Annotated in this window: 59 protein-coding genes and 2 riboswitches (2 of these 61 cut by a window edge); of the genes, 15 read left to right on the forward strand and 44 right to left on the reverse strand. The window is 47.7% G+C overall.

Annotated elements, in window-relative coordinates:
• From A3848_RS08095 to A3848_RS08110, 4 genes are all read right to left on the reverse strand, one after another.
• A protein-coding gene (locus A3848_RS08095; RefSeq protein WP_074084446.1) for an ATP-binding protein crosses the window boundary here: on the reverse strand, window positions 1-60 show its 5' end (the start). It extends 1,260 nt beyond the left edge of the window; the window shows 60 of its 1,320 coding nt (coding positions 1-60); its start codon is at window positions 58-60; the stop codon falls past the left edge of the window.
• Window positions 60-1,667 carry a TerB N-terminal domain-containing protein gene (locus A3848_RS08100; protein ID WP_074084447.1) on the reverse strand — a complete coding sequence of 536 codons (1,608 nt, stop codon included), beginning with the start codon at window positions 1,665-1,667 and terminating at the stop codon, window positions 60-62. Before A3848_RS08100 ends, A3848_RS08095 begins: the two co-directional genes overlap by 1 nt.
• A 161-nt stretch (window positions 1,668-1,828) precedes the next feature.
• Window positions 1,829-3,046: an MFS transporter gene (locus A3848_RS08105; RefSeq protein ID WP_074084448.1), complete on the reverse strand. Its 1,218-nt coding sequence runs from the start codon at window positions 3,044-3,046 to the stop codon at window positions 1,829-1,831.
• 80 nt (window positions 3,047-3,126) lie between these two features.
• Window positions 3,127-3,894: a DUF1836 domain-containing protein gene (locus A3848_RS08110; protein WP_074084449.1), complete on the reverse strand. Its 768-nt coding sequence runs from the start codon at window positions 3,892-3,894 to the stop codon at window positions 3,127-3,129.
• Window positions 3,895-4,009: 115 nt separating this feature from the next.
• On the opposite strand from A3848_RS08110, the gene A3848_RS08115 reads away from it, so the two are divergent.
• Window positions 4,010-5,323, forward strand: a complete 1,314-nt coding sequence (locus A3848_RS08115; RefSeq protein ID WP_074084450.1) for a hemolysin family protein — start codon at window positions 4,010-4,012, stop codon at window positions 5,321-5,323.
• Between the two features lie 167 nt (window positions 5,324-5,490).
• Here A3848_RS08115 and A3848_RS08120 read toward each other — a convergent pair whose 3' ends face one another.
• Window positions 5,491-5,844, reverse strand: coding sequence for a VOC family protein (locus A3848_RS08120; protein WP_074084451.1), 354 nt, complete (start codon window positions 5,842-5,844; stop codon window positions 5,491-5,493).
• Window positions 5,845-5,995: 151 nt separating this feature from the next.
• Between A3848_RS08120 and A3848_RS08125 the strand changes: the two genes are divergently transcribed.
• Complete coding sequence (locus tag A3848_RS08125) at window positions 5,996-6,826, forward strand: potassium transporter TrkG (RefSeq protein WP_074084452.1); 831 nt, start codon at window positions 5,996-5,998, stop codon at window positions 6,824-6,826.
• An 88-nt stretch (window positions 6,827-6,914) separates the two neighbouring features.
• Here A3848_RS08125 and A3848_RS08130 read toward each other — a convergent pair whose 3' ends face one another.
• Window positions 6,915-7,202 carry a hypothetical protein gene (locus A3848_RS08130; protein WP_074084580.1) on the reverse strand — a complete coding sequence of 96 codons (288 nt, stop codon included), beginning with the start codon at window positions 7,200-7,202 and terminating at the stop codon, window positions 6,915-6,917.
• A gap of 155 nt (window positions 7,203-7,357) precedes the next feature.
• On the opposite strand from A3848_RS08130, the gene A3848_RS08135 reads away from it, so the two are divergent.
• The 3 genes from A3848_RS08135 (at window position 7,358) to A3848_RS32190 (ending at window position 10,259) form a co-directional block, all read left to right on the forward strand.
• Window positions 7,358-8,590, forward strand: a complete 1,233-nt coding sequence (locus A3848_RS08135; protein ID WP_074084453.1) for an aminopeptidase — start codon at window positions 7,358-7,360, stop codon at window positions 8,588-8,590.
• Between the two features lie 37 nt (window positions 8,591-8,627).
• Window positions 8,628-9,857, forward strand: coding sequence for an aminopeptidase (locus A3848_RS08140; protein ID WP_074084454.1), 1,230 nt, complete (start codon window positions 8,628-8,630; stop codon window positions 9,855-9,857).
• Between the two features lie 228 nt (window positions 9,858-10,085).
• Complete coding sequence (locus tag A3848_RS32190) at window positions 10,086-10,259, forward strand: hypothetical protein (RefSeq protein WP_167374775.1); 174 nt, start codon at window positions 10,086-10,088, stop codon at window positions 10,257-10,259.
• A gap of 88 nt (window positions 10,260-10,347) precedes the next feature.
• Here A3848_RS32190 and A3848_RS08145 read toward each other — a convergent pair whose 3' ends face one another.
• The 3 genes from A3848_RS08145 to A3848_RS08155 are packed head-to-tail and all read right to left on the reverse strand — an operon-like array spanning window position 10,348 to window position 12,377.
• Window positions 10,348-11,037 carry an AlkZ-related protein gene (locus A3848_RS08145; RefSeq protein WP_143186162.1) on the reverse strand — a complete coding sequence of 230 codons (690 nt, stop codon included), beginning with the start codon at window positions 11,035-11,037 and terminating at the stop codon, window positions 10,348-10,350.
• Between the two features lie 43 nt (window positions 11,038-11,080).
• On the reverse strand, window positions 11,081-11,656 hold the full coding sequence (locus A3848_RS08150) for a TetR/AcrR family transcriptional regulator (protein WP_074084455.1): 576 nt from the start codon (window positions 11,654-11,656) through the stop codon (window positions 11,081-11,083).
• Window position 11,657: 1 nt separating this feature from the next.
• A complete protein-coding gene (locus A3848_RS08155) occupies window positions 11,658-12,377 on the reverse strand; it encodes an MBL fold metallo-hydrolase (protein ID WP_074084456.1) in 720 nt (239 codons plus the stop codon).
• 197 nt (window positions 12,378-12,574) lie between these two features.
• Between A3848_RS08155 and A3848_RS08160 the strand changes: the two genes are divergently transcribed.
• Entirely contained in the window at window positions 12,575-13,591 is a 1,017-nt protein-coding gene (locus A3848_RS08160) for an alpha/beta fold hydrolase (protein WP_074084457.1), read from the forward strand.
• On the opposite strand, the gene A3848_RS08165 is transcribed toward A3848_RS08160, so the two are convergent.
• Both A3848_RS08165 and A3848_RS08170 read right to left on the reverse strand, forming a co-directional pair.
• A complete protein-coding gene (locus tag A3848_RS08165; protein WP_074084458.1) occupies window positions 13,586-14,383 on the reverse strand; it encodes a hypothetical protein in 798 nt (265 codons plus the stop codon). The genes A3848_RS08160 and A3848_RS08165 overlap by 6 nt on opposite strands.
• 213 nt (window positions 14,384-14,596) lie before the next feature.
• Entirely contained in the window at window positions 14,597-14,917 is a 321-nt protein-coding gene (locus A3848_RS08170) for a DUF6773 family protein (RefSeq protein WP_074084459.1), read from the reverse strand.
• A 315-nt stretch (window positions 14,918-15,232) separates the two neighbouring features.
• Here A3848_RS08170 and A3848_RS08175 point away from each other — a divergent pair, with 315 nt between their 5' ends.
• Together A3848_RS08175 and A3848_RS08180 are read left to right on the forward strand one after the other, a co-directional pair.
• Window positions 15,233-15,538, forward strand: coding sequence for a DUF2089 family protein (locus tag A3848_RS08175; protein ID WP_074084460.1), 306 nt, complete (start codon window positions 15,233-15,235; stop codon window positions 15,536-15,538).
• Entirely contained in the window at window positions 15,531-15,824 is a 294-nt protein-coding gene (locus A3848_RS08180; RefSeq protein ID WP_074084461.1) for a hypothetical protein, read from the forward strand. Before A3848_RS08175 ends, A3848_RS08180 begins: the two co-directional genes overlap by 8 nt.
• Window positions 15,825-15,918: 94 nt before the next feature.
• Here A3848_RS08180 and pstB read toward each other — a convergent pair whose 3' ends face one another.
• From pstB to A3848_RS08200, 4 genes are all read right to left on the reverse strand, one after another.
• Entirely contained in the window at window positions 15,919-16,695 is a 777-nt protein-coding gene (gene pstB / locus A3848_RS08185) for a phosphate ABC transporter ATP-binding protein PstB (protein WP_074084462.1), read from the reverse strand.
• Between the two features lie 37 nt (window positions 16,696-16,732).
• Entirely contained in the window at window positions 16,733-17,629 is an 897-nt protein-coding gene (gene pstA / locus A3848_RS08190) for a phosphate ABC transporter permease PstA (RefSeq protein ID WP_074084463.1), read from the reverse strand.
• Window positions 17,626-18,528: a phosphate ABC transporter permease subunit PstC gene (gene pstC, locus A3848_RS08195; RefSeq protein WP_143186154.1), complete on the reverse strand. Its 903-nt coding sequence runs from the start codon at window positions 18,526-18,528 to the stop codon at window positions 17,626-17,628. The genes pstA and pstC overlap by 4 nt, the downstream gene beginning before the upstream one ends.
• 99 nt (window positions 18,529-18,627) lie before the next feature.
• Window positions 18,628-19,596: a phosphate ABC transporter substrate-binding protein gene (locus A3848_RS08200; RefSeq protein WP_074084465.1), complete on the reverse strand. Its 969-nt coding sequence runs from the start codon at window positions 19,594-19,596 to the stop codon at window positions 18,628-18,630.
• A 322-nt stretch (window positions 19,597-19,918) separates the two neighbouring features.
• Between A3848_RS08200 and A3848_RS08205 the strand changes: the two genes are divergently transcribed.
• Complete coding sequence (locus tag A3848_RS08205; RefSeq protein WP_178381932.1) at window positions 19,919-20,815, forward strand: LysR family transcriptional regulator; 897 nt, start codon at window positions 19,919-19,921, stop codon at window positions 20,813-20,815.
• 75 nt (window positions 20,816-20,890) lie between these two features.
• On the opposite strand, the gene A3848_RS08210 is transcribed toward A3848_RS08205, so the two are convergent.
• The 10 genes from A3848_RS08210 to A3848_RS08255 form a co-directional block, all read right to left on the reverse strand.
• The gene (locus A3848_RS08210) at window positions 20,891-21,742 is read right to left on the reverse strand and encodes a class I SAM-dependent methyltransferase (RefSeq protein WP_083612000.1); all 852 of its coding nucleotides are present in this window, start codon (window positions 21,740-21,742) and stop codon (window positions 20,891-20,893) included.
• Window positions 21,743-21,776: 34 nt separating this feature from the next.
• Window positions 21,777-22,691 carry a DMT family transporter gene (locus A3848_RS08215; protein WP_178381933.1) on the reverse strand — a complete coding sequence of 305 codons (915 nt, stop codon included), beginning with the start codon at window positions 22,689-22,691 and terminating at the stop codon, window positions 21,777-21,779.
• A 174-nt stretch (window positions 22,692-22,865) separates the two neighbouring features.
• Window positions 22,866-24,002, reverse strand: coding sequence for a zinc-dependent alcohol dehydrogenase (locus A3848_RS08220; RefSeq protein WP_074084467.1), 1,137 nt, complete (start codon window positions 24,000-24,002; stop codon window positions 22,866-22,868).
• Window positions 24,003-24,092: 90 nt separating this feature from the next.
• Window positions 24,093-24,911: a VanW family protein gene (locus A3848_RS08225; RefSeq protein ID WP_256702229.1), complete on the reverse strand. Its 819-nt coding sequence runs from the start codon at window positions 24,909-24,911 to the stop codon at window positions 24,093-24,095.
• On the reverse strand, window positions 24,911-25,438 hold the full coding sequence (locus A3848_RS08230; RefSeq protein ID WP_074084468.1) for a cysteine hydrolase family protein: 528 nt from the start codon (window positions 25,436-25,438) through the stop codon (window positions 24,911-24,913). The genes A3848_RS08225 and A3848_RS08230 overlap by 1 nt, the downstream gene beginning before the upstream one ends.
• Before the next feature lie 177 nt (window positions 25,439-25,615).
• The gene (gene queE / locus A3848_RS08235) at window positions 25,616-26,338 is read right to left on the reverse strand and encodes a 7-carboxy-7-deazaguanine synthase QueE (protein ID WP_178381934.1); all 723 of its coding nucleotides are present in this window, start codon (window positions 26,336-26,338) and stop codon (window positions 25,616-25,618) included.
• A complete protein-coding gene (locus A3848_RS08240) occupies window positions 26,331-26,810 on the reverse strand; it encodes a 6-pyruvoyl trahydropterin synthase family protein (protein WP_256702230.1) in 480 nt (159 codons plus the stop codon). Before A3848_RS08240 ends, queE begins: the two co-directional genes overlap by 8 nt.
• A gap of 2 nt (window positions 26,811-26,812) precedes the next feature.
• A complete protein-coding gene (gene queC, locus A3848_RS08245) occupies window positions 26,813-27,475 on the reverse strand; it encodes a 7-cyano-7-deazaguanine synthase QueC (RefSeq protein WP_074084471.1) in 663 nt (220 codons plus the stop codon).
• A gap of 28 nt (window positions 27,476-27,503) precedes the next feature.
• Window positions 27,504-28,004 carry a preQ(1) synthase gene (gene queF, locus A3848_RS08250; RefSeq protein WP_074084472.1) on the reverse strand — a complete coding sequence of 167 codons (501 nt, stop codon included), beginning with the start codon at window positions 28,002-28,004 and terminating at the stop codon, window positions 27,504-27,506.
• 230 nt (window positions 28,005-28,234) lie between these two features.
• Window positions 28,235-28,278: riboswitch (PreQ1 riboswitch) on the reverse strand.
• Window positions 28,279-28,356: 78 nt separating this feature from the next.
• A complete protein-coding gene (locus A3848_RS08255) occupies window positions 28,357-29,094 on the reverse strand; it encodes a ZIP family metal transporter (protein WP_074084473.1) in 738 nt (245 codons plus the stop codon).
• 248 nt (window positions 29,095-29,342) lie between these two features.
• Between A3848_RS08255 and ymzB the strand changes: the two genes are divergently transcribed.
• A complete protein-coding gene (gene ymzB, locus A3848_RS08260) occupies window positions 29,343-29,678 on the forward strand; it encodes a protein YmzB (RefSeq protein ID WP_074084474.1) in 336 nt (111 codons plus the stop codon).
• Window positions 29,679-29,753: 75 nt separating this feature from the next.
• On the opposite strand, the gene murB is transcribed toward ymzB, so the two are convergent.
• From murB to bcaP, 12 genes are all read right to left on the reverse strand, one after another.
• A complete protein-coding gene (gene murB / locus A3848_RS08265; protein WP_074084475.1) occupies window positions 29,754-30,665 on the reverse strand; it encodes a UDP-N-acetylmuramate dehydrogenase in 912 nt (303 codons plus the stop codon).
• Window positions 30,666-30,901: 236 nt separating this feature from the next.
• Entirely contained in the window at window positions 30,902-31,702 is an 801-nt protein-coding gene (locus A3848_RS08270; RefSeq protein ID WP_074084476.1) for an ABC transporter ATP-binding protein, read from the reverse strand.
• Window positions 31,703-32,166: 464 nt separating this feature from the next.
• Window positions 32,167-33,984, reverse strand: a complete 1,818-nt coding sequence (locus tag A3848_RS08275) for an APC family permease (RefSeq protein WP_074084477.1) — start codon at window positions 33,982-33,984, stop codon at window positions 32,167-32,169.
• Window positions 33,985-34,110: 126 nt separating this feature from the next.
• Window positions 34,111-34,270, reverse strand: a riboswitch (cyclic di-AMP (ydaO/yuaA leader).
• 228 nt (window positions 34,271-34,498) lie between these two features.
• On the reverse strand, window positions 34,499-34,930 hold the full coding sequence (locus A3848_RS08280; RefSeq protein WP_074084478.1) for a disulfide oxidoreductase: 432 nt from the start codon (window positions 34,928-34,930) through the stop codon (window positions 34,499-34,501).
• Window positions 34,930-35,646: a DsbA family protein gene (locus A3848_RS08285; RefSeq protein ID WP_256702233.1), complete on the reverse strand. Its 717-nt coding sequence runs from the start codon at window positions 35,644-35,646 to the stop codon at window positions 34,930-34,932. Before A3848_RS08285 ends, A3848_RS08280 begins: the two co-directional genes overlap by 1 nt.
• A gap of 418 nt (window positions 35,647-36,064) precedes the next feature.
• A complete protein-coding gene (locus A3848_RS08290) occupies window positions 36,065-37,381 on the reverse strand; it encodes a hemolysin family protein (protein ID WP_074084479.1) in 1,317 nt (438 codons plus the stop codon).
• A 395-nt stretch (window positions 37,382-37,776) separates the two neighbouring features.
• Window positions 37,777-38,184, reverse strand: a complete 408-nt coding sequence (gene gerQ, locus A3848_RS08295) for a spore coat protein GerQ (protein WP_256702237.1) — start codon at window positions 38,182-38,184, stop codon at window positions 37,777-37,779.
• A 391-nt stretch (window positions 38,185-38,575) separates the two neighbouring features.
• Window positions 38,576-38,998 carry a cell wall hydrolase gene (locus tag A3848_RS08305; protein ID WP_074084481.1) on the reverse strand — a complete coding sequence of 141 codons (423 nt, stop codon included), beginning with the start codon at window positions 38,996-38,998 and terminating at the stop codon, window positions 38,576-38,578.
• Window positions 38,999-39,348: 350 nt separating this feature from the next.
• Window positions 39,349-39,738: a DUF2500 domain-containing protein gene (locus A3848_RS08310; protein WP_074084587.1), complete on the reverse strand. Its 390-nt coding sequence runs from the start codon at window positions 39,736-39,738 to the stop codon at window positions 39,349-39,351.
• Between the two features lie 212 nt (window positions 39,739-39,950).
• On the reverse strand, window positions 39,951-40,127 hold the full coding sequence (locus A3848_RS32195; protein WP_167374778.1) for a hypothetical protein: 177 nt from the start codon (window positions 40,125-40,127) through the stop codon (window positions 39,951-39,953).
• A gap of 231 nt (window positions 40,128-40,358) precedes the next feature.
• Complete coding sequence (locus tag A3848_RS08315) at window positions 40,359-41,651, reverse strand: WD40/YVTN/BNR-like repeat-containing protein (RefSeq protein WP_178381935.1); 1,293 nt, start codon at window positions 41,649-41,651, stop codon at window positions 40,359-40,361.
• Between the two features lie 24 nt (window positions 41,652-41,675).
• Window positions 41,676-43,061, reverse strand: a complete 1,386-nt coding sequence (gene bcaP / locus A3848_RS08320) for a branched-chain amino acid transporter BcaP (RefSeq protein WP_074084483.1) — start codon at window positions 43,059-43,061, stop codon at window positions 41,676-41,678.
• A 258-nt stretch (window positions 43,062-43,319) separates the two neighbouring features.
• Between bcaP and A3848_RS08325 the strand changes: the two genes are divergently transcribed.
• Window positions 43,320-44,246 (forward strand): L-lactate dehydrogenase, encoded by a 927-nt coding sequence (locus A3848_RS08325; protein ID WP_074084484.1) that lies wholly within the window; start codon window positions 43,320-43,322, stop codon window positions 44,244-44,246.
• Between the two features lie 247 nt (window positions 44,247-44,493).
• Here A3848_RS08325 and A3848_RS08330 read toward each other — a convergent pair whose 3' ends face one another.
• The gene (locus A3848_RS08330) at window positions 44,494-45,402 is read right to left on the reverse strand and encodes a tyrosine-type recombinase/integrase (RefSeq protein ID WP_074084485.1); all 909 of its coding nucleotides are present in this window, start codon (window positions 45,400-45,402) and stop codon (window positions 44,494-44,496) included.
• A 1-nt stretch (window position 45,403) separates the two neighbouring features.
• Entirely contained in the window at window positions 45,404-46,333 is a 930-nt protein-coding gene (locus tag A3848_RS08335) for a LysR family transcriptional regulator (RefSeq protein ID WP_074084486.1), read from the reverse strand.
• 134 nt (window positions 46,334-46,467) lie between these two features.
• On the opposite strand from A3848_RS08335, the gene A3848_RS08340 reads away from it, so the two are divergent.
• The gene (locus A3848_RS08340; protein ID WP_074084487.1) at window positions 46,468-47,778 is read left to right on the forward strand and encodes an APC family permease; all 1,311 of its coding nucleotides are present in this window, start codon (window positions 46,468-46,470) and stop codon (window positions 47,776-47,778) included.
• Window positions 47,779-47,912: 134 nt separating this feature from the next.
• Here A3848_RS08340 and A3848_RS08345 read toward each other — a convergent pair whose 3' ends face one another.
• Window positions 47,913-49,298, reverse strand: a complete 1,386-nt coding sequence (locus tag A3848_RS08345; protein ID WP_074084488.1) for a DUF4179 domain-containing protein — start codon at window positions 49,296-49,298, stop codon at window positions 47,913-47,915.
• 1 nt (window position 49,299) lies between these two features.
• Window positions 49,300-49,830 (reverse strand): RNA polymerase sigma factor, encoded by a 531-nt coding sequence (locus tag A3848_RS08350; protein ID WP_074084489.1) that lies wholly within the window; start codon window positions 49,828-49,830, stop codon window positions 49,300-49,302.
• Between the two features lie 161 nt (window positions 49,831-49,991).
• On the opposite strand from A3848_RS08350, the gene A3848_RS08355 reads away from it, so the two are divergent.
• Window positions 49,992-50,942: an alpha/beta hydrolase gene (locus A3848_RS08355; RefSeq protein ID WP_074084490.1), complete on the forward strand. Its 951-nt coding sequence runs from the start codon at window positions 49,992-49,994 to the stop codon at window positions 50,940-50,942.
• Window positions 50,943-51,228: 286 nt separating this feature from the next.
• Here the strand turns inward: A3848_RS08355 and A3848_RS08360 are convergent, their stop codons facing one another.
• Window positions 51,229-52,449: an aminotransferase class I/II-fold pyridoxal phosphate-dependent enzyme gene (locus tag A3848_RS08360; RefSeq protein WP_074084491.1), complete on the reverse strand. Its 1,221-nt coding sequence runs from the start codon at window positions 52,447-52,449 to the stop codon at window positions 51,229-51,231.
• A 306-nt stretch (window positions 52,450-52,755) separates the two neighbouring features.
• On the reverse strand, window positions 52,756-53,859 hold the full coding sequence (locus tag A3848_RS08365) for a GerAB/ArcD/ProY family transporter (protein ID WP_074084492.1): 1,104 nt from the start codon (window positions 53,857-53,859) through the stop codon (window positions 52,756-52,758).
• A 375-nt stretch (window positions 53,860-54,234) separates the two neighbouring features.
• Between A3848_RS08365 and A3848_RS32200 the strand changes: the two genes are divergently transcribed.
• Entirely contained in the window at window positions 54,235-54,528 is a 294-nt protein-coding gene (locus A3848_RS32200) for a hypothetical protein (RefSeq protein WP_178381936.1), read from the forward strand.
• A 70-nt stretch (window positions 54,529-54,598) separates the two neighbouring features.
• On the opposite strand, the gene A3848_RS08370 is transcribed toward A3848_RS32200, so the two are convergent.
• A complete protein-coding gene (locus tag A3848_RS08370; RefSeq protein ID WP_074084493.1) occupies window positions 54,599-56,368 on the reverse strand; it encodes an ABC transporter substrate-binding protein in 1,770 nt (589 codons plus the stop codon).
• A 159-nt stretch (window positions 56,369-56,527) separates the two neighbouring features.
• On the opposite strand from A3848_RS08370, the gene A3848_RS08375 reads away from it, so the two are divergent.
• Window positions 56,528-57,671 carry the 5' portion of an MDR family MFS transporter gene (locus A3848_RS08375; protein ID WP_074084494.1) on the forward strand. The gene runs 95 nt beyond the window's last position, so the window shows 1,144 of its 1,239 coding nt (coding positions 1-1,144); the start codon lies at window positions 56,528-56,530; the stop codon falls past the right edge of the window.

Genomic DNA, 57,671 nt, shown 5'->3' on the forward strand with positions numbered 1-57,671 from the left:
CGCTGTCAGCGAGTTCATCAGCGCAGTGGTCATTCGTTTTGGTATCTTCAGTACACTCATCAATCATTCACCCCACCCAAGTATGGCAGCAACGGCATAAATTCCTCGTTCAGCTCTTCTCCATCGATCAGCAGATCACCCAGAAGATCCATCGCAGTCTCATTGATTCCATCGAACAGCAGCTCAGTCATCGTTCCACCGGCCGCAGCCAGATTGTTCACCACATTCATTCCTTTACCTTCTGCCAGAGCACGAACGACAGCCCATTCAAGCGGAGTCAGCGCAGCAGCGAACTGCTGTAAGATTGCAGGAGTACCATTACCCGCATCTGGCAGAGCCTCAGCCATAGGGCCACTATCTTCTATAATAAAAGAAGCTTCGGAATCCGCAGAGCGGTTCTCCTCCTCAGACACATGCAATTCCGCGAGTCCCGGCAACTCCTCTTCTGCCTCTGGAAGCCGATCCAACATTAGCTCGTTTTCCTCTACCGTAAGCAGTGTCCGTACGATGTCGGAATCGTTTTGAAGCTGCTTCAGCTTCCGGGGGTCAATGATAACCGCCGGGCCCTTTTCCTTCTGCTCTTCCTTCCGGAATTCACGCTGCAGAAACCGGGTGACCAGGTCTTCCATGTCGGCATCAACCTTCACATCCTTTAACCTGCCCCGGTAGCCCAGCAGCGCGCGCAGCTTATTCTCCGTCAGCCGGAACAGCCTGGTGATCAGACTGCGTAGTGGAGGAGATTTACTGATCCGCACCACTGGCACCAGTACAGAATAGCCGTATAACGAGATGTCGTACACTGCACTACGAAACAGATAACGTTCCCGCACTACTGCCGGGCCCGGAGGGAACATTCCGATCAGATTAGAGCCATGCTTGCGGGCTACGTATGCATCAATCAGCGCAACCACCAGCGGGATATAACGTTCTGCCGCCGCCTTGCCTTCACCTGCATAAAATTTCGATTTGCTCATATCGTAATCCGACATGACGGTCAATACTTCAAAAGACAACTGCTCCGGTGCAGAGGTCAAACAGCGCATCAGCTCAAGCTCCGCCAGATCACCGGCAAGACCGCGCGAACGGGAGACTATACCCGTCAGCGGGACCTCCAGATGATGCACAAATGAGAAATCCGCAATCCATCCGCCCAGGTATTGATCCAGTCTTTTATATTGATCCCGGTAAGCTTCCCATAACAGATTCAGCTGCCGGTATCCTTCCTGAGGCTCGTCCCAGCCCACACCATTAATCAGCTCGTAGACATGCAGAAAGATATAGGACAGATCCGTCTTTGGATACCTGCCCTGTCTGACCTCATCCCGCCAAAAGAAATACCATCTGCTCTGCGCTCCGGTCATGTGCCCATAGGTCGGCCAGTAGCTTTTGAAAGGAACAAACAGTGCTGCTGCTTCCTTGTGATCCGCAAGTTCCCTGGCCCGGACAACAAACTGGCTCTCTGTTGTAGTTACCGGTTCTTGAGTTTCTTCCATATCCCATAGCTGAAGCTGTACTGTTGACTCCTTCGGAGTCTTTTTCTTGGGCATGACCGCTGGTACCTTGTGAACCCTGGCCTCTGCTGAAGCACGTGGAGGAATCGGCACATTCTGCTCTGTGCTCTCCCACACCAGTTCTGTAAAATGCGGCTCTTTCCCGTCTCTTCTCAACTCTCCCACCCCCATTCCGGTCTTACGAAAAAACGGTCCTGTTCACAGAAGTGAAGGAACCGTTTGTGTTCTTCTGGTATGAAGTAACGCTGTCTGCATCTTACTATTAATATTAGCATTCTTGACGGACGAACATCAAGCCTGCCACTGAAGAATTGGGACTAACTGAGCTCCATTCCTTTGGTCTCTTTGCCGAGGAACAGTACCGCTAACGCACCGATGATAATGGTCCCGAAAAAGATCATGAATATCGATCCGATCCCTACTTCATTGCCAACCATGACTCCCACCAGCGTGGGTGCGATAATCCCGCCGATCCGGCCAAAGGAAGTCGCAAGTCCTGCCCCCGTTGAGCGGATGGCTGTCGGGTACAGCTCCGGTGTGTAAGCGTACATCCCGCCCCATGCGCCCAGATTGAAGAACGACAGGCAGATCCCGGCAGCCATCAGCATGCCCTCGGTATTTGAATTTCCGAACCACGCAGCACTGACCGCTGTGAGCAGAAGATAAATCACAAGCACAAACTTGCGGCCGAATTTCTCGATGAAATAAGCTGCTGTGAAATATCCCGGCAGCTGTGCCAGCGTCATAATCAGTACATACTCAAAGCTTCTGACCAGACTGAAGCCTTTGATTACCATGACCGTAGGCAGCCATAGAAACATGCCGTAATAGGAAAAAACAACCGTGAACCACAAAATCCAAAGCATGATCGTCGAACGCCGGTATTCCCCGGACCAGACGGTGGCAATGCGGCTCCGCAAGGGTACAGGAGCTTTCTTTTGGATCTCTGCAAATCGTGGAGAGTCATCAATCGCCCGACGCAAGTACAATGCATAAAGGGCAGGTACGGCACCAATAGCAAAAGCCACTCTCCAACCGTAATCCGGAATCACGAAATAAGCGATTAACGCCGAGACGATCCATCCGACCGCCCAAAAGCTCTCCAACAGGACTACCGCCCGGCCTCTTTCCTTCGCAGGCATACTTTCCGAGACCAGAGTTGAGGCTACAGGCAGTTCTCCGCCAAGTCCAAATCCGGCGATAAAACGCAGCACACACAGCATGGCATACCCGGCGGCAAAAGCCGATAATCCACTGGCCAGTGAGAAAATAAGAAGTGTCCACAGCAGTACCGATTTACGTCCGAAACGGTCAGCCAGAATACCTGCAGCCGCCGCGCCCACTGCCATACCTATAGAATTGATGCTCGTCAAATATCCGATTTTTTCCGGTCCGAGGCCCCATTCCTTGGCAAGTGCCGCCACCACAAAAGAAATCATCCCCACATCCATCGCATCAAACATCCAGCTAAGGCCCGCACTGAACAGCAGTTTCCTTTGCTTCGGATTTTGCAGTAACGACATATTATTTAGCATTGTGCACCTCTTCCCTAACTCCGACTAATCAACCTGGTATTTATTGCTTGTTTCACTTACACATTCTAAGATTGGCGGGTTCAAAAATCAAGGAATAGCGCTGCGTTGCAGTATTGCCGGGCCAATGCCTGGAAATAGCAGGTCTGTACGGAGATGGCGGCAATCATTAGCATATTCCGTACGGCATGCCGCTGGGACCTTGTTAAATGGTTCAAACGCTGCATCATATGATCGAGCGATACCTTAAGCACCCTGTCCGCCTTAGAGGAGAACTCCTGCTGCGCGTTGCGGTCGGCGATCCCCTGGATAGGCATCACAGGACTGCTCTTAATTTCCTCAAACAACTCCGCATAGGCATGATATAGCTGTGCGGGTTCAACCAGATCATCATCGTCCCGATCCGGGGCGAGAAAGAGCATCCGGAACAGCTGGCGGATACTCTCGAAATCAAGCGCTGCTTTCAGGTCATCGATCATTAATAGAAGCGCCGCCTGATTAACGGAATATTTTTTGCCCTCCCTGGGCGAGCCCAGGTATTCTTTGAAATCGCGTTTCACCCAGTTCTGCATAGAAGTGGCAGATAGTGTAGAATACTCAATCAGGTGGCCCAGTGTGGCGATTTCTCCAAGGGACAGCCCCTTTACATTTCCGCCTTTGATCAGCTTTTGCAGAATGGGAGGAATCTCCGTGGACAGAAAAGCCGGGAGCGAAGCCCCCTTTTCCACCTCTTCATAATGAAATTTTGACCAGGCAGCCTGCAAAATATGCAATGGCTTCCGTTCCACAGCCCCGTGCAGGGACAGCAGCAATTCCGACATCTCAATCCGTGTGAGTGTAAAAGCTTCCATATATGGCACCCCTTCGCCATTTGATTTTCTATTGAAAAGTTCGTACAATGAGTTCATATGAACTCATAATATGAGTATAACCTATTTTAACGACGAGAGGGATGGTAAAGATTTTATGGGTATAGGACTTAGTTTGACGCTTGTGGCAATTTTGATCATTTTAACCGCATTTTTTGTAGCGACGGAATTTGCATTAGTACGGCTGAGAGGCAGCCAGATTAGCCAGATGGTGCTGGAGGGCAAGAAGAATGCCCTGGCGGTACAACGGGTTGCAGCTAACCTGGACGGCTATTTATCGGCTTGCCAGCTGGGGATCACGATTACGGCACTGGGCATCGGGGCTTTGGCGGAACCTGCGTTTGAGCAGCTTCTGATTCCATTGTTCGATCTTGGCAATATCAGCCACAGTGTGAGTGAGCCCATTGCTTTTGCACTGGCATTCATTATTGCCACATTCCTGCATGTCGTAGTCGGTGAGCTTGCTCCGAAGACGGCCGCTATCAATATTCCGGAGAAAATCGGTCAAATCACCTCACCGCTGATTATTTGGTTCTACAAAGTTTTGTACCCGCTCATTTGGCTGATGAACGGTTCCGCCAACCTGCTTGTCCGTATGTTCGGGATGAAGCCGGCAAGCGAGCATGGAGATGCGCATAGTGAAGATGAGATTCGTCTGATTCTCTCCGAGAGCTATGAGAGCGGTAAAATCAACAAAGCCGAATATGGCTATGTAAACCGGATCTTCACCTTCGATGAAATGCTGGCCAAAGAGATCATGGTGCCCCGGACAGACATGGTTTGCCTGTTCACCGACCATTCCCTGAAAGAGAACTTAGAAATCATCCGTAAGGAGCAATACACCCGTTTTCCGGTGGCTGACGGAAGTAAAGACAACATCATCGGAATGATCAATACCAAACAGCTTTATCTACAATACGACAACAATCCCGACTTCGATTTCAAAGGCTTGATTTTACCGCTTCTAACCGTGTCTGAAGTTACTCCAGTGAAAACCTTGCTGACCCGTATGCAAAAAGAGCGTGTGCATATCGCCCTGCTGCTTGATGAATACGGCGGAACCTCCGGTCTGATTACCATCGAAGATATTCTCGAAGAGATTGTTGGTGAGATCCGCGATGAATTCGACGGTGACGAACGCCGCAATATCGAGAAGCTGAGTGATTTCCATTATTTATTCGACGGCAATGTCTCTGTCCTGGAAATTAAGGAACTGACAGGTCTTGATCTGCATGACGATGAGGTAACCACGATCGGAGGATGGCTCTACAGTCATCTGGAGGAACCTGCAGTTGGTAAAAGCGTGACCCATGAACATGTCAAGCTTACCGTCCTTGAAATGAACCGGCACCGGATTCGTAAAGTTGAGATTGAAATCGGACAGCCCGGATCGGAAAATCAATATGTATAACCGGAATAATTAAACACATTAAATATAGCAAAAGGCGCTCCGGTCTGGAGCGCCTTTTCGTGTGAAGAACAGCCAACGGAACAGAGTTATCGGAAGTGCTCTGTTATATATTTAATGTTATTAATCTTTTATATGATTTAATGCCATTAATTATTTTCTGGCTTCTCTTAACATCGGCATATCATTAGTATGTTCCCATCCGGGTCCTTGAAATTGAACCAGTGATCATGCTCGATGTCAGTCAGCAGCTCTGCTCCGGATTCCTTGACAAAATCATAGGCCGCATCAATATCCTCAGTGTTCAGGTGGAAGGAAGGAACCTTCAGTACGGCTTCGGTTGTGAAAATTCTGCTGTCCAGCACAATACCGGGTCCTTGCATTGGAACCACGTACAAATGATTGAACAGCACTTCGCCGTCAAGGGGAAGCCCCAGTAAATTGCAATACCAGTTTTTTGACCGTTCAATATCACTTACCGGAATAAAAACAGCGCCAATCTGATTCAGAATCGGACTTGTCACAGCCAGTATGCCTCCTCTATAAAACTTCTAATATATTTGGACCTCTTAACCATTTCGATAAAATATGCCAATTCCCTCCCCCTTTAGAGGATGGATATGAAGATATGGTATAATCTTGTCAAATTATCTTCAGACGTCAGGAGAACATCTATTGACCATCGTACCTTTTAGACATCAAACGCTGACACCACCCAAAATATTATCCCTGGGATTCATACTGCTGATCGCAGCCGGAACGATCCTTCTGAGCCTCCCGGCGGCTTCCACCGGAGTGAGAATTTCTATAATTGATGCTTTGTTCATGGCGACCTCAGCAACCTGTGTAACGGGCCTTGCCGTCCTTTCGGCTTCAGCCGTTGTAATTCTGGGCGGAGCCATTGTCTTTTTTGGGCTGGAGTTGAACAACGCCCTAAGGCCGCTGCATCCCGGGGGCAAAATGATGGCCTCTTTCCTTCAGGCGATTACCCCGCGCTCTGGCGGTGTTACAACCATCGAGATTCCGCTTCTGCGGGAATCCACCCAGTTCCTAATGGTCCTTCTCATGTTCATCGGTGCGGCTCCAGGCTCCACCGGCGGGGGGATCAAGATCACTACCTTCGCTATCCTCGTCAGTACAGTTTATGCCAAGATCCGGGATAAGGAAGGTATTGTCATTTTCCGCCACCGCCTCTCCAAAGAAAATGTATATCGGGCAATTACTCTGTCCCTACTCTCGCTCATGCTCGTTGTTGCCGCCACGATGCTGTTGTCGGTCACCGAAAGCGCTGATTTCTTGTCTGTGCTCTTCGAGGCTGTCTCCGCATTTGGCACCTCTGGCATCACCATGGGGCTTACACCTGAGCTTACAACGATAGGCAAGCTACTGGTGATTGTTCTGATGTTCGCCGGCCGGACAGGCCCGTTGACGCTGGCTTACGCCCTCAAGCCTAAGAACAGCAAAGAGCTCTACCGCTATCCCGAAGGCAATATCACGATTGGCTGATACGAGCAGAAACCGCTTCATCTATTCACAACAAAAATGCGACCCTTTAACGGCATCACTCATGCCATTAAGGGTCGCATTTACTTTTTCACTCTTCCTCAGCCTCTTCCGGAATCTCCTGGGTATCCAGTGCAGCATCCAGCAGCAGATTGTAGACATCGTCATCATTTTCAAGCAGCGCATCGGTTTCCAGGAACTGCTCCTCACTTCCCGGCTCACCGGCAAAGCTCAGACTGTAATCCCATTCCGTGCCGCGTTTGCTGAAAAATGTGATCTCATAAGGGGAACTGTGATTTTCAAGTGTAAAGACCGTTCTCCCTACGAAGCTCCGATCCTCTTCGCGTTTCATTTCTGCTTTTAGTATTTCCACGTTCATATTCATTTCTTCCCTTCATCATGTCCTAACTTCTCCTTAGTATATCATGAGATGAGAGCATTTCCCTACCTAATGTAAGCCAATTGACTTTTTTCATCCGGCGGTTAATAATTTAATACTAAAGACTAAATCAATCGAAATTGGAGGGAATTGCAATGACCCCACTGGAAACTCAGCTCAGTAAATATGCGGATTTGGCGGTTCAAATTGGTGTTAATGTTCAGCCCGGACAAATCCTCGTCGTGAGTGCGCCAATCTCGGCTGCAGAATTCGTTCGTATGATTACGGCCAAGGCATATGCCATCGGCGCAAGCCAGGTAAAAGTCAACTGGAGTGACGAGTTCATCACCCGCCAGCAATTCGAGCATGCCGCACCGGAAGTGTTCACGAAGGCACCTACATGGTTCGCCGGAGAAATGACCGAGTTCGCTGAGAATGGAGCAGCTTTTCTTCATGTCATCGCAGAGGACCCCGACGCTCTCAAAGGCATTGATCCGGAGCGGATTGCGAACTTCCAGAAAACCCGCGGAGCGGCACTGACCAAATACCGTGAAATGCAAATGTCCGACAAAGTCAGCTGGAGCATTGTTGCCATCCCGTCGCAGCCATGGGCAGATAAAGTATTCCCTGAAGTTCCGGCAGAACAACGCATCAGCAAGCTTTGGGATGCAATTTTCCACACTGTGCGCCTGGACCGTGAAGATCCGGTAGCGGCCTGGCAGGAGCATTTGGATACACTTGAACAAAAGGCCAATGTCCTGAACGCCAAAAAATACAAAAGTCTTCATTACATAGCACCCGGCACAGACCTTAGCATCGAGCTGCCTGAAGGCCATCTGTGGGCTCAAGGAGACAGCATCAATGCCAAAGGTCATTCTTTTGTCGCCAATATGCCAACTGAAGAAGTATTCACAGCCCCACTCAAAACCGGCGTCAACGGAACTGTAAGAAGCACGAAACCGCTTAGCTACGGCGGGAACATCATCGATAACTTCTCTATTACCTTTGAGCAAGGCCGGATCGTTAATGTAAAAGCTGAAAAAGGCCAGGAAGCACTGGAATATCTAATTGGACTGGATGAAGGGGCGAAATATCTCGGCGAAGTTGCACTGGTCCCTCATAAATCTCCAATATCCGAATCCAACATCCTGTATTTCAATACTTTGTTCGATGAGAATGCCTCTAACCATCTGGCCATCGGCACGGCTTATGCCTTCTGTCTTGAAGGCGGTAAGGATATGAACCAGGAAGAATTGATTGAAAGAGGCTTGAATACAAGTGTTACCCATGTCGATTTTATGATCGGTTCACCTGAGATGGACATTTACGGCATTACTGCTGATGGCACCAAGGAGCCGGTATTCCTGAAGGGAAACTGGGCGTTCTAACTGAAACGGAACAGAGAGATTGAGGGGAGCGGGAAATATGCTGAGTTTCAAGCAAAAGCTGGAGAATTACGCACTGCTGGCAGTAAAAATCGGAATTAACATTCAATCGGGGCAGACCCTTGTGGTCAACGCTGACATTGCTTCTGCTGAACTGGTGCGCCTGGTTGTGCGTCAAGCCTATGAAGCCGGGGCAAAGCTGGTCAAAGTGAATTATACGGATGAGCTTGTCACCCGGACAAGGTATGAGCTAGCCCCTTCCGAAAGCTTCCTCGAACCGCCAAAATGGCAGGCAGATGAGCTGGAAGATCTGGCACGCGGCGGAGCCGCCTTCCTGTCGATCGTTTCAACAAATCCGGATTTGCTGAACGGGATAGATCCCGTTCGAATCGCCGACAATCAGCGCACCGCAGGTCAAGCCATGGTCCCTTACCGTGAACTGCTGATGGGTAACCATGTCAGCTGGAGCCTGGTGGCTTACCCTTCTCCTGTCTGGGCAGCCAAAGTATTCCCGGACGCTCCGCCAGAGCAGCAGGTAGAACTGTTGTGGGATGCTATCTTCAAAGCAGTCAGAGCAGACCAGGAGAATCCGGTTGAAGCATGGAGCCTCCACCTGGGGGGCCTGAAGCAGCGCTGTGATATTCTAAATGCGAAGAGATACCGCAAGCTGCACTACACCGCCCCGGGCACGGATCTGACTCTTGAACTGCCTGAAGGCCATATCTGGTGCCAAGCCGGAGCTGTGAACGGTCGCGGAGTTCCTTTTCTCGCTAACATTCCAACAGAAGAGGTATTTACGGCTCCGCTTAAGACAGGGGCGAACGGCAAGGTCAGCAGCACCAAACCGCTGAGCTACAGCGGCAAGATTATTGACCGGTTCACCCCCACACTTGAAAACGGGAAAGTTACAGACTTCACAGCCGAGGAAGGTCAGGAAGCGCTGGCGTCTTTGTTGGCGATGGATGAAGGCTCGGCTTATTTTGGCGAAGTTGCCCTGGTGCCCTACCACTCTCCTATCTCGGAAAGCGGTATTCTGTATTACACTACGCTCTACGATGAAAATGCTTCCTGTCATCTGGCTATAGGTGCAGCTTATGCCTTCACCCTGGAGCAAGGGACGACAATGAGCAAAGAAGAACTGACAGAGCACGGGATGAACCAGAGCCTGACACATGTAGATTTCATGATGGGATCTGCAGAGATGAATATCGATGGAATCACGGATGAAGGTATTGCTGAACCTATCTTCCGCAACGGAAATTGGGCTTAATTCAAACTTCTCGATAGCTTGACATTTCCATTTACAACACAAAACACCCTGGAGTTTCTCTTATAAAAGAGGGCTTCAGGGTGTTTTTTTGCCTAACCAGCTAGTTTTAATCCTATAAATAGTCCAATTTTGAAGTTTTGTTCAAAATATATTCACAATATTGTTGAATTTATTTCACAATTATGTCACAATACAGTTAAGGATTCTATTTCCAAGGAGGTTGTCCCGATGAAAGAATCATTGTCCCATGACATGGAAACGGCTGAAGTTGACCGCACCGAAGTCAAAGCTCCAGTCGACCCGAGCATCGTTGCTTCCAATGCCATCAAGTACACGGCTTATGTCATGCTGTTTTTTGGGTTCCTATATTTTCTGATTGCTTACCTGGCCCCCATGCTGTAAGAAGCTGATTAATTATATATGCTCCATAGAAAACGCTTACGGCTGATACCTTCCTTTAGGGGAAAGAATCAGCCGTTTCTATTTCTATTTACCAGGACAATACTTTCCCGAGCCATTTAACAGCACCGGGATGCCATTCCTGTTCCATACGCGATCTGAGCCACGTCACTGCTTCTTCCCTAGTACCTTTAAATGCTGGTATCTTATAATCCGCCATCCAGTGGCTTACCGTTTCAAATGAAGTGCTGTTCCACCCATTTTTCTCTCCAGCCGCATTATGTCGCTCCTTAACTCCTGAAATGACAATATCCAATGTGCCTTGCAGTTCCGTAACGGCATTGTCAAATGCAGTTTTCTTCTCCTTTGCCTTCATATCCGCCAGCGTACGGAGTTCACGTGTCTCAATCCCCTGATTATCGCGAATGATCTGTAGCAAGGTTAATGCTTCCCTGCTGCACAGTCCGCTATCGTAGCGTTCCTCCAAGGAAAGCTGGCTACCCGCAGCCGCCGTGTAAGCCGGGAACCATTCACTGGAGACCAGGACTGCCTTTTTCCGAATGAACTTTCCATATGCAGCCACACCCTCGCCGGGGAAACGGGCACGCCAGGACCATGGATCCAGCTCCGTATCCGAATGCCAATTCTCAGCTAGGGTCAATCCGGTCACGGAAGGATGCTCCGGGAGGAGTGAGGCCAGCGGCAGGATGCCCAGCTTGCCAATAACCTCTTTCATTTCCTCATAAGTCGTGACTATTCCTTGCTCTTCCACTCTGCCCACGAATGTTTCCTCCTTAAATTCAACTCGTTACCCTTGTCCTGATCTACTCTCTTAAGCTCATGCTTCGGATACCAGCAATGAATGTGCTAATCAGCCGGTTTAAGCTGACGTTGGTATCCAGAGGCATGCCAAATCCTCCCTTGTTCTCCAAGGCAGCGAATCCGTGCAGCAAGCTCCGCCAGCCCCGGACCGCATGCAATTCTCCCTCAGCGCCAAGCTCATAGCCGGACAGCACTTCAATAATTAATGACAGTACCTGTTCGCTCGCTTTCTTCAGCTCCGGATTTCCTTCCTCTGGCGCCCGCAGCGTGGTCTCATACAGTCCGGGATGCTGCCTCGCAAAGCCAATATAAGCTTGTCCCATGGCGTGTACAGCTGCATCCCCCTTCAGTCCAACCGAAGCAGCAGACATTGCGGCATACAGCAATTCAAGGCCGTGTACAGCAAGCAATGAACGCAGACCCTGAAGTCCGTTAATGTGATTATACAACGACGGTGAACGTACGCCCAGCTTGGCTGCGAGCGCAGCCAAGGTCACTTCTTCTATTCCTTGCTCATCGGCAATTTCCGCAGCTGCCAGCACTAATGTATGTGTGTCCAATCCAGCTCTGGGTGACATTTCAGTTCCCTCCTTTCTTCTGCATTTCTTCGGCTTGTTTAATCGCGAACTTCATTTGTTCGACCGGTGCCTTAAGCAGATTTCCGTGTCCTACTGCTAGAAGCTTCGGTGAAAGTCTAAGTAGTTTCATCGCGCTTTCCAGTGCTTTGGCTTTATTCCAAGTAGCCATTGCAGGGAAAGGAAACAACGGTACAACCGTTCCTGATACAGCTGTTCTACGAAAGGTCTGAAAAGCATCGCCAACCACAAGAGCGCCGGTACGCTGATCCAGGTAAGACATCGAACCCGGTGTATGGCCCGGTGTCGAAATAGCTGTTAACGAGCCTATAGCATCGCCCTCCCGCAACAGGATATCCGGCACGGTGGTGATTTTAGCCGGAACACTGCCTTTTATTGGCGTCTGCAGTTCGTCAGCCCTCAAAGATCGGTCGCCCCTAAGCAAGGCCGAATCTCTTTCAGAAATATACACTAGCGCTGCCGGAAGCCGCTTCTTCAGTTCATCCAACGCTCCAACATGATCACCATGGGCATGTGTCAGTATGATGCGATTAACCGGTTTATTCAGCTTAGTAGCCGTGTCCATAATGCCCTGCACACTGAACGGCATCGCAGCATCAATTAACGTCAGTCCATCCTCTTCTTCTATAAGATAACAATTCACAGGAAAGAATCTGGGCATCCAGGTTAACTGCAGCAAATGGCCTTCTTGAGTTAATCTCATAAGAACCCCTCCAAAACTAATGTTATTAGTTATAATATAAACTAATGTCATTAGTTTATCAAGTGTTTATGCTCAAACATGGAGGATAACTTTTTATTCTATATTAGGAATATAAAGTCTACTTTTTCAAAACCATATGTGGTATCATTCGCTTTATATAATACAATTGTATTAAATAAAGGAGGCGTGCTGCCATTATGAACCGATTCAAATCTGGGAAAAGTACAGCAAAAAGCTCAGGAAAAAGGCTGCTGCTGTTTGTTTTATCTGCAATAATCCTCCTGATAGGTTCAGGATTTTTGTACGAATCCATAGCTTCGAATATGGCTAAAAAGCAGTATCCGCCACCAGGAAAACTGGTAGAAGCCGGTGGCTTCAAACTGCACCTAAACAAACAAGGTTCCGGGGGTCCTACTATTATTCTCGAAGCGGGAAGCGGCGAGACCAGCTTATCGTGGAGGAATATCCCTGAAGAGCTGGCTAAGATCGCAACTGTGGTCAGTTATGACCGGGCTGGTTATGCATGGAGCGAGTCATCTCCCAATGAGCGAACCGGCGCTAATATCGTCCGAGAGCTGCATGACGCGCTTATGAACGAAGGTTTACCCGGCCCTTATCTGGTTGTTGGCCATTCCCTTGGCGGAATGTACGCTCGTCTCTTCACTGAGACCTACAGGGATGATGTCGTGGGTCTCGTACTGGTGGATGCCAGACCAGAGAATGATGAACGGGAGACAGCATCTATTCTAAAAGCAGAGAACTTCGCCGGGAATCCATCAGCTGCCGTGCTCACCATATTGAAGCGTTCTGGAATTATGCGGTTGTTCCAGAACAGCCTTTTGGCAGGTATGGTTGCGAAGGAAGATCGGGGTGAATTCATTAATGTCATATCTACACCAAGCTATTTTACCGCCAAAGAGCAAGAAGGCGCCTTGGCAAGTTCAACCGAGGATGCTATCCGCGGGCAAACCTTCGGCGCTCTTCCGGTGCGTATCATTGCCCGGGGGCTTCCGCAGGACTATGCTTCATTCGGATTTTCCGAAGCAGGCGGTAAGCAGCTCGAAGCGATCTGGCAAGCCGGACAGCGCAGCATGCTGAACCTCTCCACAGACAGTGAACTCACCATTGCTAAACAAAGCGGCCATATGATTATTCATGATCAGCCGGAGCTAGTCATCGAGACGATACGCAGCTTGCTCTCTTTGTATTTATAGCATTGTGCCAAAATAAAATTCCAGCTTCTCCCGCGAGATCCTGTCCTCACCCCGCCAGTTGGCAACAGAGATAAAATCACTATCTCCGCCGCGCCCCGGCCGGGGCTCTTCCTGCGGCACCAATATTCCCGCAAAACCCCAAATCTCCATAAGCACATCGCGTTCCTGCTTACTTGAGGGGAACAGGTCTTTCCAGCGCTTCTCCAGTTTACGTGCCGTATCGCCAGGATCACACTCTTCCACTGCTTCTATCAGGCGTCTGAGGATTCTCAAATCTTCTCTGCTAATGCTGAGTTCTTCTTCTCTACTTAGGAGTTCAAGATCCAGCCAGCAATACAAAAGCTGGTTAAGACGGACCCCGCCCCATTTAACCCTTTCAAAGTTAAGCACATTTAGGTCTGCATTTATATAGTTCTTGTCGGACATGATATTACCCGCGTTACAATCTCCACAGCAACTATAACTGGCTCTCTCCAACGGGTGCTGTTCAAAGGTATGAAGTGCCAAGCCGGAAGTCAGTGCCCAGCTGGACAAAGCACTCCGTAAATGAACTTTCCGCGAAGACAGGCTATGTACAAAAGCTGTCGCTACCCGTTCTTTGGTGACGGCGCTATCATGAAGCTCCCGAATCCGGCGCACACATTCGTCATGTGTAATCGTAACCGGATCAAACATCAGTCCATGGCTTTTGGCATATTCAAAATCTTCACCAGCATATATAGCAGGTACATTCTTCCATCCAGCCGAAGACCAAAAGGTTGTCTGTAGAACTTTCTTGGCTCTTTTGTCCACACACTTTCCTCCCACCACTGATTTATACGATTCATGAAAGCATTATACATTAGATTTAGTCCAATGGTTTATCAGCATTTTGAGTTGATCTACTTATCATCGCTCTCTGTATCCAGTTGATACCAAAGAAAAATATCACACCCCCAGCCAATGCGCTTGCCAAATTTTTGAACAAATCTGTCGTTCCGCTTTCCAGCAGATCATAGCTGATCATCAGGACCGTCCAGACGGTTGCCCTATGGCACCGCTCAGCAGATTTGCTTTCTTGAACTTCTGCTTCTCTCCGGCTCTGCCCGAAAGTAGGTAGAGACCACTACGAATCTCCTTAACCGTAATATAGAGGCAGGCTGCCATCAGAATAAGAAATACATCCAACCAGTACTTTATATCCCACTGCAGAATAAATACCTTTACCATTATGCTGATCAACAGCCCCACAATCAACAGCCCCACAAGCACAATCAGAAAGCCGTGTGAATTCAGCTTTTGATTCTCGGCTGTAAGGCGTTCATCTTTGTAACCACTATTCTTCATGCTTCTTCCTCCCAGAAAATATCATTTAAGGTTCGCCCCAATACCTTGCAGATGGCAATACATAGCCGGATGGACGGATTATATGTTCTGTGGGTCCTTGTAAGTATCAATGGGCTGTTGGAAAATGTACATTGTTTCGAGGGAACTAATCGCCAAGATGGTAGCTCTGGTCGCTGTTGTCGCTCTTGGCGTACCCTGTGGATAGGCTCCCTTTAGATTGAACGTATCCGGGTAAAAGTCATTGTATATATTGACCTTAATATAATTAATGTTATAATGAACATTATTAATAATAATACGAAAGGATGGTTCAGTTTGGAGATTGATAAAATACCTGTATGGATACTTGCCCTAGAGCAAGAAGATGCTGTGTTTCTTAAAAATTTTGTTGTGAAATCGGGATCTTTAAAAGAAATATCCAAATTATATGATGTTTCTTACCCAACTGTACGACTGCGACTGGACAAATTAATTCAGAAGATACTGATGAATGACCAGCAGGAGGAGGAACCTTTTCAGGCGTTTATTAAGGGATTGGCAGTTGATTCCCGAATTGATTTAGAAACCGCTAAAATAATTATTGAAAAATATAAAAAAGATAAGGAGAAACGTAATGATTGAATTAATTATTGGTTTGAGTATTGCTGCTATATTAATGTTGGTAGAATATTTGTTGAGTGTAAAATTAGAAAATCCCTTGTGGGGAGGGATACTTCCTTTAATTTTGATTATCGGAACTGCTTATGTTTTTATGAATGGCATATTACAGCCAAATTCTAAAACCCTTTTTCCGTTTCTACTTTTAATCTCTTTTATACTTGGAGACTGGGGTACTGGACGTGAAAAGCATATCAAAAACCGCAAAGCTGAACTTGAAAAAATGAAAATAAAGGATATTGAGTATTAAAGCCTTTAGGAACTGTTTTCAAATTCTGAATGCCTGAGGGCTTAACAAAAAAATATGGTCCCTCACCAAGGAGGGACCATACTTGTTCAGAGTATCAGCCGAAGCGGCCCATGATATACTCTTGAGTCATTTGATTCTCAGGGTTGCTGAAGACCTTCTCCGTCTTATCATATTCTACAAGCGAGCCCAGGTAAAAGTATGCTGTATAATCTGAGATCCGTGCAGCTTGCTGCATATTGTGTGTGACAATAACAATCCGCAGATCCTCCTTTAGCTCCTTGATCAGCTCTTCGACTTTACCGGTAGATACCGGATCAAGGGCAGATGCGGGCTCATCCAGCAGGAGAATCTGAGGATTTACCGATAATGCTCTGGCAATGCATAGACGCTGCTGTTGTCCGCCGGATAATGCGAGTGCTGAATCCTTCAGACGGTCCTTGACTTCGTCCCATAGAGCCGCGCGGCGCAGGCTGCTCTCCACAATTTCATCCAGAGCCGCTTTGCCCTTGATCCCGTGATATTTTGGACCAAATGCAATGTTCTCGTAAATTGACTTGTAGAAGGGGTTAGGCTTTTGCCAGACCATACCGATTTTTTGCCGAAGCTTGATTACATCTGTACCTGGAGCATTGATGTCCACACCATCGATCCAAATACTTCCTTTCGTTGTGGAACCGGAGATTTCATCATTCATCCGGTTGAGCGAACGGAGAAAGGTCGATTTGCCGCAGCCCGAGGGGCCGATTAGCGCAGTAACTGTATTCTGTGCAAAAGGAAGACTAATCCCTTTTACTGCTTCATAAGTGCCGTAAAAAATGCTCAAATCCTCGGTTTGGAACGATTCGCGTACCATTGGTTCCGCTATACCCATCTCATATTCCTCCTATTGATCCATCGTATACTTGCTGCTAGCTCATTCTTTTTGAAGCCGTAAGCTTGCGGTATATTAAACGGCCGAAGTAACGGGCAGCCAGATTGAAAATAAGTACCGTAATTACAAGCACTGCCGAAGCTCCCGCTGCGATCTGTATGGCATCCGGGGCTAAGCCTTCACTGTTAACTTTCCAGATGTGTACTGCCAGCGTTTCTGCCGGACGGAAAGGATTCAGCGGTGAGGTTGGGCTAGCCGGGTTCCAATTGGCGAAATCCAGACGAGGGCTGCTCATGCCTGCCGTGAACATCAGCGCAGCCGCTTCCCCAAAGACACGTCCCGCCGACAGAATGGTTCCGGTGATAATGGTCGGCAACGCGACTGGAAGCAGTACAGTAGTAACTATCTTCCACTTAGACAGCCCAAGGGCAAAGCCTGCCTCCTTCTGCTGCTTCGGCACTGTGCGGAAGGCCTGTTCCGTAATCCGCACCATTAGCGGCAGGTTGAAGAAGGTAAGTGCCAGAGCACCTGAGACCAGGGAGAACCCGAGGTTAAAGGTGTTAACGATTAGCAGGAGACCGAACAACCCGACAACGATCGAAGGAAACGAAGACAATACCTCCACGATCAGACGGATGAAGTTGGTCAGCTTGCCTGGGCGGGCATATTCCGCCATGAAGATCCCGGCACCCAGGCCTAGCGGAACCGTAATGATTAGGGTCAAGACCAGCAGGTAGATGGAGTTGAACAACTGCGGCCCGACGCCTCCGCCTGCGCGAATCTTTTGCGGTGCAGAGGTTAGGAAATCCCAGCTGATATGGTTAAGGCCCCGGATCAGAATGTACCCCAATAGTCCTACCAGGATGGCTACAATAAGTAATGCGAAAAATACGATAAGTGCTGTGGCAATTTTGTCTGCGGTTCTCGGCTTCAAATTTTATTTCTCCTTTCGAGCATTCTTACGAGGAGGACAAAGACAAAAGTCATCAGCATAAGAACCAGCGCCATACTCCACAGCGCGTTATTTTGCGGTGAGCCCATCGTCGTGTTGCCCATGCTCAGTGTAATCACACTGGTCAGGGTCGATGCCGATTCAAAGAGCGACCGCGGAACGAAAGGCGCATTCCCGATAACCATTTGCACAGCCAGGGCTTCTCCGAATGCACGAGCCATCCCCAGCACCACACCTGTCATAATCGCAGGGAACGTAGTCGGGAGAATCACACGGGCTATGGTCTGCCACCGGGTGGCACCGAGCGCAAAAGAGGATTCTTTCAGATTTTGCGGCAATGAAGCCAGCGCGTCTGCAGCCACGCTTGTAATGGTCGGCAGGATCATGACCGACAGGACAAGCGCGCCTGCAGCAACCCCGATGCCCTGACCAGGGAACGTATTACGCAGAAAAGGAACAATGACGCTAAGACCGACGAAGCCGTACACGACTGATGGAATACCGGACAACAGCTCGATTACCGGCTGCAGCAGCTTTTTGCCCCAGCCTGGCACAATTTCTGTCATGAACAGTGCAGCACAGATACTTAGAGGACTTGCAATCAGTGCAGCAATCAGCGTAACCAGGAAGGAACCGGCGATAAAAGGAAACGCTCCATATGAAGGTGTGTCCGCTTCAGGCGACCATTTAGTGCCAAACAGAAATTCAGATACTTTTACATCTCCACTGGTGAATGTGGATATTCCTTTGGATGCTACAAAATATACCATCGATATAATGATGACTATCAATAGCAGTACACAGAAGGACATATACGCCCGTCCAATAAAATCTTCTATATGATGTTTTTCAATCTTTGTTTTCTTTGGTTTTGCCCTCAAGATGCTCCCTCTTTCTAAAGTGAAAAGAGAGGCAGAAGAATTCCGCCTCTAATCACTTGAAGTTCTAATGGATGATACACTTGAATGTTTTGTTGTGAATTACTTAGTAGTTACTTTACCCGCAACATCACGGGAAACCTGCATTTTCACAGCCGGAATATAACCCAGTTCCACTACATCACCATTCTCGTTCTGCACTTCGTCAGACACCATGTAATCGAGGAATGCTTTTACTACCTCAGTTGGTTCGCCGTTAGTGTACATGTGCTCATAAGCCCATACCGGATATTTACCAGTGATTACATTGTCAACAGATGGCTCAACACCATCATATTTTAATGTCTTGACTGAATCATCGAGGTAAGACAGAGCCAGGTAACCAATCGCTCCTGGTGTTTCTCCGATCATTTTCTTAACCGTACCGGAAGAATCTTCCTGAATAGATCCTTGAAGATCTTCTGTTTTGGTTCCAAGTGCGAAGTTTTCAAAAGTAGCACGTGTTCCGGAGCTGCTTGGACGGTTGATGATCTGAATCTTTTGGTCTGCACCGCCAACTTCTTTCCAGTTCGTTACTTTACCTGTGAAAATATCTACAAGCTGCTGCTTGGTTAAAGTATCTACACCTGCATCCTTATGAGTTACTGCTGCGATGGCTACAACCGCTACCTGATGGTCCACAAGCGCTTTTGCTTTTTCAGCATCGGCATCCTTCAGTTTTTCTTCTGCGAATACATCGGAGTTACCGATATCCACTTGCTTCTCAGCAACTTGAGTAAGACCTGTTCCGCTTCCTCCGCCTTGTACCTGAATATCAACGCCTTTATTGGTTTTCATGAACTTCTCAGCTACCTGTTCAACCAGCGGTTGCAATGCTGTAGAGCCTGAAGCCAGAATAGATCCGCTCAAATCTGTACCGCTGCTCGTTTCTGTAGGTGCATTAGTGGCAGCTGCGTTTTTCCCGCCATTATTGGTTGCTGCATTGTTTCCACCGTTGTTGTTGCCGCATGCCGAAAGTGCTACTACACTTGTTAATGCCAAAGCCATGACCCACGTTTTTCTGAATTGCATTTTTTTGTCTCCTCCTGAGTGTTTTGTATAGCCTCTGCTGCCGTGAATGAACAATAGACATGTCCACCGGATCAACATCCGCTATGTTTTGTGAGTATCTGCTGCTGGTTATCTGCTTCATACAAAACTCACCTTTGGAAGCATCAGACTGTGTTCGTGTCACATCTGACTCTTCCTATTCTAGAGCCCGTTCGTCAGGGAAAAGTATTAAGTATGTAAAGCGAAGGATAAAAAACATAATAGTAATTGTATATCACTATAGATATAATCTATATTAAGAATAAAATCCTTTAATGAATCCCTATTTTTGTGGAGGTACATGGTGAATATTGTTAAGCTTCAAATCGTAGTCCTGATTGAAAAATATAAAAAAGTAACCGATGTGGCTGCCGAAATGGGCTTAAAACAGCCCACCGTTTCCTTTCATATGAAAAGCCTGGAAAGCGAGCTGGGCACCCCACTTTTTCAATACCGCAGCGGACGGGTGCTGCTTACCGATGCGGGACGTACGCTGTATCAGTATGCATCGCGGATTGTCGCACTTGCAGCTGAAGCTGAACGAAGCCTCAAGCAATACTCCTCTCTCTCTTCCGGTCATCTCGAACTCGAAGCAAGCTATGTGCCAGGTACTTATCTTCTGCCTAATTTGGCATCGCAATTCATCCGCCAGCACTCCGGCTTGGATATTTCGCTGTCCGTGCAGCCGGATACTGTCATTCGCGAGCGATTGCGGGGCAGGGAAATCCAGCTTGCTGTTCTGCATACCTATGACGGGCAGGACAGTTCCTTTACAACCCGCACGATTGCCCGCAATGAGGCTGTTATTGCGTTTGCTGCAGGACATCCTTTTGCGGACATCCCGAATATTTCGCCTGATCAGCTTGTCCTGGAGCCATGGATTCAGCATGAGACAGGTTCTTTTCTGCAGGGAATTACGGATGAATGGGCTGAGCGGAATGGTGTGAAGGTGTGGGGACATGCTGTAGTGAATTCACCCGAGGCAATGAAAGGAATGATTCGTAACGGAGGAGGTGTGGGGCTATGCTCTAAGACCGGAATTGAGGCTGAACTCGCTGCGGGAGTCTTAAGCTGCATACCGCTGCCAGGTGTACAGCCCGAGCATGGTGAATTCGCACTGGCATGGCGGAAAGATTATACCCTTACCCCTTTACAACTTGCGTTTGCAGAACTGGCAGCGGGTATTGCAGAAGAGGAATAATTCAAAAAAAAGTATAGCCCCTTGAAGACACTGTTTACAGCGTCAAGGGCTATACCTGTTGGTTTATGAAGACTACTACATTTTTTCCGCCACTAATGCGAAGGTCTTGGGAATTCCTGCATCAAAAACGTCAGAAGATAAATTGGGCTCTTCGGCTAATTCCCGGATGATCAGCCCGCTTCTGGCTGCTGCTGTCACGATCTCACCCAATGTCCAGCGCCGCCAGTATACAACACTGTGTTTGTCTTCTCCCGAAGGTACTCCGGATGAAGGCAGATACTTGGAGTAAGATACCTTCTTTTCCTCCAATGAAGTGTCAAAATAATCGCCGCTCACCTTGTGCTTACGGATCTTGGCCGTTGATCCCTTGGAGGAAATCAGTTTCGTCGTGACGGGATGGAAATCACGCAGCACGAACCGGCCACCGGGTGACAACAGCCTGCACACAGTACCCATAAATGGGGTCAGATCCGTAAAGTAATGTACGATTCCCATTTCAGCAAAGACGATATCATACGAACTATCCAGCAGTTCTTCCGGCAGCTTCAACACATCCGATACGATGTATTGAAGTTGAACGCCCGATGCTTCGGCCAGTTCGCCAGCATAACGGGCGTTGGCTTCCGAGAAATCGGCCACACTCACATTTGCTCCCATGAGTCCGAGTGCTACGGCTTTCATGCCGTTAGAACCCATGAGATTTAGTACTTTCTTATCCCGAAACTCGCCTAGGTAGCTCAGCAGAGGGTACAGCTTGGCAGCAGGATCTTTCATGAGCTTCGCCGCAGCTTCAGCAGGAGTGCCGAAACGGGCGGTCCAGGCGGAGTAGGTATCCTCATTCCACAGCTCTTCACTGGAAGGAACTACGCCTTGTCTTTCTTCCGGATCGTTAGGTTTTGGTTTTGTAAATTGATCATGTTCATTCATGGATAGAAACCCCTTTATCTCTATTAATAATCTATTAGGATGCGCTCGGAAGTGCTTCCTTTACCTTCACCGCTTTTTTGCGTCCTGCATATAAGTATACAGCGAGTCCACTCATTACCAATACTCCACCGCTCCATTGCAGCCCTGTCAGTTGTTCACCCAGGAGTAAAAAGGCCAGAATGCTCGCCCCCACTGGTTCACCCAGAATGTTCATTGATACTGTAGTTGCTGAAGCATACTGCAACAGCCAATTGAACAGAATATGCCCGAATACGGTGGGAACCACAGCCAGCAGAACAAAGATTCCCCACTCCCGCGGGGGATAATCAAAGAATGGAATGCCAGAGAGCAAATTATATACGCAAAATACTGCCGCCGCCGAAATAAAAACGATCAGGCTGTAAAGATAGGATGGCATTCGGGCCACAAGCTTCTGTCCAATCAGTAAATGGCCGGCAACCGCAACAGTCCCCCCGATGGATAGCAGGTCACCTGCGAGGTTGTCCGCAGAGAGGCCAATATCTCCCCAGCCGATAAAGACCACACCGATTATGGCGATGCCCAGACCCAATATAGCGGCAGAGGTACTTCTTTCCTTATACAATATGTAGGCTCCCAGCATAATAAATACAGGCTCCAGCGCCATAATCATGGTTGAACTGGCCACAGAGGTATACTTCAACGAACCCATCCAGAGTAAAAAGTGCAAGGCCAGCATAACGCCAGAGATTCCCAGCATGAGCCAATCCTTACGGCGCAGCGCAAATGCCGCTCCGCTGTACGGCCTGGCAAAAGGCAACATCAAAAGCGAGGTGAAGAGCAGCCGGTACATACCTTGAACGGATGCTGGAGCATCCGACCATTTGATGAAGATTGAAGAAAACGAGATGGCCACAATTCCAATTAGCATCAGAAGCGGGACAGGAACGGGTGGCTTTTTTGAATTCACGGATGGCTTCCTTTCAGGTTAGATATAACTCACTATGTTAATTTATCGCAGAATGAAGAAAATTGCAGCCATTTTCACAATAAATAAGCAAATAAAAAAGCATGAACTCCGCTTCCTGGAAGAAGTCCATGCCTCTATTTATGAAGATCCTTATCCGGATGCCTACGTTCCATACTAAGGCTTAAGCACAACCTTGATGCAATCCTCTTCCTTCTCATTGAAGACCTTGTACGCATGTTCTGCTCTGCTGATCGGCAGCCTGTGCGTAATGATATCCGTTGGATCAAATACATTTTCTTTAATCATTGAATATAAAGCGGGCATGTAGTGAATAACCGGAGCCTGTCCCATCTTAAGTGTAATATTGCGCTCAAACAGATGTCCCAGCGGGAACATATTATAGTTAAGCCCATACACACCGACCAACTGGATCGTTCCGAACTTACGCACGACCTCTGCAGCAATCCTGAAAGCTCCAAGCGAACCCCCTTGCAGCATCAGTGTGGTTTCCACCTTTTCCACCACTGTTTTTTTGGCATCGAGACCGACGCAATCAATAACTACATCTGCTCCACCGCGCGTAATTTCTTTTAAATGTGACTCAATGTCCTTCACTTTCTCAAAATTGAAAATCTCCACATTATTGGTCTGCTTGGCATGGTGGAGACGATACGGAACATGATCTACGGCAATCACCCGGGATGCCCCTTTGATCCACGCGAACTTTTGAGTCAACAGCCCAACCGGCCCACAGCCCAGAACAATGACCGTATCTCCCCGTTTGACGCCGGCGTTCTCAACACCCCACCAGGCTGTCGGCACGATATCTGAGAGAAACATCAGCTTCTCATCATCCATCTCTGCATCCTCAGGCACAACAAACGGGCCAAAATTGCCATAGGGTACACGTAGCAGCTCAGCCTGACCGCCGGCAAACCCGCCATACGTATCTGAATAGCCCAGATAACCACCTGTATCCTTGGCATCGTTGGCATGATCACATTGGCTCTCCATTTCATGACGACAGAAGTAGCACTGGCCACAGGCTACGTTAAACGGAACAATGACACGGTCGCCCTTCTTCACCTTGGTGACCTCCGGACCCACGTCCTCCACGATTCCCATCGGTTCATGCCCAATAATGTAATCGTCATGCATACCAGGGATTTCTCCATTATAGATGTGGAGGTCCGAGCCGCAGATGGCTGTAGAGGTTATACGGACGATGATGTCATCTTTTTTCTCAAGCTTGGCATCAGCAACTTCTTTGACAGCTACTTTCTTCTTGCCTTGATAGGTTACTGCGATCATGTATGACCACTCCTTCGGATGAAGAGATATGAACCAGCAGGCTATAATTCCTGCAATCCATACTATGTTATGCCCCCAAATCCTTCAGGTTTATCCATGCAAGAGAGGAGAATACATCATCAGTGCAACATTCTCGGCAACCGCTTCATCGGCCACCAACTCGCCTTCAGGCGTCATTACCTTGCGCCGGATGCGGTTTCTGCGGATGTAACCTCCCCACGGTTCCAGACTGATCACATGCTCCGCTTCGTAAACTTCATACGTATAGAGTGGCTCGGCATCACAGCGCCATTCCCCATATAAGTGAGTGTCATCCAGCCACAGTCTAAGCTGATAGGTTTCTTCGGTCGGATTCAGGAGCTGCAGATCCAGATAGTTATAAGCACAGGTCGCCCCGCTGCCAAAAGGCTGAGTCCGTTGTTCATCCGGAAATACATCATAGCTGTGGCGGTGCCGTTCCGTAACACAAAGCGTCGTATGCAGAGTCATCCAGTAGATGAGATTGGATAACTGGCACAAGCCACCCCCGGTTCCGGAACGAAATCCGCCGTAATACAGAACCATCCCATCAAGGTACCCCTTCCGCCGGGTCGGCTTTCCGATGTTCTGCCAATAAGAAAATGTCTCACCGGGGCGTATTATCAGACCATTTAGCTTCGAGACAGCAAGCTTCAGGTTTGTAATTTTGTTATACTGCAGCTGCATATCAACATTCCGCAGACTGCGCAGCAGCGGTGTTGCATGACTGGCGTAACGAAAATGAAGATCTTCTGCAAGATGCACCTTGGCTCTCTTCTTCCGTTGTATTACCCATTGCCCGTATCTTTTCCAGGTAAAATACTGTTTTCCGGCAAAAAGTCTCAGGGGGGAACGCCGGATTGGCTTCATGGCTGCTTTGGCGGTATCCATTAGAATTCCACCACTTGTTCCTTAAGAAGTTTGGCAAATCTCCCTCCAATGACCGAATTGTGATGCTTTACAATTTCGCCCCCGCTTAAGCTTTCATTGTCAAAGGTAGTATGCGCATCCTCAACCAGCACACTTGAGTATCCCATGCTGAATGCCCGTCGGGTGGTAGTATCCAGACAGAACTCGCTTTGCATACCGCAGATCACCAGGTTGGTAATGCCTAGTTCCTGAAGCTTATCATGCAGATTTGTCCGGTGAAAGGCATCCCAGGTAGGCTTCTCGATAATCAACTCACCTTCCAGCGGGGTGACATGCCGGCTGATCTGCCAGGTGGGAGTCCCCTTAGTGTATTCTTGATCTTCAGTGTGCTGAATATATACAACCGGAACGCCTGCTGCCCGGGCTTTATGCAGGAGGGAGACGATTCTGCCCGTCACTTTCTCCTCCTCATACAGCTTCATGTCTGGATAAGAATACATTGCTTCTTGAACATCGATGATAACTAACGCAGTAGAATCATTTGCCATTGGATAATCTCTCCTCATTCATATAATAATAACGAGCCCTATATCTACGCTAAAAATTATACCAGAACAGGAAATGATACGGCTTCATTTTTGTAACAGTTGCTTCCAACTTGCGAATATCCAAAAAAAAACGGACCTCTGCAGTGCAGAAGTCCGGCTGATTATCCAGTTTATAAATTATTTCCCCCGTTTATTATGCCAAATGAGTGCGTGCAGCTGCGGGAGCACCCTCGCCTTATTCATCTCAGAATCAGCGATGACCAGATTGAACAGCCATTCCAGCCGTCCCAGCAGACGGGCCGAAATGTCTCCCTCTTCCGTAACATCATCATTGCCAGGCTGCAGGAAAATCGGGACCTCCGGATAGCGTGTGTGGATGCTTTTCGCATATTGGTAATCTTCATCATTAAACACTACAACCTTCAGACTGTAGGCAGACTTGCCTTGGGTCTTCAGTTTGTTCATAATGCCATCAAGCATCTTCCAATCGGTCTTCATCCCTGAGCTTGGCGGTTTAGGGCTAATGGTAAGCACATCCACATCGTAGAACCAGTCCTGCCATCTGCTGCCCTGCGTTTCAATGGCTGCCTGAATCCCGCGCTCGTGAAGCAAATCGATGAATGTGCCCACTCCTTCACCAATCAGTGCAGGGTTACCCCCGGAGATGGTCACACAATCAAAATTATCCCCGGCAAGAAGCGTGAGCTCATCCATAATCTCCTCAGGCAAAAGCATCTTTACTTTATCCTTGGCCGATCCGTCCCAGGTAAAAGCGGAATCACACCAGCTACAGCGGTAGTCGCAGCCGTAGGTGCGGACGAACATGGTTTTGACACCAATTACCGCACCTTCACCCTGGATCGTTGGACCAAACATCTCAATTACCGGCAGCTTACTCACAGTCACAGCCCCCATACAGGCGGTAGGATGGCCCCTCATCAGGAATATCCGCTGCCAGCACTTCCGCCCAGGAAGTTGGAGTCTCCCACAGCTTAACGGAATACAGCGGGAGTGAGACCTGCTTCAGACGGTAGGCAATATATGCCGACATGTTTTCCACCGTTGTACGGAACGACAGCAGTGCCACCTTTGAACCTGTGTTTACCAGTGTCTCCAATACAGGCTCATTCCCCATAGCCAGAAAAGCGTGATCCAGATGGTCCAGAAGACTCTCCTGCACCGTTGCCTTGATGTCGCTGAAATCAATGACAAACCCTTCGTCAGAGTGTCCCTCTCCTACCAGCGGCTTGCCCTTCAGCACGACCTCCAGCTTGTAGGTATGGCCGTGCAGGTTGCTGCACTTCCCTTTGTGGCCTACCAATTGATGAGCGGAGTCAAAAGTAAAGATTTTGCATACAGATACTTCGCCCATCATCAGGATACGACCTCATTTCGTTCCGCTTCATATTGGTCCAAGCCACGTTTCCGCAACAGACAAGCCGGGCAGGTGCCGCATCCGCTGCCAATAATTCCGTTATAGCAGGTTAGCGTATGCTCACGAACGTAGTCAAAGTATCCGAGCTCGTCGGCCAGCTTCCAGGTTTCTTTTTTATCCAGCCACATCAGAGGCGTATGAATGACGAACTCGTAATCCATGGATAGATTAAGAGTGACATTCAGTGATTTCACAAATACATCCCGGCAGTCCGGGTATCCGCTGAAATCGGTCTGGCATACCCCGGTAATGATGTTGGCATACCCAAGCTGTTTGGCAAGAATCGCTGCAAAAGACAGGAACAGAAGATTACGCCCATCCACGAATGTACTCGGCAATTCCTCCCCTTCACCGGCGGCAATCTCTATATTATCCCGGGTCAGCGCGTTAGGCGCCAGCTGATTCAGCAGGCCCAAATCGAGAATATGCTGCTTCACATTGAATTTCTCGGCTATTTCCTTGGCGACCTCAATCTCCGCAGCGTGGCGCTGATTATAATTGAAGGTCACCACTTGAACCTCTTCGAACTGCCGCAATGCCCATATCAGGCAGGTTGTGCTGTCCTGGCCGCCACTGAATACGACTAAAGCTTTTTTGTTCATCGGTTATTCTCCTCTCACTTGCCCCGGTTTAACGGTTGTCCACTTTCTCTGGATACAGGTCATGATTGATCAGCCGGTGCTCGGCCATCGCTTCATATTTGGTTCCCGGACGCCCCCAGTTGCAGTAAGGATCAATGGAAATCCCGCCACGCGGGGTGAACTTACCCCAGACTTCGATATATTGCGGCTTCATCAGGGAGATCAGATCATTCATAATGATGTTTACACAGTCTTCATGGAAATCCCCATGATTACGGAAGCTGAACAGATAGAGCTTAAGTGACTTGGACTCCACCATTTTTTGCTCCGGAATGTACGAAATGTACATGGCGCCGAAATCCGGCTGGCCGGTCACGGGACACAGACTCGTAAACTCAGGACAATTGAATTTCACAAAATAATCGCGGTCGGGGTGCTTGTTGTCAAACACCTCCAGAATGTCCGGATCATACCCGAATTTATAGGTTGTTCCTTGATTGCCCAGCAGGGTAACCTCCTGCATTTCCTCTTTCAATCTGCCTTCTGACATGACAAAAAAACCCCTCTCTTTTCCTCCGGCAGTTCACCGGAACTGGAAAGAAGAACGAGTTTCGAAAACCTGGCTCTACTAAGAAGAAACGCCTCCCGCCCAATTCGAACGGATGTATAATGCTGACTGACAGGCGCTGTCTTTTTGCGCACAGCATAACAGGAAGAGAAGTACAGGCGGCTGCCTACACTTTTCCTGGACCCCTTATTTCCGGGATGATTTATGCCAAAACGGTCTTAGTTTTTTATAGAGGGAGTTTGCGAACCTCTCCTGTGCTCAAGGCCCAGAATTCTTCTTTATGATATTACTGGCGAATTGAACTATACCATGCCGGGCGGTGGGTTGACAACCCTCACAGATGATCCAAAATCAGTGAACAGAGCATCCCCATCGCGGCAACAAGTCCGGTCAGCGGTCCGCCTTCCTCATAGGCTTCCGGCATCATGCTGGAGGACACCATAGAGATAATTCCTCCCCCGGCAAAAGAGGCGATCAGCGCCGTCGTAGATCCGCTGGCATGATCCATGAACAAGTATCCTGCACCCGATGCGATGGTGGATATCACAAGAACGCCGAGCCATAATAAGACGATCTTACCCCTACTGTAATTGTCCTGCTTAAGCCCTGACGTACTGGACAAGCCTTCAGGAATATTGCTGATGAAGATAGCAACAACCAGCAGCATGCTGACCCCTTGACCGGAGATCAGACTGGCACCGATCATAATCGATTCCGGAATAGCATCCAGCACTGTTCCCGCAAAAATAGCCATACCACCTCCCTGCGCCTTCGTATTGCTGCTGTCTCTGACGGATCGTTTACGTCCTGCACCGCCTTTGTGCGAGATATACCAGTCAAATAGTGTAAACACCACTGCACCGGCTGTGAATCCGATAATGGCCGGGATAAGCCCCCCTTCATTGGCCGAATCATCCAGCAGTTCATACGCCGCCGCACCAATGAGTACCCCCGTACCGAAAGCCATAATGAATCCAATCAACTTGTTCGGGATCGGCAGATATAACGCCAGCAGCGCTCCAAGTAGCACAGCAGAGCCGGAAATGGCCCCCCATAACAGAGCACTCCACAATAGATTCACCTTCCTTAACTAAAATAGCTCAGATATAAATAGAAGTGCCTGATAGTAATTTACACTAGAAAAGAATATTACAATCATCTGCAGGTCCGGTAGTGAATTTATTAACGTCATGAATTATTAAAGTAATTAAATTATATTCCATTATCCAACTAAAAGCAGTATTCAGAAGACTGGATTCAATTTCGAAGAAAAGGGTAACTTAATTTCTATAATCTTCTTGATAAGGATGGGATCAACTGATGGATCAAAGTGTACAGAAATTAATGGATTGGCTGACCGCCCAAGGGGGCGAAACCCTGGTGATTGACAAACAGGAGATGAAAGACCTGGACACCGTCCACTTCAATCTGGAAACCGTGGATTATCGTGATGCCGAAGATGTTATTGATGAATATCTGGACAGTGCACTGATTCTGCGTGGCACAGGCAACACATTGAACAGGGATGGCGAGCTTGTACCACTGCCCCAGCTGAATTACGAGATTGCTGTCAGCGGGCTTCAACTGGATACAGTTCATGACGGTCAGGTTGAACTGCGGACAGACAGAGCCAAATATTCCATCTCCAAAAGCTGAATACACCCATTCTCAGGCAACAATGCTCCATACAAAAAAACAGGACGCGGTATATGAACTGCGTCCTGTAATATGTTACTCTTCTCCAATAATCTTAACTTCCGTCTCCAGCTCTATTCCGAACTTATCCTTAACCGCAGACTGAACATGATGAATCAAACCAATATAATCCTTGGCCGTGGCATGATTGGTATTCACAATGAATCCAGCATGCTTGCGCGACACTTCGGCTCCCCCGATTCTTATTCCCTGAAGTCCGCTCTCTTGAATCAACTGTCCGGCGAACCTTCCTGGAGGGCGCTTGAAGACACTTCCGCATGATGGGTATTCCAGCGGCTGCTTGGATTCACGCTGGTGCGTCAAATCATCCATGGCCGCCTTGATACTCACAGGATCACCTGGCTGCAATGCAAATCGGGCCTCCAGCACGATGAATTCGCCGCTGGCAAAGACACTTTTGCGGTAACCCCATTCCAGTTCGTCACCTTGGAGTGTCACTAGCCGTCCCGCTTTGCTGATGGCAAGTGCACTTTGCAGCACATCCTTGACCTCACCGCCGTAGGCACCAGCATTCATATATAGAGCTCCGCCTACAGTTCCCGGAATTCCGCAGGCGAACTCTAGGCCTGTAAGTTTCTTCTCTAAGGCAAATCTGGATACTTCGATGATCTTTGCACCGCACTGGGCATAGAGCAGATTGTCCCTTAGTCCCATTTCGGTTAAGTCAGCTGTATGCAGGACAATCCCGCGGATCCCGCCGTCACGGATAATAACATTCGATCCGTTACCCAGAACGGTCAACGGGATTTCATTTACACGGGCATATGTAACAATGGACTGAAGTTCCTCGTACGTCGCAGGTGCTGCCAGAATATCAGCCTGCCCCCCCATACGTGTGAACACATAACTCTCCAGCGTCTCACGCTGCTTCACCATGCCCGTCGGAACCAGCTGCTGCAGATCCTCATATATTTTGCTGATATTCATGTTCTTTGCTCCTTTGACTCTATAAAAATAATGTCCCTTGATTCACTATAAGAGCGAGCCCCGTTATTTATATGCAATTAAGGAAGGTGGGATTTAACCAGGGCAACCACAACTTTAACAACGAACAGGCTCCCTTGTCAATGACGGGAGCCTGTGGCCAGCTGCATATATAATCATTATGAGTCACATTTCACGTTTATAACCTGACCTTGTGCGAAGGCTGGTTCTTAAGGAATTCACACCGCTTTGTATGCTGCCAATTCATAAGGCAGACAGAGTGGCACTCCTGTCCGTGGATCAGGGATAATATCCGCTTCAATCCCGAATACTTCACGCAGTACACTTGGCGTCATTACCTCAGCCGGTGCCCCTTCACTAATCACATTTCCGGATTTGATTGCTACCATATGCTGGGCATAACGGGAGGCATGATTCAAATCATGCACCACCATAATTATGGTGCGTCCTTCTTCCTGATTAAGCTTCTGCAGCAGTTGTAGAACCTCCAGCTGGTGAGCCATATCAAGAAAAGTTGTCGGCTCGTCCAGGAAAAGAATATCGGTCTGTTGCGCCAGAGCCATTGCAATCCAAGCCCGCTGGCGTTGTCCTCCGGATAGACGGTCAATTGGGCGGTCGTGGAACTCTTCCATACCCGTTACCGAGATCGCATTTGCGATAATGCTGCGGTCCTCAGAAGTAAGCGTACCAAAGCCCTTCTGATGTGGATAACGCCCATAGCTCACCAGCTCAGATACCGTAAGTCCGTCTGGTGCAGTGGGATTCTGCGGCAGGATCGCCAGTTGCCGGGCTACTTCTTTGGTAGACAGGTTATGAATCGACTTGCCGTCCAACATCACGCTGCCGCTCTTAGGCTTCATGATACGTGCCATCGTCTTGAGAATGGTAGATTTCCCTGAGCCGTTTGCCCCTACTAGCGCAGTGATTTTCCCTGTTGGAAGAGACAGGTTCAGTCCTTTGACAATCAATGCCTCCGCATACCCAATACTTAACTGATCTGTGTTCAATCGATCCGACATTATCTTCACTCCCTAAAGTTTTATGGTTTCACAGGGATCTCTTCTCTCAGGTAGAGCAAATTAGCACCGTAGATTTATAAAATCCTGTATATGTAGAATCTAATTGCTTCAGAGGGTTGTATATCTTCGCCGCGCCTCATTAAATGATATTGATTCTCATTCTCTATGTCAATATAAATATTTTCTTTTTGCAGTACCCGTTCTTCTTCACAGATGCTCTGTTAAGTTTTCCAGAGAAATTTCCCATGTCTCACTGCAATACTCTACTTTATGAATACTAGTATAAGATGCCGGAAATGCCTTCCTGCTTTTGTTCGTCCATTCTAATCCTTTCAGAATATGATAGATTATGAAATAGATTGCCATAAAAATCTCCCCTTGAACTGTTCTGATTATTCCTAATAATACCATGAAAAAAGGCAGCTCCCGAAGTATCCGGAAACTGCCGTGCTATGAAGTACATCTTATTTGTGCAAATGATAAGGCACTGTTGCTACTACGATATCTTTTTGATTCATCAGATAAGAACGGATGAACAAGCTGGTCTGATTATGCAGAACCGCCTGCCACCAATGCTTGGTAACGAACTGTGGAATAAGTACTGTAATATGATCGGTTGAAGCGGTCTTCCACTCGACTGTTTCAATAAATTTGACCAGTGGGCGCAGAATGCTGCGGTAGCGGGAACGTAGAACAATCAAGCGTACTCCCGGATTCCATTCCTCCCACTTTTGTTCCATTTTGTTAATTTCTTCTTCATCGAACCCAACATAGACGGCCACCACATTATCCGTTAAGGACTTGGCATAGCTGATCGAATGCAGTACGGCTCGTGTCACACCCGAGACAGGAACAACCACAGTGCTTCCTTTGATGCAGGGTTTATCCGTTGCCGGACAAATACGCAGCTGATCGGCGGTATTGAGGTAATGGTGGTGTATACGGTGGAATACGAACATTACAACGGGCAGGAAGATAAAAGCCATCCAGACACTGGAGAACTTCGTAATAATGAAGATCAGAGTAATCGTCAGAGTAGTTAGCATCCCCACCGTATTCACGGTAAATTTATTCTGCCAGCCTTTAGGTTTGGTTTTATACCAGTGCACCATCATCCCAAGCTGGGACAGCGTAAACGGAATAAATACACCCACCGCGTACAAAGGAATCAGACTTTCTGTATTTCCATGAAAAGCAGCCACAAGCAGGGCTGATAATACACCTAGAAAGATAATACCATTTGAGAAGCCCAGGCGGTCACCGCGGACCATAAATGCATGGGGCAAGTACTTGTCTTTGGCGAACATAAACGCCAGCAGCGGGAAAGCGGAATAAGCTGTATTGGCTGCCAGGAACAGAATCACAGCTGTAATCCCTTGTATGAAAAAGTACAAACCGCCACGTCCAAAAGTAGATTCAGCAATTTGGGATACAACCGTGGCTTTGGTATCCGGTGTAATTCCGTACCAGTAGGCAAGCAGTGTGATTCCGGTAAACATACTTCCCAGGATAATTCCCATCAACATCAAAGTCTTCGCTGCATTTTTCTCCGCAGGCGCCTTGAAGTTTGGAATGGCGTTCGATACAGCCTCTACCCCTGTCAGAGCTGAACAGCCGGAGCTGAAAGCCTTAAGCAGTAAAAACAAACTTACATTCGATACCGCTGCCCCAATCTCAGGGACATTAGCATGGGCTCCGCCAGTAGCATATTTGAATACCCCTGCAATGATCAACACGAAGATCGATACCACGAATAAATACACGGGAATTGCAATGAAAGATGCAGATTCCGTAACGCCCCGCAGATTGACAATAGTCAAGAGCAGAATAACGGTTACGGCGATTAACACACTATGATTATGAAGATTTGGAAAAGCGGATGTGATCGCATCCGTACCCGCTGATGCACTAACCGCTACGGTCAGAATATAATCTACCAGGAGCGATCCGCCAGCAAGGAGTCCGGTAGGAACCCCGAGGTTGCTCTTGGCTACGATATACGCGCCTCCGCCCTGCGGATAAGCAAAGATGGTCTGACGATAGGATAAAATCAAAATAGCCAGCAAGCCCAATACGGCTAATGCGATTGGCAATGAGTACCAGATGGCTGTGAAGCCTGCGGCCACCAGTACAATCAGAATTTGTTCCGTTCCGTAGGCTACAGACGATAGCGCATCAGAAGACAGGACAGCCAGTGCTTTCACCTTGGATAACTTTTCATGATCTAGTTCGTTCGACTTCATCGGACGCCCGATCAATAGTCGTTTTACCTTGCTTACCATTGTAATAACAGTTCCTCTCTTTGCTTACGTTGAAACGGTAATACCGTGCGCTGTTTTCATTGGTGGATTTCATAAATGCAGGCACAAAAATAAGCATACGGAAATGATCCGCATGCTTACGCATCGTCATTATCCCACCATTGCTTACGAGGTTAGCTGGCGGATTCGGGCTGTGGTAGCCCTACGGTTGCAGCCCTTCCGGACCGTTCCCGATTCACCCCTTTGGCGCTTAGGCCAATGTTGGTTCCCCCGTTTTTCCATACGGAAAATTCAGCGCATATTCAACTTCTCACAAGGTCTAATGATAGTCTACAATACGTCTTCCGTAAAGCGGTGAAAAAAATGAAAAAAGAATGAAAAAACATCCAATTTACGCAAAACCAAGATGAGAGATAACGCGATCTTTCATTCTCTGCGATTATCCCGTCATCACGTGTTTTTTCAGGGTTTTGAACCTCATTTGTGTCTGAAATTTCAGGAATGATTTGTGCTCTAAATTCTGCAGTGGCTTCAGCTACTCTACTGTGTCCTCTTTACGTCCGGTCCAGAGCAAAATCGTGATAAGAGCAAAGGCGATCAGCGCAAGCAGTGGAATCGTAATGAACCCAAAAAAATTCAGATAATCTTTATTGCAGGGCACGCCAATTGTACACGGGAGCACCTTGCTGAGTGCGGGAATCTTCTGCTCGGCATAATGATAAATAGAAATGCTGCCCCCAATAAGGCTTAATGGAAGTACATAGGGAATAATTTTTTTGTCATTCCGGTATGTAGCTACTCCCAGGAGAATCAGCTGCGGATACATGAAGATACGCTGGAACCAGCATAGCTTGCAAGGCTCATATTTCAGCACTTCACTTAGGTATAAGCTTCCCGCTACTGCAATAACAGACACAAACCAGGCCAGATAGAGACAGTGGCGTCTGCAGAACGTAGAGAACTTCATCACTCGGCCTTCACTGCTTCGGACGCGGACTTAATCTGTGCCTTAATGGCTTCCATTTTGAATGGCTCATCTACTTTGTGTCCATTGATAAATACAGTAGGCGTGGAAGTAACTCCTGAAGCCTTGGCAAGACTGATATCACTTTGCAGCTCACTCTTATAGGTCTTCTCCTTGATATCCTTACGCAACAGATCCAAATCGATAGGCAGCTTTTCTTTCTCAGCCAGGCTCACCAGGAACTCCTCTGTAGCCCATTCTGCGTTTTCATCCCCTTGATTGGCATAAATCGCATCGTAATACGTCCAGAAAGCATCACTGTTCTGATGGTATACAGACAGGGCTGCCAGGGAAGCTGTCTCAGAATCCGGACCGATAAAGGCCATATTTACGAAGTATATAGCAGCCTTATCCTGATTCACATATTCCTGAGCCAGCTGTGGCTTGATGACACCTGCAAAATTGGAGCACGCCGGACATTTGAAATCACCGAATTCAACGATTTTAACGGGTGCATCTGCTTTACCTAGTCTTGGCAGTTCACTGTAATTGAAGTCAACCGCTTTGCCTGAACCTGCATTTGAAGATGAATCCTTCGACGCAAGTATAAAAAGAAGGGTGAAAATAATCACTACAATGGCTACTGTGCTAATAATCAGAATTCTCGTTTTCTGCTTCTGCTGTTCCTGCTCTGCCCTGCGTTTCTCCGCTTTACTCATTTGGGGAACCATGACACTGTTTTTTTTAGATTTGTTCAAATGAGAGTTCCTTTCTGTCCCGGCGGGACTGTTGAAATGATGGTATTTCCTTTAAAATTATATAATTAAAACTCTCACATTGGCAAACCTTCATTCATACCACCTCAGACTTCTCATTACGTTCTTATTTTCCTGATGCCCCGAAGTTCTTTGTTGATGAGAAGGCTCCATTCGCCGTAAAGGGACCCAGAGGCTGAAAACACTCCCCCGCCTCTGGCATTATCCGACCATATGCGGGAAGCATCCACCGGTGAGTCATTTTCAATTCATTATGACTTGCAGTAACCTGCTCCACATCCCTATTCCAAGGGATTTTTTATACAAAAAAGACACAGCGCCTTTCTTGACGCCATGTCATGGATCAACTTCTATGATTTGATCAAGCCCCAGCCTCTTCAGCCAAAAACTCGACTTTCATTACTTTAATACGGGATATCCGTTTGTTGTCTGTTTCTTCTACCGCAAATAAATGACTATCAAATTCGAATGTCTGGCCTTTTTGCGGCGGGTTTACTTCAAGCTTGGAATACAACCAGCCGCCGATGGTATCATAATCATCCGTTTCCATGTTCAACCCCAGCCGGTCGTTGATCTCTTCAATCAGCATCAAACCGTCAATGGAGAATTCGTTCTCTCCCAGCTTCTCTACCCCAGGGCGCTCCTCGTCAAATTCATCCTGAATTTCACCAACGATCTCCTCCATGATATCTTCAAGCGTAACCATGCCGGAGGTGCCACCGTATTCATCGATCAGAATAGCGATTTGCGTCTTCGCACGCTGCATTACTTTGAGCAGTGCACTAATCTGAATCGATTCTGGAACGGTAAGAATGGGACGAATCAGTTCATTGTATTTGGGTGCATTGTCCCGGATCAGATCCTTGATATGAATAAAGCCCAGAATGTGGTCCTTATCACCGTCGCAGACCGGATATCTTGTACGCATCCCGTCAAAGGCAATTTCCATATTTTCTTCAACCGTCAGATTATTGTTCAGACAGATCATTTCTGTACGCGGAATCATAATTTCGCGAGCCATCGTATCGGCAAACTCGAAGATATTATCCACCAAGGTCATTTCTGTATTATCGATCAGTCCACTCTTGTTGCTCTCCTGCATAAGGATGCGGATTTCTTCCTCCGTATGTGCTGTAGCCAGCTCCGAGGCAGGCGATAAGCGGAAAATCCGCAGCAGACCGCTGGCCAGACCTTTAACGATCCAGATGAAAGGATACATGATCCGGTAAAAAACATTCATCGCACCTGCGGTTAGCAGAAGTACCGCTTCAGCTTTGTTCACTGCAATTGTCTTGGGAGCAAGTTCTCCGAGTACAATATGCAGAACCGTGATGAACATAAAAGCAATAATCAGCGAAATCACATACACTGAAGTTTCGCCAAATCCTAGGCTTGTTACAATGGGTCCCACAATCGTAGCGATCGCCGGTTCTCCCAGCCAACCAAGTGCCAGAGAAGCAAGAGTAATGCCAAGCTGACAGGCGGACAGATAACCATCCAGATTGTGTACGATATTACTTGCTGCCACTGCCTGTTTGCTGCCTTCCTCCATCAGGGAATCTATGCGTCCGCTTCTTACCTTCACCATCGCATATTCAACCGAAACAAAAAAGCCATTTAACAGAACCAGCAATATAATAAGACCTACATGTAATATACCGGGTAAAGGGTCGCTCAATTTATACTCCTATCCACCGTCTCCACGATTCAGGCGGATAGGCCCACCTCCTTCGTTTGTTCAAAATGTCGGCTATTGCAGCAACAACAGTTCCTTTCTGAATCAATTTCCCAATGCATTCATCTCCTGACTGGAATCACGAATATATATATACACATTATTATAATATTACTTTGCGTATAAAAACAGGTGCGAACAAGTGTAAAAATATCATCCTTGTTTGCGCTGTATCAATAATAGTAATTCCGTGAAAGAATGATCCTTCTTCTACCTTAGGTTAAATCTTAAATACCCCTTCCGTCAACCTCAGTACACCGGAATGCTAAGAAACGGCAACCGCCCTTTGTAAAGGCGTGTTGCCGTTTCCCTGTTAAACTAGGATATGCGTATTGTCGTTAACGATAGTTGCGTGTAGTCGGAGGATTGCCAATCGTACCGGGGTATTGATATACAAGCGGCTCATCAAAGGTAGCATAATCGAAGTTCACCATCAGCAGCACAATGCGCTGTCCGGTGGTTTTGTCGCTGATAATAATGTGGTCACGGCCTGCAGCTTCCAGAACACCAGTATAGACCTTGGCGTTCCAATCTTTGTTATTCTCGTATGTGAAGTAAAAGGTGCCGACTTTGCCTAGATTCAGCCGGAAAATGTTTTCGATGTATGATTGCTCATAGACTGGAGCGGTAGTCGATACTACGTTGCCGGTTGGAGTCATTGGGCTGCCGCTGGTGACTTGAGGGGGCGGTCCGCTCATCGTACCCATAGTGCCCATAGTACCACCCATAGTACCCATAGTGCCCATAGTGCCCATAGTACCAGTACCCATAGTACCCATAGTGCCCATATTTCCCATTCCCATTGGGCTCATGCTATGCATGCCGTTCATATTATTCATGTTGCCTACATTGCTCATGTTGTTCATATTGTTCATGTTGTTCATGTTGTTCATTGCACCAGAGGGATTGCTGCCAATCGTATACGTAACGGGGCGGTAAGGTTGAACGATCATCTTTAAAAAACCTCCTAGTTATTGTTGGTGTGCAGGCTGATTCGGACAGCCTAAGGTAAGCTGAAGCTCGTTCTCAAGCTAACGGTCACTCAGAGAAACACTACCTGGAGTAGAACCAGATTTGGGCAGCGGAAGCGAAGCACCGAAATTCCCGGCTGCATCCGCATCCGCCGACCTGAACGGTTTAGTATACTGCAGGACAGTCCTCGCTTGTGGGAGTGTAAAAGCAATGTGCTTTATACCGGCCGGTATTCTGCTGGTTGAACCAGGTCGCCGGGCAGTCTCCGACGGGACGAAAAAACCAGAGGGCGTTAGATGCCGGCCTGGTTCGTTCACCACCGATAGCACGTCTGGCGAGACGGATATCGGACTCCCTGGCCCGCTGGTAGAAATATCCTTTCTGCGGAGCTTCGAAGCCACCTGGACTCTGAAAGACCATGTCATTCACATTGCGGATGTTTTTGAAATCCAGACAGTTGCCTAGTATCCGGTTGACGCCAACATTGCCGACCATTAGCATGCCAGAATCTCCATCCTCCTCGGCTTCTGCCCGCATCAACCGTGCAAGTACCCTTACATCCCCCGAGTTTGCTTTAATTACGGCCACTCTTTCTCCTCCTTAGCCTACACTTTCTCAACTGCTCGCTGTATTGTATGTGCATTCGCCTAAGAGGTGACTGCTGCGCCCAATTTTCTCCCTGTTCCTGTTCTCAGAATCCATTCGGGTTCTGGCTCACAGATCATTTTACGTGTTATTCCGCCGTCAATCACCAGCTAAGCACCTGTGACAAAATTGTTGTCCGCTGTAGTCAGATACAGGCTGCAGATATTTCATGTTCTGATTACACTCATAGGTAGTTAAATTTCACATCATACAAATATCCCCTTGTTCCTCGAACCGGAAACAAGGGGAATCTATAGTATACGCCGCTATTCTGTAAACAACTTACATTTTTCCTATTCTGCTGTTGAGTAATGGGGCTGCCGTTGAAATCCCTGGTATCTTGTACCCTGATAAGTCAGAATACCCCTGTCTCCCTCCGCACTCATGCCGTATTCATTGCCGTCTACCTTGAACTCCATCCGCACGCCATTCTCCAGCTCATAGGTCAAATAATAGGTGGTGTTCGTCCGGCTGTTATTGCTGTCATCCTGCAGCTGTTGCCGGAGTTCACTGCGTTTGCTGACGATACGGGCAGGGATGGTCAATAGGGGCGAGCTGTTGTTCCGGCTCCACACAAGCAGCCCCCTGCCTGCAGAAACAGCGACAATGCCAATCACCACAGCAAGAAAGATCGGTATTACCGTCCCCGTAAGATCAAACATCCAAGCCGGATCCGGGCCCATTCCCATGACTTAATCCCCCTTATTCCCCATGTTCTCCTGTTCCCTGCCAGGATACAGGCACTTCTGTACATGTATATGCCCCAGGTATTCCATACAGCATTACAAAAACATTATTTTCGATGATCTATAATTGCAGGCAAGGCAAAAAGACCACTCAGCTCTCTTTTCAGAGATAAAAGTGGTCTTCATTAACGTTGATCCGGTAACTTCGATTAAGCGTGTACGAGATCCAATAATTGCTTAGTTTCATCTGTTTCTTCAGGAAGCATTCCATTGTCTGCCCAGCAAGCTTTGCATTGTTCTTCTGTTTCACACAGGTGTGCATCATCACAGTTGTAGCACAGTTGCAGAAGGTTTCTGGTTACAAAATCCGTTTCGAAAGTTTTCATTTTAATCTCTCCTATTCGGGATGAAAGTTTGTGAAAAAATGAACTTGTTCTCTATGTGTTAAATATATCACAGTATTATTCGTTTGTCATGTGATTTTTTTCACATTTTTAAAGAAAATTTTAAATAAGATTTTTGATGCTTCATTTTTCATAATCGAAATCTATCAAATAAAGAGAGCCCAGCCAACCCGAATTAGGTTGTTGGGCTCCCCTCGTATTCACGATCTGAATTTACATCACCCGCCAGCTTAACCCTCCATTAGTGGTCTGGAGCAGGATAGATTTGCGGTCTTCTTTTTTCTCAATCAACAGCCATCCCACCTCGGAGGAAACAAACTGCAGCTTCACAATCTCAGGATACTCCGCTAGCTTCGATTGCAGCACACCGCTGGCAGGAAGCGCCGTCCAGGTCTGGCCCTGATTCGTGGTCTTATACAGCACATCCTTCTTCAGGGTCCAGCCAAGCTGTGCGTTCAAAAAGGCGGGGGCAATATGGCGGTTGATCCCCGTCTGGGGTCCCAGTCCAAAGGTTACAAATTTCCAGTTCCCGCCCCCATTAGCTGTAAAATAACCATTGTAAGTAATACTGCCTTCCTTGTCCTTTTGGCACCCTACAGACATCCATCCATTCAGACTGGCCTTGTCAAAAAAATCAGGCTCCCCTGTGATTACCCGGTCACAGCCCCGTAACTGTTCATTAACGAGAAATTCCGGACCCTGATCCCAGGTTACCCCACTGTCTTTGGTCATGTAGATTTTGGGAAGTGCACCGGTCTGTAAGGTCACAAAACCATGTCCAAAATCCTTGAACACCATTCCCGTAATCACACCGGATATCGGGATCGTATTATTCGGCAAGTTAGGGTTATATTGCTCGTTTTGCATGACCAGGTTCCAGATCGCTCCACCATCGTTTGTAGCATACAGTGCTTTGCTCTCTTTGGTGGCTTTTGCATCCCAGGAGGTCATCAGCCATCCGTGATCTGGGGAATTGAAATAGATCGAAGAAATCGCATTAGCATCAGGAAAAGAAGAAATTTTCCAGCTGCTTCCCCCATCTGTCGTGCGTAGTACAACCGTTTCCGTATGACCCGACGCGCTGCGGATGATCCATCCATTGCTCGGATCTGTGAAGAATATGTCTTTGCCATAGACAGGATTGGACAAAAACTGGACATTCGAAGATGGCGAGATATTGCTCCATGTCTTGCCGTTATCCATCGTCATATATATCCGCAGCTCATTTTTGGTTACGCCCCAGGCTAGCCCTATGGCATCATTCAGCAGTCTAAAATCCGTCAGACGGGTCTGAATCTGATATTTCGGCGTACTTTTTTCGTTGTCAATATTTTGGGCATCCGGGGTAATCAGTGTAATCGTCTGCCCCTCTTCCGGCGCTTCCGTCGGCTGTGGGGGCTGGGAAGGTTCCGGAGAAGGAGAAGAGCAAGCAGAGAGTATAAGCAAGGTCAGGAGTACCGTAAATACAGCTCCTAGAGCCTTAAAACCTGTAATCTTGAATGACAAAGCCCTCTCCTCTTCCTGCATTAATTATTTGTTATGATTCAGATTACTTCTCTTGTAACCGTATAAAGCATAGATGATTAAACCAATAACCAGCCAAATCACAAAGCCGATCCAGGTGTCTCTTCCCAAATTATACATCAAATATCCACAAGCCGCCGCACTGAGCAAAGGAATTACAGGCACCCATGGAACTTTAAATCCTCTTTTCAAGTTCGGATGGGTATACCGCAGTGCGATTACACCCAGCGAAACGACAAGAAAGGCGAAAAGTGTACCGATACTGGTCAGATTAGCCAGGCGGTCCAGCGGAACAAAACCAGTGACCACAGCAATAATGCCGCCTACCATCCAGGTGCTGCGTACAGGGGTGTGCGTCTTAGAACTGACTTTGGATAAGGTCTGCGGCAGAAGTCCGTCCCGTGAAATCGCAAACATTAGACGGGTCTGGCCGAACAGCAGCACGAGCAGAACTGTAGTCATCCCGGCAATTGCCCCCACGGAGATCAGCCCGGCGATCATATTCTGGTCCACAAAACGGAGTGCAAAAGAAACCGGATCACTGACATTCAGGCTTTGGTAAGGGACGATCCCGGTGAGCACCAGCGATACAACGATATAGAGCACCGTACAGATCGCCAGGGAGGAAATGATCCCGATGGGCAGATCACGCTGCGGCCGTTTTACTTCTTCTGCTGCGGTGGATAAGGCATCAAAGCCGATATAAGCAAAAAATACAGTAGCTGCACCATTGACTACACCATGCAATCCAAAGGGCATAAAGGGCGTCCAATTCTCCGGTTTCACATAGAAAACACCAGTAACAATAAACAAGATGACCACCGTCAGCTTGATTATTACCATAATGGCATTAAAGCGGGCTGTTTCCTTGACCCCCCTGGTCAATAGGAAGGAAATCAGCAAAATAATGATAATTGCAGGCAGGTTGATAAACGTTCCTTTGTCCGCATTATAAGCCCCGGAGAGGGCTGTGGGCAAATGCAGGCCAAATCCGTCAAGGAGACCCTGGAAATATCCAGACCACCCGCTACTTACCGCTGCTGCTGCAACACCGTACTCGAGCACCAAATCCCATCCTAGAATCCAGGCTAATAGTTCACCAAAAGCCACATAACTGTAGGCATAGGCACTACCCGATACCGGAATCGTGGATGCGAACTCTGAATAACACAATGCTGACAGCACACAGGCAATCCCTGCCAGCACGAATGACAGCACCAAGGCAGGGCCCGCGTGCTCTGCTGCCGCCACTCCCGTCATTACAAATATACCGGTACCAATAATCGCCCCCACACCAAGCATGGTTAGATCCAGAGCACCTAATGTCTTGCTGAGCTTGACTCCTTCGGCGCTTGCTGGAGCACTCAAAGGTTTCTTGCGGAATAAATCCATTCGTTCATTCTCCCCTGTCTTCTATATAAATAGATCATGCTATAAAGAAGCGGCCAAACTAAAGAACAGATAACCCAAATAATTACAAGAAATATGGAAATACTACACATTACTTACTCAGTTATTCCAAAATCCTTGTTAGTTTGCCCATTTTCGGGTAATGGATTAAATGCGGACCGCTTGAAAACACTAACCTTAGCGCTTATGATGGATAAGATTGGACACAAAAAATTCAAAAACTCAGGAGGAGATATAGCAATGGCCCCCCCATTCAAACCAAATCGTGTCGTAGTGATCGGCACTGGTGCAGTCGGCACTACTACGGCCTACACTTTGCTGCTGCGCAGACGCATGCAGGAGCTGGTTCTTATTGATGTGAATCATCAGAAAGCCCTTGGTGAAGCACTTGATATGAACCATGGCATGCCTTTTGTCGGTGGCGTGAAGCTCTGGGCAGGAACCTATGAAGATTGCCGTGAAGCAGATATCATTATTGTGACCGCTGGCGCCTCCCAAAAACCCGGTGAAACCCGGATTGATCTGCTGCGCAAAAACATCTCGATTTTTAAAGACATTATCCAAAAAATCACGAAATACAACCAGCATGCTATTCTGCTGATCGCGACGAATCCAGTGGATATTTTGGCTTATGCCACACTCAAGATCAGTGGCTTCGACCGCAGACGTGTTATCGGCTCCGGAACAGTGCTCGATAGTGCAAGATTCCGGTATCTGATTGGCCTTCACAAAGAAATTGACCCGCGCAGCATTCACGGACAAATCATTGGTGAGCATGGTGACTCCGAGCTGCCTGTATGGAGTCTGTCCAATGTCGCCGGGATTGATCTCGGTTTTGACGAAGCCGAACGCCAGGATATTTTTGAGGACACTAAAAATGCCGCTTATGAGATCATTGATGCCAAAGGTTCAACCTCCTATGCGATTGCTCTGGCACTGGATCGGATCGTAGATGCCATTCTTAACAACGAAAGTGCCGTGCTTAACGTCTCCACGCTGCTTAACAATTATAATGGAGTCTCCGATGTTTTCCTGGGAGTCCCATGTGTAGTTGACCGTTCCGGCGTACGTGAAGTACTGGATCTGCCGCTCAGTGAAGAGGAGAAAGCCCTATTCCAGAAATCCGGTGACAAGCTGAAAAGTGAAATCTCTAAACTGGAGCTATAGACTATACTCTGGCAGTTCCCGACTATTTCCCCCTTCCATTAGGGAGGAGATAGTCTTTTTGGCATATTCTTACTTGCTGTCCGGTAGACCAAACTTCAGGACCGGAAAACAAAAGAAACCGTCCTTCCGGTCATGGAGAATAACCCCCACTACTGAAAGGACGGAGTTTCTAATACCAGTAAATATAACATGAATCGTTATGTCTGCCAATGAAATAGGTCCTTGCTATTATATGATGAAAATACTATTACGGCATACTGATCTGCAGTCTGGACATCGCTTCTTCTTTCTCCCGGCTCGTGATATGTGTATATACGGTAGTGGTCTGGATAGATGAGTGTCCCAGAAGCTCCTGAACAGTCCGCAAATCCGCCCCCTTACGCAGCAGCATGGTAGCGAAGGAATGGCGCAGCTTGTGGCTAGAGTAAGGTCTGCGGAGGGCAGCGGGTACTTCACTCTGGAAACGGCCAAAGGTATCGGAAGCAATTCCCTGGATCCCCCGGATGGATAATCTGCGCCCTTTTTGAGAGATGAATAAGGCATCCTCCTTACTTCGCCAAGGCTCAAGCCTGTCCGTCAGGGCCTGCTCCAAAAAAGGGGCAAGCTCCGCAGGCACCGGAATATTCCGCCATTTGCGGCCTTTTCCGAATACTCTAAGTGTAAGGCGTTCGGCATTATAGTCGCTCAGATTCAGGGTGTGAACCTCCCCTACCCGCAGTCCCATATAGGACATAAGCAGAAAAACCGCGAGGTTACGGCTTCTATACTTCCCTTCGACAGCAGACAAAAACCGCTGCAATTCATGCTCCTCCAGATAGACCGGCTCACGGTTTTTCTCCGTCTTGGATTTCTTAATGCCCGCCGCAGGATTCGCAGTCAGCAATTCAAGCTCCATCAGTGCCTTAAACAAACAGTTAACAGAAGCATGCTTACGGTTACGTGTTGAATCGCTGACTCCCCGCTCACGGACTGAGGTTAAGTAGGACACGATATGCAGCTTCTTGACGGTCTCCAGACTTTTACCGTTCAGACTAACCAGAAACTCCCGCACATCGGCAAGATAGGACTTCTGTGTATATGGGGTAAAGCCGGCATCCTTCATCCAGATTAAAAAAGCATCCAGCTCTTCTTCATAGTCAGGCTCTGGTTGGTTCATGTCAAATTCCCTCCCATTTATTATTGTCTGTTTCCCCGGTTCTCCATGCAGACGCATGATTCTCTACAATTGTCAGGAATTCTGCCAAAGCCGGTGATTTCCACTTTTTATTATGGTACGCGGTTTGGGTAGCTACCCGCTGCGACTCGTCATTCCAATGAAGACGGGCCAGCTTGCCTTCAGCCAGCTCACTCCGGACCGTAATCAGGGGCAAAAAAGAAATACCCAGTCCGGCCATCACACATTGCTTAATCGCTTCTATGCTCCAGAATTCCAGCTTCGGATCGGGGAACACGCCGTGGCTGTTCAAATGCCGCTCGAACAAGGTACGATAGGTGCATCCGGTTTCGGTGTGCAGAATAGTTTCGTCCTTCAGATGAAGCGGCAGAACCTCATCCAGATTCATAAGCGGATGACCAAGCGGAGCAATCAGTGTCATCGCCTCATGAATAAGCGTCTCGGTATGAAGATCCTTATACTCCGTCTCGGGCTGCAGCAAAAATACCAGATCCAGCTCACCGGAGCGGACAAACTCGGTTAGTTCCCAGCAGGCGCCAGGCTTCAGTGTGATCTGCACCTGAGGATACCTTCCGCGGAATTCCTTAATGATGCCAGGCAGCCGAAAAGCAGCCAGTGACTCAGGTGCCCCAATCCGCAGCGCTCCGGTCAGTTCGGTTTCCGAACGCAGCGCAACCTCAGCCATAGTGTGCATCCGGGAGATCTCCTGGGCATACGGGAGCAGACGGCGGCCAGCATCTGTGAGGATAATCTTTTTACTGATACGGTCAAACAGCGGCTGGCCCAGCTCTGCTTCAAGCGCCTGGATCTGGGCGGTAATGCTGGACTGCGCATAATCCAGTTTCTGGGCGGCACGTGTAAAGCTGCCGGTTTCGACTACGACCAGAAATGTAAACAGATGGCGTGATTCCAGGGAGACCCCTCCTTCATATATAATGATTATCTATCGGTTTTTCAGATGGATGTTATCTGTTTATTCCGTTTTTCCAATGGATCTATTATCTGATACTCTATATATAAATACAAGGAAAGCAGGCCATATTCATTATGAAACAAACTTTGCAACGCAATATAGGAATGCCGCAGGCCATTGCCCTATATATTGGGGCCGTGCTGGGTTCAGGGGTTCTGATCGTCCCTGGACTTGCGGCTGAATTGGCTGGGCCTGCCTCTCTTCTCGCTTGGGGATTTATGACGCTGCTGATCCTCCCCTTGGCTCTGTCCATGGGTCTCCTATCCGCCAAATTCCCAAATGCGGGGGGAGTCTCACATTTTGTCACACTGGCATTTGGCCCAAAGGCGGGCGCACTGGTTGGCTGGTTCTTCCTGATGTCGGTCCCGATCGGAGGTCCCGTCGCCGCATTAACCGGAGCCGGTTATATGACGGCAGCTATGGGCTGGGGGGACAATGCCCGAATTGCTCTGGCAGCAGCCATGCTGGGAATTGGCCTGGTTACGAATTGGATTGGAATGCAGGTAGCCGGGAAAGTACAGATTGCTGTGGTGATTGCCATCGTCGCTGTATTGGTATTTTCATTTGCCGCTGCAATTCCCCGGATAGAACGTGTCCACTTTACACCGTTTGCTCCGCACGGCTGGATGAGTGTCGGCCAGGCGGCAGCCATATTGTTCTGGTGCTTCATCGGCTGGGAAGCCGTGTCTCATTTGTCTGAAGAGTTCAAGGACCCCCAGCGGGCTGCAGTCAAGGGCGTCACCATCGCCGCCATTATTGTAGGAGTACTGTATTTCTTGTCCGCACTTGCTACTGTCGGTACCCAGAGCTATCTGAAGGGCGGAGCCGATTCCTCCCTGGTCTGGATCATCAGCCAGCCGCTTGGCTCCTGGGGTGGATTCATCGCCGGCCTGACTGGGCTATTCATCTGCACAGCGACTATTATCGCTTATACCGGCGCCGCTTCGCGAGTAGCCTATGCACTTTCCAGGCAGGGCTATGCCCCTAAATGGATGGGCCGTATGTCGAAGCGATATCAGACCCCCACAGGGGCCATCGGTTTTCTGCTATTGTGCTTTGTCACAGTGCTGTTTCTGTACGGCAGCGGACTGCTTTCCATTACGACGCTGATCCAATTTCCAAATGCCACCTTCATTTTGACATATATCGGGGGCTGTGCTGCGGGAATCCGTCTCCTGAAGGGCAACCGCACGGGTGTTGTGATCAGTTGGATCTCATTCGCCGCAACAGCGGGTGTGTTTCCTTTTACCGGCCTAGCGATTGGTTATCCGCTGTTGATTACTGCCCTCTTCTTCCTGATTGTCTATACCAGAGCGGATCGCAATACAGCCCATCTGGAGCCGGTGCCTGGAGATCCGGAGGAGGTTAAGCGGAAAGCACTTTAAATATTCCGTGATGAGTGATTAGCATACCCGCCAGCAAAACAAACAGGCCGCATCCGTCCTTGTTATCAAGGTCGCTGCGGCCTGTTGTTTTCCTTATACTTTCAAAAGTCTGATATATGGAATATCTTCAGTCTTTACTTGGATTGTATATCCCACTCCAGGGGAATTTGAAATTTGAACGTCTGAACTTTATTGGAAATAGTAATAGGGTGCGCAACAACGGCGGCCACATTATTTTTATCCATTGGTGGAAACCTCAGCTTGAAAGTCAGCTTATCTCTATTAGTCCGAACAGGTTGACTTTGGGTAAATATCATTGCTCCCTGCTTGTCCTCAAGGACTATCCGGGTTTTCCTATTCAGCTCCTTATTCGCTTCATAATACACAACCGTCTCTTTCTCGCCATACTCAATTCCCGTGATACTCAATGTACCGCCAAGGTCACCTTGCAAAACTATCGGGTACTTTTCATCCAGTTGCTTATAAACATCAGCCTGCAGGCTATCATCATTATCTGTATGCTCAGTTAAAGTTAATGTTACATATTTGGGATTGGGATTTAGCTCACTTAGCGGTGGTAAGTTAAAATAATAATAATCCTGGGTAGCTCCACTTCCTCCATAGTTCTTGTATAAGTTACCAATGTCATCCTCCATCACCAAATCAAATTGATAATAGGGCATAACATTTCCAATCACCACTTGAGTGGTTACGGGTCCGAATACCAGCTTATCGACAGAGTACTTGGTATTTTTATAGTTAAATTCCAAGCCGTTAGGATAAACGATTTTCGTCAGTTCATCACTTTTTTTCTTGTTTAAATAGATGGAGACATCCCACTTTCCCTTTGTGGTACCGATACAATCCACAGCCATATTGAGCCACAGTTCGGCAGGCATATCCTTTTCTCCAATACTCATTCGGGTCGTCCCTACAAAAGTGTGCTCACCGGTAATCGTGAAATCATGCGTGGAGATCGAATCTGGCTGAATACCTGAAAAACTAAGATTGTAGTAAACGGCAGCTTCTTTATTTGTCAATTTGGGAGTGGATTCAGGATAACTCACTTCATAGTTCAACACTATTTGAATCCCATCATAATAAACATTAATCACATTAAATTTTATCCCTTTATCCACAACAGAAGCGTTCGCAGATGCACTTAGACTTTTCTCTTCTATCCGATTTAATTCATCAGTATCTACCCCTTTGGCATAAAGGTAATCGAAAAATGGGATGCTGCGTAAAGCTTCTGCCACTTCTGGAGAGACTGTCCCTATGCCTATTAAAGCACCTGAAGCTACGATCAGAGAGACTGCAATACCAGCTCCCCATCTCAACCATCTGGAAAAAGGTCTCCGATTGGCCCTTGCGGGATTGCCAGCTTGTTCATATTTCAACCACACCTCCTCAAATTCGAAGGATGGCTTGTACTTTTCATTTAGCTCTTTTCCCTCACGCTTTAAATCAGCAGCCAAAATCTCATTTCCGGCAGGCTCCGGACGGTTAGAATTTTTCATTTCACCCCTCCTTCATTGTCTGAAGCTCTGGTTCTTTTTCATAATACTGCCTTAGCTTTTTCAGTGCCGCATGCAGACGTGATTTACAGGTTCCAAGCGGAACACTCAAAGCCAAAGCCGTTTCCGGCAGGGGCAGACCTACATAATAATGAAGTGTAACCACCTCTCGCTGTTTTAAGCTCAATCGGCTGACTGCAAGCCATAGCAATTGTTTATTTTCGCTCTGTATCGCCATTAATTCTGCAGAATCCTCAGCATCCACTTCCGGAATTCCGGTAAAAAGTTGCTTCCTGCTTTTTTTACGCAGCATGTTTCGTGCCGTATTGACAGTTATCCGGTACAGCCATGGCCTTAATGCTTTAGTGTCGTCATAGAGATTGAATTTGGCAAAGGCGCGTAGAAAGGTTTCTTGCGTTATATCATCTGCCAGCACCCGATGATTGGTGATCATTAGCGCTACCCCATAGATGTAGGAAGAGTGTTCCTTAAACATCTCTCTGGCTCTTTCCTCTGAAATAGGATAATTCTTCATACTCTCCCCCTTTCAATTCAATGACTATACGCTTTCACCATACCAAACCGTTCGCTTTTATATAAATAAACTGCTTTACCTGCCTGCCGTTTCAGTTCACGAAAACTTGGTTATGAATGAAAGGAGACTGCCCAAAATGGGATAGAAGGAGACGATTGACCATGCCAAAAGATAATAAAATCATTCTCGAAGCTGCGGCCCGAAAATTTGCCGATGACAATGCCGAACCTCCATTTCTGCCTGACCTGGGACCTGAAAAAGGACGTGAAACAGTGAACACTGTGCAGTCCAGTGAAATTTACAAACCGGAAGCAGATCTTCAGGATCTTACCGTGCCTGGTGGACCCGGAGGTGAAGTTCGTATACGTATCATCCGCCCGGTGAACACTTCAAGTGAAACTCTGCCTGTCATTTTGTATATCCATGGTGCAGGGTGGGTCTTCGGCAACAGCCATACCCATGACCGGCTGATCCGTGAGCTGGCAACAGGTGCTGGAGCAGCCCTCGTATTCCCTAAATACAGTCTCTCTCCGGAAGCCAAATATCCTACAGCCATTGAGGAGATTTACGCGGTACTGACATGGATTGCCGATCATGGATCGGAATATGGCCTTGATACCAGTAAATTAACCGTAGCTGGCGATAGTGTCGGCGGAAATATGACCGCTGCCATAACCTTGATGGCCAAGGAGCGGGGCGGCCCGACGATTTCCAAGCAGCTCTTGTTCTATCCGGTAACGGACGCTTCTTTTGACACCGAATCCTACCATCTCTTTGCTGAAGGCTACTTCCTGCAGCGGACCGGGATGAAATGGTTCTGGGATCAATATACAACCAGCGAGGAAGAGCGTGACCAGATCACAGCCTCGCCGCTTCGTGCCAGTCTGGAGCAGCTAAGTGGACTACCAGAAGCACTAATCATAACCGGCGAAGCCGATGTCCTCCGCGATGAAGGCGAAGCCTATGCCAATAAACTGCGGGAAGCCGGTGTATCCGTAACCGCGGTTCGCTTCCAGGGAATAATTCATGACTTCGTGATGCTGAATGCCCTGGCTGAAACCAACGCCAAAAAAGGCGCTATCCTGCTGGCTACCAGTTGGCTTCGTCAATAGGTCAGGTTTAGCGTTTACTTCATTAATATACATCAGCAAACAGGCCTGCAATGGATATTCTCCGGTGCGGGCCTGTTTCTTTGCATGAGGTTACATATTCTATTGTCTATATTTCACCCGTTATTTGCGCTGTGCATAGAACTCAGTCGCTTGGACCAGCATGTCCTTCAATGATCCGAAGGAAGTTCTCTTGCTTACATGTTCATTGAGCTGATCCAGCGGCAGGTGAATTATTTAGTTTACATAATATTATTTATGTTATCTAATTTACTCTTCTCGGGAGCATCTAGCCGTTCATTCGCAAATACTCCCCTATTCTCCGGGTGGCTTCCACAAGCCGCTCTTCCTCTTCTACCAGTGCAATTCGGACGTATCCCTCCCCTTGTTCCCCAAAGGCTGCTCCAGGAATGACTGCTACTCCTGTTCCCAGTAAAAGGTCGTGTGCGAAGCTGTGTGATCTTCCTTGTCCCTGTCCAGTATTGTAGGCATCAGGCAGCTGTGCCCAAATGAACATAGTCGCTCTAGGCTTCTGAACTACCCAGCCTTGCCGAGCCAATGCCGCTATAAATACATCCCGTCTCCGTTCATACAACGGTGCAACTCCTTCATTCTCCCCCGCTTTCATCGCCATCTCCAATGCAGCTACAGCTGCTTCCTGGATGGGGTCGAACACACCATAATCTACATTGCTCTTAAGCTCCCTCAGCGCTCCAACCGCCTCACGGTTACCGGTCATAAAGCCTATCCGGCAGCCAGCCATGTTGAAGCTTTTTGAGAAGGAATGGAATTCAACAACAGTGTCGTGTGCCCCTGGCACCTGCAAAATGCTAACTGGCTTATACCCGTCAAAACCCATTTCCGAATACGCCAGGTCGTGTATAACCAGCACATTCCATTTACGGGCTAATTGGATTAATTTCTCCATATATGTAAGATCCACCGTTGTAGATATCGGATTGCCGGGAAAACTGAGCAGAATAAAAACAGCCTCCTGCCATACCTCATCCGGTATGCTGTCCAAATCAGGAATGAAGGCGTTCTTCTCGAGCAGCGGCAGTGTCCAGGCTTTTACTCCTGCTATCGCTAATGAACCGGAATAAATAGGATACCCCGGGTCAGGCACGATAGCCAGATCACCCGGATTACAGACGGCAAGCGCCAAATGTGCCAATCCATCTTGTGAGCCCATGAGCGCCACGATTTCATCCTCCGGATCTACCGTTACACCAAACCTTGCTTCCATCCAAGCAGCTGCTTGTTTCCGGAATGTCACGCTTCCTCTGGATGATGGATAGGTGTAGCTATTCTCCCTAAGTACAGCTTCACTCAGAACCTGACGTATTTGAAGAGCGGGTGCCTGGTCCGGACTGCCGATTCCCAGATCGATCACATCTAGTCCGGATTGCGATGCTTCCTCTTTCCATGCTGCCACTTCTGCAAAAATGGAGGAACCCAGCCGGGACAGTTTGTCTGATCTCCAGCTTCGTTTGGAATTGCTAAATGTCAACGAGTCCACCTACTTGTTTTTTGAATCATTATAGCATGACCCAGAAGAAGATGATTTCGAAACTTTTAGCGATACTCGGTGAATACATATAATTGTTAGCTATATACTTAAATATTACTTTTTTCCTTTTTATTCAATGGATTCGAGTCGTACAAGTGCCTTATTCCATAAATAAAATCGATCTCATCCAAAACAGCGTATAATTTATGTTATACGCTGTTTTTTTATAGGTTTATAGTTGCCTTTAATATATTTTTTATGTCTCTGCAACGCCACGGGTCAATCTTGAAAAAGAGAGGTTGACGTTTACACATTCTGCTTCAATACCTTCTTTCTAATGATCAACACCACTGAAAGCAACACAGACAACAAAAAAAACAATAGGATTCCCATCCTTCCAATAACATCCCCAACGGCAAATACATCGTTGATTCGTACGGGAATCATGGCGGTAATGAAAATCACCGGCATTAGCCCAAAGATGACAGGGACAAGCCTAATCTTGAACACCTGCGAGATCCCCAAAGCAGCATTAAAGTAAAAACTGCTAAAGATGCAAAACATCTGCATCATCCAGATCACCAATAGCGGGAATTCGAAGCGTTCAAAAAAGAATCCAGTGATCTCTAGGCTGCGCACTAAATCTATAGTAGGCCAGGTACTCGTGATCACAGAATCTATAGACAGACCTCCGATAACCATAACCACAGTGAGAATGTATAAGATCATAGGTATGGCAATTCCCGTTAACATGGCTTTGATCGCATGCTCCGGATGCTGCATGAAGGCTGTGATAACCATCACCACTTCACATCCCGTAAAGACAAGTACTGTGGATTTCAGTCCCCTGATTACAGGCATGAGACCTTCACTTAGTACAGGACGCAAATGGTTAACATCAAATATTCTGATACTAAGGACATAGCATAAGATCAAGATAAAGAAGCTTATGGGGAAAATAATTTGATAGGCTCTGGCGATGGAATTAATGCCTCCAAACACCATATAGGCCCCAATCCAGATGAAGGGAATGATAATTGCCCAAATGGGTGTTCCTTGAAGTAGAAAAAAAATCATTATTTCTCCTAGTACGCGATTTTGAAATCCGGCACTCAATAGAAAGTATAAAATTAATAACAAAGATAAAAATCCTCCTGGGTACCCCCCTACGATCCGTTTGGAGTATTGATAAATGGTCTTACCGGGAAATTGTTGGCTCAGTTTCACCATTATCACAGTAACCAACATTACAATAATCCCACCGAGCACAACAGACATCCATGCGTCCGGAGTCTTGACGGATTCCACCACATCTCTGGGCAAAGTGAGAATCCCCGCCCCTAGTACCGAATTCGTCAAGAATAGTGATGTCTGTCTTGTTGTAATTTTATCATCAGCACGCACAAACATTTCTTCCCCTCCTTCCATTTATTTCTTTGGTTCTGCGTAATTGGATGGGAACATCAAACGCTTGCCTCTACTTCTGCCGGTGAATAAGCAGCACAAATAGTTAAACAAAAATAGCTCATTTTGTATTTATTTACTATTTTATTTTGACTGTCTGATTTATATCTTAATGTCCTTTTTTTCATATAAAACATATTATTTCCATTCATATATGATTTATTCCTCAATCTCTGACCACAAATAAGCTGTATTCAAGCATTCTTACCAAAGCTCTACTTTTTGCAACAGCCAAAGATTGCCCGTGGAACGCTACCTTCTGCCTGGGCATAAGATAGCGTATCAAGAGTGAAGGTGGAATCTGTATGTCTAAGAACAAACGTGGCAAAGCACTATGGCGTACTCCATCCCGGAGCAGAGGAACATGTCCGCTCTGCGGCAGCACGCGAATCAAGCTTCTGTATTTCGGTAAAGGCCTTTCCGGTGAGAAGCTCACCGTCTGTAAAAAATGCGATGGGAAGCAAGCAGTTTAACAAGGTCCACCCTGGGGACCTTCTATTCAATACCATCGGCTTAAAAAAAGGAAGTGCCGTAATTGCGGCACTTCCTTTTCCTTATGAGACTGGAGTATCGCTGCTAGCAGAACGGCTTTCCTATACGTTTAACCGGGCATAGACCGTTTCATGGACAGGAATTCGATTCAGTCTCTTTTCAGAGTATAGGCAAATTCAAGAGAATCTGAACCTTAGTGCGCTGGCTTGATCCACAGCTTGGAGATATCCAGGAAACCAAATGAGCTGGTATGCAACCCAAGCAGGCTATGATTGAGCTGTGCTCTTTTGTTAACATGAGAACCATATAGAAGCCAGCAGTGATCCCGGATGATTCCCTCCACTTTATCCAGCAGCTCAGCCCGTCCCTCTCCGTTTAATAGTGTAAAGTCCTCCAGTTCCCGGTCCAGTAAAGAGCTTTGGGCAGGCTCCAGGTAGGCGTGTAAATAATTGGATTTATTCCTAAAATAATTAATTAATCCCCATTGCCAGTCATCCTCCAGAATTTCCTCCGCCATAATCAGTTCGGCTGAGCTAGGCGCGTCTTTGGCATGTGATTGGATATAGGACTGGAGCTCAATACGCAGCCCGATCTCTGCTCCGCGCCGTTTAAGCCAGTCTGCTTCTTCCAGGTCTTTATGAACTGTATATGCAAGGAGGATACTCTCGCCTTGATAACCACTGCTTGCCAGCAGCTCGCGCGCCTGTTCCAATGGAGGCTCTGTCCAGTCGCTTTGAGCGCTCTTCCAAGGCAGGAAGCTGTCTGCTGGTGTAATGCGGTTGCCGCCCAATTCCCTTACGAGTGCCACTTGGTTGTACAGGATTCGCAGTGCTTGCCGAAAAGCAAGCTGATGATGGACTCCCTTTTTACGGAAATTAACCAGCATGTACCTGCAGCCCAAAGCCGGGTAGTTAATGCTGTTCGTCACGGAACCTTCCGAAGGGAGCTTCATCCGGTACGCACCCGGCAGCTCATATTGACGTTCATTCGGGCCGTGATCCGGCACAAACCAAATATCCACCCGATCCAGATGCGGGCGAATCCCGTAATATTGTTCAAATGCGCTGAGCACCAGCACATCTTCATTCAAATCGCTGATACGGTAGGGTCCAGTCCCGATTAGTTCCGTACGGATGTCTACATCATAAGGTAGAATGCTCATGTGCATGCAACTAAACAAATGCAAGAAGAATAGATTCGGACGACGAAGATGGAAACGAATGCAGTGATCCCCCTCTACACTCACGTGCTCGATGTCCTCATAGTTCCAGATGGCTGGACTGTTCAGATCGAATAAACGCTGCAAGGTTTCCTTAACATCCCGCGAAGTCATCACTCTTCCATGATGGAATCGCACGCTTTTACGAAGAAAGAATACCCATATCTTATAATCCTCACTGCTTTCCCATGTGTGAGCCAGTCCCGGAAGAAAAGTCTGGGTTGAGGCGTCATAGGTAACTAACGTGCTGCAGATTTGCCCTAGCAAATAAGCTTCAAAAGCCGTAATCACAAAAGCCGGGTCCAGCTTCTCCAAACGGCGCCCACGCATCATACGCAGGACATCCTGCCTTGAAGCGGTTTCCGCTTCACTATGAAAGCCCATTTGTATATTCAGCGAGCTGAGCAGCCGTTCCTTTAGCGTTTCATTGGCTTCAGTGACACCGATCAATTCGATGGCTTCCTTAATCTTTCCTTTTCCCATCAACTCCTGAAAGTTATCCTCAATGGCCTCGTCAATTCCCCGCAAAAAAGTCAACTCCGAAGTATGGCCTCTCCCGCGTCCCGGCTTCCAATGAATAAATGCATTTTCTTCAAGCCTCCGCAAAATAAATTTCACATTACGGGGAGTACAGCACAGGGCGGCGGACAAGCTGTCTATCGTTACAGGAACAGGCTCATGGATCCGAAAAGGAATGTTAAACGTTCTTGCTAAATGTATAAAGTGTGCGGTGCTGGTATCCATTGTCGTTGCTCCTCATTAAAGGTGAAATACATCGAATAAATCTTACACTTTTATTTCCCCCTTTTATCATTACAATTATACACAAGTCGTTTTTTATTTCATAGCAGCATTCATAAGCAATCCCAAATTCATCAGTAAGATTAGGAGATCCTCAATCACATGAAACAGCATTTGCGGCACATCCATCCCTTGGCCTGGACCATTATTATCGGCACGATGTTCGGCCGCCTCGTGACCTCGATGAGTATTCCTTTCTTATCCATCTACTTAACCCAAGTTCTCGGTGCTTCGCACTCGCAGACGGGCATAACGGTGGCCGTCAGCTCATTGGCAGGTGTGTTGATCAGCTTCTATGGCGGATACATATCGGATATCTTTGGGCGTAAAATCGTCATGCTGGTCTCTGTATTCGGCTGGGCCTGTGTCTTCTTCGGCTTCGCATCAGCGCAGCATATCTGGGTTTTCTTCCTGGTGAATACGCTGAATGGCCTATGCCGTGCCGTATTCGAGCCAACGTCACGTGCACTACTCTCGGATATCACCCCTCCGGCTCATAAGCTGCTGGTCTTCAATCTGCGGTATGCAGCGGTTAATCTGGGTGTTGTATTCGGCCCGATTATCGGTTTGCAGCTGGGCTCCGCTAAGTCCACCTTCCCGTTTGTGATCGCTGGAGTCGTCTATATTGCTTACGGAATCGTGCTGTTCTTGCAATTCTCGGTCCATCGGTCCAGCCTGCCTGTCCGCTCAGAAGCACACGCTCCACAGCTGCGTGAAGCTCTGGCAGTCACCAGCAGGGACCGGGTATTTTTGCCAGTGCTGCTGGGGACCATCTTTTGTGTACTGGGTTATGGTCATTTCAGCTCTACGCTGGCCCAGTATCTGGCGGTCGATACGCATTTCTCGAACGGCAGTCAGGTCTTTTCCTACATGCTGTCACTTAACGCAATCACCGTATTGGTCGTTCAGTATCCGATTGTCCGCACAGCAAGCAAATTCCCGCCGCTTATTCCGTTAATTCTGGGGAATATTTGTGTGGCGCTGAGCCTGCTCCTGTTCGGGCTTGCCGGTGGAGTAGCGCTTTTAATGCTCAGTGTGGTATTGTTCACGATCGGTGAGGTTCTGCTCTTCACTATGATGGATATGCTGATCGACCGAATTGCCAAGCCTGAATGGAAAGGTACGTATTTCGGCACGATTGGCTTCAATAACCTGGGTAACGTAATGGCTCCTATTCTCGGTGGCCTGCTGTTGGATCAATTTGGCGCCACTAATGGCCCGGCTGTATTTGTTCCGCTCGCTTTAA

This window comes from Paenibacillus sp. P32E (assembly GCF_001909085.1).
Taxonomy (GTDB): domain Bacteria; phylum Bacillota; class Bacilli; order Paenibacillales; family Paenibacillaceae; genus Paenibacillus_AQ; species Paenibacillus_AQ helianthi.

What these genes read in the sequence shown, in the direction of transcription:
- queC (WP_074084471.1), bottom strand. Translation starts at nt 27,475, where the DNA reads ATGAACAAAAAAGCTTTAGTCGTATTCAGTGGCGGCCAGGACAGCACA.
- A3848_RS08230 (WP_074084468.1), bottom strand. Translation starts at nt 25,438, where the DNA reads ATGGCAAATGATTCTACTGCGTTAGTTATCATCGATGTTCAAGAAGCA.
- gerQ (WP_256702237.1), bottom strand. Translation starts at nt 38,184, where the DNA reads ATGGGCACTATGGGTACTATGGGTGGTACTATGGGCACTATGGGTACG.
- A3848_RS08115 (WP_074084450.1), top strand. Translation starts at nt 4,010, where the DNA reads ATGGGTATAGGACTTAGTTTGACGCTTGTGGCAATTTTGATCATTTTA.
- ymzB (WP_074084474.1), top strand. Translation starts at nt 29,343, where the DNA reads ATGGATCAAAGTGTACAGAAATTAATGGATTGGCTGACCGCCCAAGGG.
- A3848_RS08330 (WP_074084485.1), bottom strand. Translation starts at nt 45,402, where the DNA reads ATGAACCAACCAGAGCCTGACTATGAAGAAGAGCTGGATGCTTTTTTA.
- A3848_RS08130 (WP_074084580.1), bottom strand. Translation starts at nt 7,202, where the DNA reads ATGAACGTGGAAATACTAAAAGCAGAAATGAAACGCGAAGAGGATCGG.
- A3848_RS08340 (WP_074084487.1), top strand. Translation starts at nt 46,468, where the DNA reads ATGAAACAAACTTTGCAACGCAATATAGGAATGCCGCAGGCCATTGCC.
- A3848_RS08350 (WP_074084489.1), bottom strand. Translation starts at nt 49,830, where the DNA reads ATGAAGAATTATCCTATTTCAGAGGAAAGAGCCAGAGAGATGTTTAAG.
- A3848_RS08345 (WP_074084488.1), bottom strand. Translation starts at nt 49,298, where the DNA reads ATGAAAAATTCTAACCGTCCGGAGCCTGCCGGAAATGAGATTTTGGCT.
- A3848_RS08160 (WP_074084457.1), top strand. Translation starts at nt 12,575, where the DNA reads ATGAACCGATTCAAATCTGGGAAAAGTACAGCAAAAAGCTCAGGAAAA.
- A3848_RS08285 (WP_256702233.1), bottom strand. Translation starts at nt 35,646, where the DNA reads ATGAGTAAAGCGGAGAAACGCAGGGCAGAGCAGGAACAGCAGAAGCAG.
- A3848_RS08180 (WP_074084461.1), top strand. Translation starts at nt 15,531, where the DNA reads ATGATTGAATTAATTATTGGTTTGAGTATTGCTGCTATATTAATGTTG.
- A3848_RS08355 (WP_074084490.1), top strand. Translation starts at nt 49,992, where the DNA reads ATGCCAAAAGATAATAAAATCATTCTCGAAGCTGCGGCCCGAAAATTT.
- A3848_RS08275 (WP_074084477.1), bottom strand. Translation starts at nt 33,984, where the DNA reads ATGGTAAGCAAGGTAAAACGACTATTGATCGGGCGTCCGATGAAGTCG.
- A3848_RS08225 (WP_256702229.1), bottom strand. Translation starts at nt 24,911, where the DNA reads ATGGATACCGCCAAAGCAGCCATGAAGCCAATCCGGCGTTCCCCCCTG.
- bcaP (WP_074084483.1), bottom strand. Translation starts at nt 43,061, where the DNA reads ATGGATTTATTCCGCAAGAAACCTTTGAGTGCTCCAGCAAGCGCCGAA.
- A3848_RS08155 (WP_074084456.1), bottom strand. Translation starts at nt 12,377, where the DNA reads ATGAGATTAACTCAAGAAGGCCATTTGCTGCAGTTAACCTGGATGCCC.
- A3848_RS08365 (WP_074084492.1), bottom strand. Translation starts at nt 53,859, where the DNA reads ATGTTTGTGCGTGCTGATGATAAAATTACAACAAGACAGACATCACTA.
- A3848_RS32190 (WP_167374775.1), top strand. Translation starts at nt 10,086, where the DNA reads ATGAAAGAATCATTGTCCCATGACATGGAAACGGCTGAAGTTGACCGC.
- queF (WP_074084472.1), bottom strand. Translation starts at nt 28,004, where the DNA reads ATGTCAGAAGGCAGATTGAAAGAGGAAATGCAGGAGGTTACCCTGCTG.
- A3848_RS08210 (WP_083612000.1), bottom strand. Translation starts at nt 21,742, where the DNA reads ATGAATGAACATGATCAATTTACAAAACCAAAACCTAACGATCCGGAA.
- A3848_RS08110 (WP_074084449.1), bottom strand. Translation starts at nt 3,894, where the DNA reads ATGGAAGCTTTTACACTCACACGGATTGAGATGTCGGAATTGCTGCTG.
- A3848_RS08270 (WP_074084476.1), bottom strand. Translation starts at nt 31,702, where the DNA reads ATGTCGGATCGATTGAACACAGATCAGTTAAGTATTGGGTATGCGGAG.
- A3848_RS08170 (WP_074084459.1), bottom strand. Translation starts at nt 14,917, where the DNA reads ATGAAGAATAGTGGTTACAAAGATGAACGCCTTACAGCCGAGAATCAA.
- A3848_RS08105 (WP_074084448.1), bottom strand. Translation starts at nt 3,046, where the DNA reads ATGCTAAATAATATGTCGTTACTGCAAAATCCGAAGCAAAGGAAACTG.
- A3848_RS32195 (WP_167374778.1), bottom strand. Translation starts at nt 40,127, where the DNA reads ATGAAAACTTTCGAAACGGATTTTGTAACCAGAAACCTTCTGCAACTG.
- A3848_RS08310 (WP_074084587.1), bottom strand. Translation starts at nt 39,738, where the DNA reads ATGGGCCCGGATCCGGCTTGGATGTTTGATCTTACGGGGACGGTAATA.
- A3848_RS08220 (WP_074084467.1), bottom strand. Translation starts at nt 24,002, where the DNA reads ATGATCGCAGTAACCTATCAAGGCAAGAAGAAAGTAGCTGTCAAAGAA.
- A3848_RS08240 (WP_256702230.1), bottom strand. Translation starts at nt 26,810, where the DNA reads ATGGGCGAAGTATCTGTATGCAAAATCTTTACTTTTGACTCCGCTCAT.
- A3848_RS08140 (WP_074084454.1), top strand. Translation starts at nt 8,628, where the DNA reads ATGCTGAGTTTCAAGCAAAAGCTGGAGAATTACGCACTGCTGGCAGTA.
- murB (WP_074084475.1), bottom strand. Translation starts at nt 30,665, where the DNA reads ATGAATATCAGCAAAATATATGAGGATCTGCAGCAGCTGGTTCCGACG.
- A3848_RS08370 (WP_074084493.1), bottom strand. Translation starts at nt 56,368, where the DNA reads ATGGATACCAGCACCGCACACTTTATACATTTAGCAAGAACGTTTAAC.
- A3848_RS08200 (WP_074084465.1), bottom strand. Translation starts at nt 19,596, where the DNA reads ATGCAATTCAGAAAAACGTGGGTCATGGCTTTGGCATTAACAAGTGTA.
- A3848_RS08150 (WP_074084455.1), bottom strand. Translation starts at nt 11,656, where the DNA reads ATGTCACCCAGAGCTGGATTGGACACACATACATTAGTGCTGGCAGCT.
- pstB (WP_074084462.1), bottom strand. Translation starts at nt 16,695, where the DNA reads ATGGGTATAGCGGAACCAATGGTACGCGAATCGTTCCAAACCGAGGAT.
- A3848_RS08135 (WP_074084453.1), top strand. Translation starts at nt 7,358, where the DNA reads ATGACCCCACTGGAAACTCAGCTCAGTAAATATGCGGATTTGGCGGTT.
- A3848_RS08325 (WP_074084484.1), top strand. Translation starts at nt 43,320, where the DNA reads ATGGCCCCCCCATTCAAACCAAATCGTGTCGTAGTGATCGGCACTGGT.
- A3848_RS08280 (WP_074084478.1), bottom strand. Translation starts at nt 34,930, where the DNA reads ATGAAGTTCTCTACGTTCTGCAGACGCCACTGTCTCTATCTGGCCTGG.